At 72.2% G+C, this 56,151-nt stretch carries 54 protein-coding genes (1 of these 54 running past the window's edge); 41 read left to right on the top strand and 13 right to left on the bottom strand.

The window, feature by feature from the left end:
• Window positions 1-774, bottom strand: the 5' portion of a protein-coding gene (locus BMY61_RS35105; RefSeq protein WP_042449955.1) for a helix-turn-helix transcriptional regulator. Its footprint begins 210 nt before the window's first position; only the first 774 of its 984 coding nucleotides appear in the window; the start codon lies at window positions 772-774; its stop codon lies beyond the left edge, outside the window.
• Between the two features lie 321 nt (window positions 775-1,095).
• On the opposite strand from BMY61_RS35105, the gene BMY61_RS46705 reads away from it, so the two are divergent.
• From BMY61_RS46705 to BMY61_RS35065, 8 genes are all read left to right on the top strand, one after another.
• On the top strand, window positions 1,096-1,281 hold the full coding sequence (locus BMY61_RS46705) for a hypothetical protein (protein WP_042449952.1): 186 nt from the start codon (window positions 1,096-1,098) through the stop codon (window positions 1,279-1,281).
• A gap of 77 nt (window positions 1,282-1,358) precedes the next feature.
• The gene (locus tag BMY61_RS35095) at window positions 1,359-2,252 is read left to right on the top strand and encodes a dihydrodipicolinate synthase family protein (RefSeq protein WP_161791277.1); all 894 of its coding nucleotides are present in this window, start codon (window positions 1,359-1,361) and stop codon (window positions 2,250-2,252) included.
• Complete coding sequence (locus BMY61_RS35090; protein ID WP_052438842.1) at window positions 2,252-2,809, top strand: thiamine pyrophosphate-binding protein; 558 nt, start codon at window positions 2,252-2,254, stop codon at window positions 2,807-2,809. Before BMY61_RS35095 ends, BMY61_RS35090 begins: the two co-directional genes overlap by 1 nt.
• Complete coding sequence (locus tag BMY61_RS35085) at window positions 2,806-3,366, top strand: thiamine pyrophosphate-dependent enzyme (RefSeq protein ID WP_052438841.1); 561 nt, start codon at window positions 2,806-2,808, stop codon at window positions 3,364-3,366. Before BMY61_RS35090 ends, BMY61_RS35085 begins: the two co-directional genes overlap by 4 nt.
• Window positions 3,367-3,378: 12 nt before the next feature.
• On the top strand, window positions 3,379-4,668 hold the full coding sequence (locus BMY61_RS35080; protein ID WP_143094679.1) for an ATP-grasp domain-containing protein: 1,290 nt from the start codon (window positions 3,379-3,381) through the stop codon (window positions 4,666-4,668).
• A 15-nt stretch (window positions 4,669-4,683) separates the two neighbouring features.
• Window positions 4,684-6,153 (top strand): hypothetical protein, encoded by a 1,470-nt coding sequence (locus BMY61_RS35075; protein WP_052438840.1) that lies wholly within the window; start codon window positions 4,684-4,686, stop codon window positions 6,151-6,153.
• The gene (locus tag BMY61_RS35070; protein ID WP_052438839.1) at window positions 6,147-7,421 is read left to right on the top strand and encodes an MFS transporter; all 1,275 of its coding nucleotides are present in this window, start codon (window positions 6,147-6,149) and stop codon (window positions 7,419-7,421) included. The genes BMY61_RS35075 and BMY61_RS35070 overlap by 7 nt, the downstream gene beginning before the upstream one ends.
• Window positions 7,422-7,506: 85 nt before the next feature.
• Window positions 7,507-8,946 (top strand): hypothetical protein, encoded by a 1,440-nt coding sequence (locus BMY61_RS35065; protein ID WP_042449948.1) that lies wholly within the window; start codon window positions 7,507-7,509, stop codon window positions 8,944-8,946.
• Between the two features lie 23 nt (window positions 8,947-8,969).
• Here the strand turns inward: BMY61_RS35065 and BMY61_RS35060 are convergent, their stop codons facing one another.
• A complete protein-coding gene (locus BMY61_RS35060; protein WP_042450067.1) occupies window positions 8,970-9,893 on the bottom strand; it encodes a 5'-3' exonuclease in 924 nt (307 codons plus the stop codon).
• Between the two features lie 198 nt (window positions 9,894-10,091).
• Here BMY61_RS35060 and BMY61_RS35055 point away from each other — a divergent pair, with 198 nt between their 5' ends.
• Complete coding sequence (locus BMY61_RS35055; RefSeq protein ID WP_042449946.1) at window positions 10,092-11,003, top strand: oxidoreductase; 912 nt, start codon at window positions 10,092-10,094, stop codon at window positions 11,001-11,003.
• Between the two features lie 21 nt (window positions 11,004-11,024).
• Here the strand turns inward: BMY61_RS35055 and BMY61_RS35050 are convergent, their stop codons facing one another.
• From BMY61_RS35050 to BMY61_RS35040, 3 genes are all read right to left on the bottom strand, one after another.
• Window positions 11,025-13,124 carry a S9 family peptidase gene (locus BMY61_RS35050; RefSeq protein WP_082015121.1) on the bottom strand — a complete coding sequence of 700 codons (2,100 nt, stop codon included), beginning with the start codon at window positions 13,122-13,124 and terminating at the stop codon, window positions 11,025-11,027.
• 68 nt (window positions 13,125-13,192) lie between these two features.
• Window positions 13,193-13,939: a gamma-glutamyl-gamma-aminobutyrate hydrolase family protein gene (locus tag BMY61_RS35045; RefSeq protein ID WP_042449944.1), complete on the bottom strand. Its 747-nt coding sequence runs from the start codon at window positions 13,937-13,939 to the stop codon at window positions 13,193-13,195.
• 189 nt (window positions 13,940-14,128) lie between these two features.
• On the bottom strand, window positions 14,129-14,893 hold the full coding sequence (locus BMY61_RS35040) for a FadR/GntR family transcriptional regulator (protein ID WP_042449942.1): 765 nt from the start codon (window positions 14,891-14,893) through the stop codon (window positions 14,129-14,131).
• 83 nt (window positions 14,894-14,976) lie between these two features.
• On the opposite strand from BMY61_RS35040, the gene BMY61_RS35035 reads away from it, so the two are divergent.
• The 9 genes from BMY61_RS35035 to BMY61_RS34995 all read left to right on the top strand — a co-directional run bounded on the left by BMY61_RS35035 (window position 14,977) and on the right by BMY61_RS34995 (window position 22,871).
• Window positions 14,977-16,353 (top strand): glutamine synthetase family protein, encoded by a 1,377-nt coding sequence (locus BMY61_RS35035; protein WP_042449940.1) that lies wholly within the window; start codon window positions 14,977-14,979, stop codon window positions 16,351-16,353.
• 8 nt (window positions 16,354-16,361) lie between these two features.
• Window positions 16,362-17,741, top strand: a complete 1,380-nt coding sequence (locus BMY61_RS35030; protein ID WP_042450063.1) for an aldehyde dehydrogenase family protein — start codon at window positions 16,362-16,364, stop codon at window positions 17,739-17,741.
• An 8-nt stretch (window positions 17,742-17,749) separates the two neighbouring features.
• Entirely contained in the window at window positions 17,750-18,541 is a 792-nt protein-coding gene (locus tag BMY61_RS35025) for a 3-oxoacyl-ACP reductase (protein ID WP_042449939.1), read from the top strand.
• Window positions 18,542-18,618: 77 nt separating this feature from the next.
• Window positions 18,619-18,969: a hypothetical protein gene (locus BMY61_RS35020; protein WP_042449936.1), complete on the top strand. Its 351-nt coding sequence runs from the start codon at window positions 18,619-18,621 to the stop codon at window positions 18,967-18,969.
• Between the two features lie 54 nt (window positions 18,970-19,023).
• Window positions 19,024-19,992, top strand: coding sequence for a DUF2510 domain-containing protein (locus tag BMY61_RS35015; RefSeq protein ID WP_042449934.1), 969 nt, complete (start codon window positions 19,024-19,026; stop codon window positions 19,990-19,992).
• Between the two features lie 141 nt (window positions 19,993-20,133).
• Complete coding sequence (locus BMY61_RS35010) at window positions 20,134-20,991, top strand: YhjD/YihY/BrkB family envelope integrity protein (RefSeq protein WP_082015120.1); 858 nt, start codon at window positions 20,134-20,136, stop codon at window positions 20,989-20,991.
• Between the two features lie 37 nt (window positions 20,992-21,028).
• Entirely contained in the window at window positions 21,029-21,520 is a 492-nt protein-coding gene (locus BMY61_RS35005; protein WP_042449933.1) for a DUF1269 domain-containing protein, read from the top strand.
• Window positions 21,521-21,662: 142 nt separating this feature from the next.
• Window positions 21,663-22,088: a DUF7144 family membrane protein gene (locus BMY61_RS35000; protein ID WP_042449931.1), complete on the top strand. Its 426-nt coding sequence runs from the start codon at window positions 21,663-21,665 to the stop codon at window positions 22,086-22,088.
• A gap of 42 nt (window positions 22,089-22,130) precedes the next feature.
• The gene (locus BMY61_RS34995) at window positions 22,131-22,871 is read left to right on the top strand and encodes an SseB family protein (RefSeq protein ID WP_042449929.1); all 741 of its coding nucleotides are present in this window, start codon (window positions 22,131-22,133) and stop codon (window positions 22,869-22,871) included.
• Window positions 22,872-23,064: 193 nt separating this feature from the next.
• Here BMY61_RS34995 and BMY61_RS34990 read toward each other — a convergent pair whose 3' ends face one another.
• Complete coding sequence (locus tag BMY61_RS34990; protein WP_042449927.1) at window positions 23,065-23,424, bottom strand: DUF1844 domain-containing protein; 360 nt, start codon at window positions 23,422-23,424, stop codon at window positions 23,065-23,067.
• Window positions 23,425-23,771: 347 nt separating this feature from the next.
• On the opposite strand from BMY61_RS34990, the gene infC reads away from it, so the two are divergent.
• The 7 genes from infC to pheT all read left to right on the top strand — a co-directional run bounded on the left by infC (window position 23,772) and on the right by pheT (window position 31,481).
• Window positions 23,772-24,593, top strand: coding sequence for a translation initiation factor IF-3 (gene infC, locus BMY61_RS34985; RefSeq protein WP_075004187.1), 822 nt, complete (start codon window positions 23,772-23,774; stop codon window positions 24,591-24,593).
• 134 nt (window positions 24,594-24,727) lie between these two features.
• Window positions 24,728-24,922 (top strand): 50S ribosomal protein L35, encoded by a 195-nt coding sequence (gene rpmI, locus BMY61_RS34980; protein WP_042364316.1) that lies wholly within the window; start codon window positions 24,728-24,730, stop codon window positions 24,920-24,922.
• Window positions 24,923-25,014: 92 nt separating this feature from the next.
• Window positions 25,015-25,407 (top strand): 50S ribosomal protein L20, encoded by a 393-nt coding sequence (rplT, locus tag BMY61_RS34975; protein ID WP_042418653.1) that lies wholly within the window; start codon window positions 25,015-25,017, stop codon window positions 25,405-25,407.
• A gap of 137 nt (window positions 25,408-25,544) precedes the next feature.
• Window positions 25,545-26,411, top strand: a complete 867-nt coding sequence (locus BMY61_RS34970) for a TrmH family RNA methyltransferase (protein WP_042450059.1) — start codon at window positions 25,545-25,547, stop codon at window positions 26,409-26,411.
• A gap of 67 nt (window positions 26,412-26,478) precedes the next feature.
• Window positions 26,479-27,588 (top strand): sensor histidine kinase, encoded by a 1,110-nt coding sequence (locus BMY61_RS34965; protein WP_042449924.1) that lies wholly within the window; start codon window positions 26,479-26,481, stop codon window positions 27,586-27,588.
• A gap of 255 nt (window positions 27,589-27,843) precedes the next feature.
• A complete protein-coding gene (gene pheS / locus BMY61_RS34960) occupies window positions 27,844-28,953 on the top strand; it encodes a phenylalanine--tRNA ligase subunit alpha (RefSeq protein WP_042449923.1) in 1,110 nt (369 codons plus the stop codon).
• On the top strand, window positions 28,953-31,481 hold the full coding sequence (pheT, locus tag BMY61_RS34955; protein ID WP_042449921.1) for a phenylalanine--tRNA ligase subunit beta: 2,529 nt from the start codon (window positions 28,953-28,955) through the stop codon (window positions 31,479-31,481). The genes pheS and pheT overlap by 1 nt, the downstream gene beginning before the upstream one ends.
• 78 nt (window positions 31,482-31,559) lie before the next feature.
• On the opposite strand, the gene BMY61_RS34950 is transcribed toward pheT, so the two are convergent.
• Window positions 31,560-31,907, bottom strand: coding sequence for a hypothetical protein (locus BMY61_RS34950; protein WP_042449919.1), 348 nt, complete (start codon window positions 31,905-31,907; stop codon window positions 31,560-31,562).
• Between the two features lie 151 nt (window positions 31,908-32,058).
• Between BMY61_RS34950 and BMY61_RS34945 the strand changes: the two genes are divergently transcribed.
• From BMY61_RS34945 to BMY61_RS34930, 4 genes are all read left to right on the top strand, one after another.
• Entirely contained in the window at window positions 32,059-33,312 is a 1,254-nt protein-coding gene (locus BMY61_RS34945; RefSeq protein ID WP_042449917.1) for a sensor histidine kinase, read from the top strand.
• On the top strand, window positions 33,297-33,953 hold the full coding sequence (locus BMY61_RS34940; protein WP_042449912.1) for a response regulator transcription factor: 657 nt from the start codon (window positions 33,297-33,299) through the stop codon (window positions 33,951-33,953). Before BMY61_RS34945 ends, BMY61_RS34940 begins: the two co-directional genes overlap by 16 nt.
• Window positions 33,954-33,981: 28 nt before the next feature.
• Window positions 33,982-34,458, top strand: coding sequence for a MarR family winged helix-turn-helix transcriptional regulator (locus BMY61_RS34935; RefSeq protein ID WP_042449911.1), 477 nt, complete (start codon window positions 33,982-33,984; stop codon window positions 34,456-34,458).
• Between the two features lie 76 nt (window positions 34,459-34,534).
• Window positions 34,535-35,401, top strand: coding sequence for a HipA family kinase (locus BMY61_RS34930; protein ID WP_042450057.1), 867 nt, complete (start codon window positions 34,535-34,537; stop codon window positions 35,399-35,401).
• 20 nt (window positions 35,402-35,421) lie between these two features.
• On the opposite strand, the gene BMY61_RS34925 is transcribed toward BMY61_RS34930, so the two are convergent.
• On the bottom strand, window positions 35,422-35,709 hold the full coding sequence (locus BMY61_RS34925; protein WP_042449905.1) for a hypothetical protein: 288 nt from the start codon (window positions 35,707-35,709) through the stop codon (window positions 35,422-35,424).
• A 64-nt stretch (window positions 35,710-35,773) separates the two neighbouring features.
• On the opposite strand from BMY61_RS34925, the gene BMY61_RS34920 reads away from it, so the two are divergent.
• Window positions 35,774-36,760, top strand: a complete 987-nt coding sequence (locus BMY61_RS34920; RefSeq protein WP_042449903.1) for a 2-dehydropantoate 2-reductase — start codon at window positions 35,774-35,776, stop codon at window positions 36,758-36,760.
• Window positions 36,761-36,840: 80 nt separating this feature from the next.
• Complete coding sequence (locus BMY61_RS34915; RefSeq protein WP_042449901.1) at window positions 36,841-37,635, top strand: class I SAM-dependent methyltransferase; 795 nt, start codon at window positions 36,841-36,843, stop codon at window positions 37,633-37,635.
• A gap of 418 nt (window positions 37,636-38,053) precedes the next feature.
• Here the strand turns inward: BMY61_RS34915 and BMY61_RS34910 are convergent, their stop codons facing one another.
• Window positions 38,054-38,797, bottom strand: a complete 744-nt coding sequence (locus BMY61_RS34910; RefSeq protein WP_042449900.1) for a DUF7873 family protein — start codon at window positions 38,795-38,797, stop codon at window positions 38,054-38,056.
• A 231-nt stretch (window positions 38,798-39,028) separates the two neighbouring features.
• Between BMY61_RS34910 and ypfJ the strand changes: the two genes are divergently transcribed.
• Window positions 39,029-39,928: a KPN_02809 family neutral zinc metallopeptidase gene (gene ypfJ / locus BMY61_RS34905; RefSeq protein ID WP_042449898.1), complete on the top strand. Its 900-nt coding sequence runs from the start codon at window positions 39,029-39,031 to the stop codon at window positions 39,926-39,928.
• Here ypfJ and BMY61_RS34900 read toward each other — a convergent pair.
• On the bottom strand, window positions 39,886-40,494 hold the full coding sequence (locus BMY61_RS34900) for a dTDP-4-dehydrorhamnose 3,5-epimerase family protein (RefSeq protein ID WP_042449896.1): 609 nt from the start codon (window positions 40,492-40,494) through the stop codon (window positions 39,886-39,888). The genes ypfJ and BMY61_RS34900 overlap by 43 nt on opposite strands.
• Window positions 40,494-41,366, bottom strand: a complete 873-nt coding sequence (rfbA, locus tag BMY61_RS34895) for a glucose-1-phosphate thymidylyltransferase RfbA (protein ID WP_042449894.1) — start codon at window positions 41,364-41,366, stop codon at window positions 40,494-40,496. Before rfbA ends, BMY61_RS34900 begins: the two co-directional genes overlap by 1 nt.
• A gap of 126 nt (window positions 41,367-41,492) precedes the next feature.
• Here rfbA and rfbB point away from each other — a divergent pair, with 126 nt between their 5' ends.
• Window positions 41,493-42,479, top strand: coding sequence for a dTDP-glucose 4,6-dehydratase (gene rfbB / locus BMY61_RS34890; RefSeq protein WP_042449893.1), 987 nt, complete (start codon window positions 41,493-41,495; stop codon window positions 42,477-42,479).
• Complete coding sequence (gene rfbD, locus BMY61_RS34885) at window positions 42,476-43,384, top strand: dTDP-4-dehydrorhamnose reductase (RefSeq protein WP_042449891.1); 909 nt, start codon at window positions 42,476-42,478, stop codon at window positions 43,382-43,384. The genes rfbB and rfbD overlap by 4 nt, the downstream gene beginning before the upstream one ends.
• A gap of 149 nt (window positions 43,385-43,533) precedes the next feature.
• Here rfbD and BMY61_RS34880 read toward each other — a convergent pair whose 3' ends face one another.
• Together BMY61_RS34880 and BMY61_RS34875 are read right to left on the bottom strand one after the other, a co-directional pair.
• Complete coding sequence (locus tag BMY61_RS34880) at window positions 43,534-44,148, bottom strand: acyltransferase (protein ID WP_042449889.1); 615 nt, start codon at window positions 44,146-44,148, stop codon at window positions 43,534-43,536.
• 37 nt (window positions 44,149-44,185) lie between these two features.
• Window positions 44,186-45,055 carry a glycosyltransferase family 2 protein gene (locus tag BMY61_RS34875; RefSeq protein WP_042449887.1) on the bottom strand — a complete coding sequence of 290 codons (870 nt, stop codon included), beginning with the start codon at window positions 45,053-45,055 and terminating at the stop codon, window positions 44,186-44,188.
• A gap of 326 nt (window positions 45,056-45,381) precedes the next feature.
• Between BMY61_RS34875 and BMY61_RS34870 the strand changes: the two genes are divergently transcribed.
• The 7 genes from BMY61_RS34870 to BMY61_RS34840 all read left to right on the top strand — a co-directional run bounded on the left by BMY61_RS34870 (window position 45,382) and on the right by BMY61_RS34840 (window position 56,039).
• Window positions 45,382-46,812, top strand: coding sequence for an exopolysaccharide biosynthesis polyprenyl glycosylphosphotransferase (locus BMY61_RS34870; RefSeq protein WP_082015133.1), 1,431 nt, complete (start codon window positions 45,382-45,384; stop codon window positions 46,810-46,812).
• A 56-nt stretch (window positions 46,813-46,868) separates the two neighbouring features.
• Window positions 46,869-47,948, top strand: coding sequence for a Gfo/Idh/MocA family protein (locus BMY61_RS34865; RefSeq protein WP_236656076.1), 1,080 nt, complete (start codon window positions 46,869-46,871; stop codon window positions 47,946-47,948).
• Window positions 47,949-47,998: 50 nt separating this feature from the next.
• Complete coding sequence (locus BMY61_RS34860) at window positions 47,999-48,985, top strand: NAD-dependent epimerase/dehydratase family protein (RefSeq protein WP_236656075.1); 987 nt, start codon at window positions 47,999-48,001, stop codon at window positions 48,983-48,985.
• Window positions 48,982-50,130, top strand: a complete 1,149-nt coding sequence (locus BMY61_RS34855) for a DegT/DnrJ/EryC1/StrS family aminotransferase (protein WP_201777579.1) — start codon at window positions 48,982-48,984, stop codon at window positions 50,128-50,130. Before BMY61_RS34860 ends, BMY61_RS34855 begins: the two co-directional genes overlap by 4 nt.
• On the top strand, window positions 50,127-50,837 hold the full coding sequence (locus BMY61_RS34850; RefSeq protein ID WP_042449885.1) for an acetyltransferase: 711 nt from the start codon (window positions 50,127-50,129) through the stop codon (window positions 50,835-50,837). Before BMY61_RS34855 ends, BMY61_RS34850 begins: the two co-directional genes overlap by 4 nt.
• Window positions 50,838-50,919: 82 nt before the next feature.
• Window positions 50,920-52,035: a DegT/DnrJ/EryC1/StrS family aminotransferase gene (locus tag BMY61_RS34845; RefSeq protein ID WP_042449883.1), complete on the top strand. Its 1,116-nt coding sequence runs from the start codon at window positions 50,920-50,922 to the stop codon at window positions 52,033-52,035.
• A gap of 185 nt (window positions 52,036-52,220) precedes the next feature.
• Window positions 52,221-56,039, top strand: coding sequence for a DUF4082 domain-containing protein (locus BMY61_RS34840; RefSeq protein WP_063773275.1), 3,819 nt, complete (start codon window positions 52,221-52,223; stop codon window positions 56,037-56,039).
• The last annotated feature ends 112 nt before the right edge of the window (window positions 56,040-56,151 follow it).

Genomic DNA, 56,151 nt, shown 5'->3' with positions numbered 1-56,151 from the left:
CTCACCGAACGGCACGGCCGACGCCCACACCGCCTCGAACAGGGCGAGGAACGCGGCGATCGCGCCCGGCTGCCGCAGGAGCACCGCGCCGGCCCCGCTGTCGGACGGGTCGATCGGCACCATCGCCAGTTCACGGTCGGCGATCCACAGGCGCATCGGCAGGGTCGGGACCGTACGGACCTCGGCACCGCGGTCGGTGAGCCAGCGGGCGTGCTCCTGGGTGCCGGGGGCGTTGCGGATGGAGTCCAGGTAGACCGTGCGCATCCTGACGCCCCGGGCGAGGGGCTCCGCGTTGGTCTCCTTGCTCGCGGCGAGGACCTCCGGCGTCTGCGCGCCACCGGGGACGAAGGCGAGGGACTCGCTGTTCGTCTGCCCGAGCAGATCGGCGATCCGCGCCCGCACCGCCTCGGCGCCGTGGAACTGTTCGACCTCCAGCCCGTCCTCACCGCCGTGCTGCTCCGTGTACCGCGACAGCAGGATCTCGGCGGCGGCCTGGCTGCGTGCCAACTCCCGGTTCCGCTCGGCGATCTCGGCGTGCTGGTAGGCCAGCAGCGTGTCGAGCGCCAGCCGGGGGTTGACCACGTGCAACCACCCGTCCTCCCGCCACGACGGTGCGAGCAGACCGTAGCGGGTGAGCTCCTCCAGCGCGCCGGTCAGCTCCGCCTCCGGGCAGCCGAAGTCGGCGGCTGCCTTGTCGGTCGGACAGCCCGGCCGTCTCAGGAGGAGCCGGTACACCCGGTCGGCCTGCTCGGTGAGTCCGAACGGCGTCAGCATGCGCACAGCTCCGTGCTAGGAACACTGCGCGAGATGGCAGTGCACGGCGGTGGCCAGCGCCGTTGCTGGCCGCTTTCCCCATCTGTGGGGTGGCTTGTCCCTGCGTCCGGGCCTGGCCCGTGATCTTGTTCCGACGCGGAGTATCAGTCACTTCCCGTCGCCTCGCAAGACCCGTCCAGAGGTCGGACGTGGCGGGCCCGCCTGACATGGTCGTGCCGGGTCGATTCGTGCCAGCAGATTTCGCTGTCAAACCATCGGGCCGGGCGGCAGCATCGGTCGGGCCCAAGACCGTCCAAGACCCACGAGTTCAGAGGAATCAGCATGCTCCGCACCACCGTCCTGTCCGTTGTCGCCGCCGTCACCCTGTGCGTGGTCTCGCTGGGGGGAGTGGCCGCGGCCACCGGGCAGCACGAGCAGGGCCACCGTTCCGCGGCCTCTTCCGCGACGGTTCCGGTCGCCGGTACCACCGCCGACAGCGCGGTCCCCGGAGAAGGCACATGGGGCTGAGCGCCGACCACCAGGCAAGGCCGGCCATTCGCGTCGGCGCGAACACGGAACAAGAAAGCGAAATTTCGATGGACAGCTTGTCACGCTTCCAAGGGTCTCTGGTCGCCGTCGTCACTCCGTTCAACGAGGACGGCAGCATCGACTACGGCGCCCTCGCCGAACTGGTCCGCATCCAGGAGGAGGGCGGGACGGCGGGGTTGTTCTTCCTCAGCGTGGCCGGTGAGGGCGCGACGCTGACCGACGCCGAGTTCGACGAGTTCACCGCCAAGGTGCTGAGCGACAAGAGCGCGCTGGCCAACCTGGTCACCTGCACCGGCCGGTACACCGAGGACTCCCTGCGTCGCGTCCTGGTGGCGGCCGACCACGGGGCGGACGGCGCGGTGCTGACGGTGCCCGCGTACATGGGCCCCGACCAGGCGCAGACGGCCAGGTACTTCCTCGACATCGCCGACCGCAGCCCGATTCCGATCGGCATCTTCAACAACCCGGCGCGGGCCATGACCGACCTGGACACCGCCACCGTGGACGAGCTGCTCAGCCACCCGAACATCATGCTGCACAAGGACGGGTCGTCGCGGACGGGCCGGCTCGGCGAGTTCATGCCGCGGCACCCGGACGTGTGCTTCATGGCGGACGACGCCCCGGACCAGGACATCCTCATCGGCCCGATGGTCCTGGGAGCCGCGGGGATCGCCAGCGCGGGCGGCAACGTCCTGCCCCGCGAGTTCGCGGCGCTCTCCACACCCTGGGACGAGAACACCGACGTCGAGGCCTTCCGGCAGTTGTACACGAAGGTCTGGCCGGTGATGCGGTACCTGTACTCGTTCCGCAGCCCCATCGGCATCAAGTCCGTGATGAACGCGCTCGGCATGCCGGCCGGTCACCTCCGCGCCCCGCTCACGCCGCTCTCCGACGAGCAGGTCGCGGTGGGTCTGGAGCTGGTCCGCGCGGCAGGCGGGACGCAGGCCTGATGATCACCGATCTCGCGGGCGTACGGGAGCCGGAGCGCGCCGTTCCGCCGCAGCGCGACCTGCCCGTCGACTTCGCCGACCAGCTGCTCCAGCACGGCTACGGGCCGTTCTTCGGCACACCCTGCGGGGTCCTCGCCCCGCTGCTCACGGCCCTCGAGGACAGGACCGGTCTGCTCACGATTCCCCGGGAGGACAACGCCGTGGGCGTGGCCGCGGGCGCGTCGCTCGCGGGCCGCACGCCGGTGGTCCTGATGCAGAACTCCGGGCTCGGGCAGTCGGTGAACGCGCTCGCCTCGCTCGTCGTGCCGTACCGGATCCCGATGCTGCTGATCGTCAGTCTGCGCGGCCATGCCCCCGACACCACCCAGGAGAACCTGGGCATGGGCCGGCTGACCGAACCGATCCTGGCAGAACTGGGCATACCCACCGAGCGGTTGACCCGGGAGCGCGACCTCGGCGCCCTGATGGAGTGGGCGGACGACCGGATCAGGCACAGCCGCGGGACTGCGGCCGTCCTGATCGGCCCCGCCGCCTTCGGATGGCAGGTCGCCGCATGAACAAGACCGCCGCCGTCCAACGCGTCATCGACGTTTTCACCGACGAACCGATCGTCTTCACCACCGGCTACTCCTGCCGGATCGCCAACCACATCGCCGACCGCGCCAACCACTTCTACATGACCGGATCGATGGGCCTGGCCGCCTCGTTCGGCATCGGCGTCGCGCTCGGCACCGGCCGCACCGCCGTGGTGGTCGACGGCGACGGCAGCCTCACGATGAACCCGGTCGGCCTGCTGGTGGCCGGCTCGCTGCCCGAACTGCCGCTGATCCACGTGGTGCTGGACGACGGCGAGTACGCCTCGACGGGCGGGCAGCGGGTGCCGTCGGCCCGTGTCGACCTGGGCAGCTGGGCCCGTGACGCCGGCTACCGCCGTTCGCTGTTCGCCGTGGAGGCCGACGAGTTCGAGGCGATCCTGCGCGCCGAGGCCGCGGACTGCCGTGGCCCGGTCTTCATCCACTGCCTTCTGCGCGGCGAGGACGACCCCGTTCCGGGCCGGATCTCCGTGGACCTGGCCGACCACGCTCTCGCATTCGCGTCGCACATCGCCTCGTAGGAGAAGAACACCGTGTCCCACGTAGTGTTTGTGGACAGTACCGGTCCGGCGCTGGCGGCCCTGGAGACCGCGCGCGACATGGGTCACTCGGTCACCTTCGTCTTCCCGTCGAAGAACTCGCTCCTGACGGTCGCGGGCGTTCCGCGCGAGCGCCTGGACGCGGCGTTCGCGTACGCGGACGAGGTGGTCGAGATCGGCGACCTGGAGTCGGAACTGGTCGGCGCCCTGCGGAAGATCCAGGCGCGGCAGCCCATCGACGCCCTGCTGACGACCTCGGAGCCGGCGGTCCTGCCCACGGTCGCGGCCGCCGAGGCACTGGGCATCAGAGCGACGTCCGTCACCTCCATGCTGACGGCGGTGAACAAGGACGTCTGCCGGGACGCCCTGCGGGACGCCGGGATCCCCTCCGCGCGCCACGCCCGGGTGGCCACCCTCCAGGAGGCCGTCGACGCCCTGCACGCCTTCGGCCTGCCGCTGGTCGTCAAGCCGAGCCGCAGCGCCGGCAAGGAGGGCGTGGCGATCATCCGGTCCGAGGCCGAACTCGCCGAGTACTTCGAGGCCCTGCCGACGGCGAAGCAGGAGCGGCATCAGGCGCTGGACACCTGGATCAGCAGTCAGCTGGTGGTCGAGGAGTTCGTGCAGGGCGTCCTGTACTCCGCCGAGATCATCGCCAACGGCGGCGACCTCGAGATCTTCATGTTCGCGCGGCGGGAGCAGGCGACCCACAATCCCCTGGTCGAAGTGGCGGCCGTGCTGCCGGCCGGCCTCACGGACGCCGAGCAGCAGGCGGTCGACGCCTACATGCGGGCTGTCTTCGCCGAGCTCGGACTGACCGTCGGCGTCTATCACGTCGAGTTCATCATGGGCCCCGACGGTCCCGTCCTGGTCGAGGTCAACGGACGGATGATGGGCGGCATGGCGCCCTTCGTCTACCGCCACATCACCGGTGACGACGTCTTCCGGCTGCTGGTGAGCGAGCATCTGGGCGAGCGTCCCAGGATCGTCCGGCCGCCGTTCGGTGCGGCGGGCATCTCGATCGCGCTGGGCAGCATCACCGGCGGAACACTTCCCGCGGGCGTGGAGAGGCGCATCGAGGAGCTGAAGTCCGCCTATCAGCCGCTGGCCCATTCGCTGAACCTCCGTGGCGGGCAGCACATCCCGCGCCAGCTGGGCAACTACACCGTCTTCGGCTTCTGCTGCCTGGCTGCGGCGACACCCGAGGAGGCCAGGTCGCGCGGCCTGGAGCTGCTGGCCGACCTGGAAGACGCCTTTGAGTTCGAGCTGGCGAAGTACGCCCTGTAGAGGTTGGGAACAGCGATGACTTCAATCACGCCGCAGACAGGCGGGCCCGTCGACGCGTGGGAGCGGTTCCCGTCCTGGCTGCGTGCCGAGACGACCGCGTACGCGGCCGAGCGGATCGGCGAGGTGAACCAAGGCGTCACCGGCGCCGCCGGCACGTGGCAGCCGCTGCGTCCGCTGTACCTCGAGCCCTCCGGCTACGACCGGCTCGCGTCGGTCTCCTGGCGGTTGATGGAGCTGGTCCTCGAGTCGTGCCGCCGCCGCGCGGGCACCGTCGGTGAGCTCGTGGACGTCCTGCGGGTGCCCCGGGCGGACATCCCCCTGGTCCGCGCGGCCGATCCGCTCGACGAGGCGCTGCTGGTCTCCGCGCGCCCCGATGTCGTCTACTCCGCCGGTGTGCCGAAGTTCGTGGAGTTCAACATCGACGGCGCGACGGGCGGCACCCACCACGCGGACCTGTTGGCCCGCCGGTTCTGCGCGCTCCTGCAGGGCCGTTCGGGTGGCGGCAGCCCTGTCTTCAGCACCCCGCCCTCCGCCGTCGACGCGCGGTTCGCGGTCATCCGGTCGTCGCTCGGTCTGTCCGACGGGGACCATGTCGTCATCCCGGTGTTCAGCGAGGGGACCGTGCCGGGTCTCGAGGACGAGAAGGTCTTCAAGGACTGGCTCGCGCCGATGTGCGACAGCGGTGCCCGCCACGGCCTGGACACCGTCGCCTGCTCCCTGGACGACCTGGTCGCCGCCGAGGACGGGTCGATCAGCCTGCACGGTCGGCGCGTCGACGCCGTGTTCCGGCTCTTCCAGCCGGTCGACCAGCCGGCCGGGCCCGGGCTCGCCGCCCTGGTGCGGGCCGTGCAGCGCGAGACGGTCAAGATGCACACCACGGAGTCGCCGTGGGTGCTCGGCGACAAGACGACCCTGGCCTGGCTGTGGGCGGATCGCGACCTGCTCACGGCGGACGACCGGCACCTGGTCGAGCAGCACGTCCCGTGGACGGTGCTGCTGTCCACGCCCGGCACGGTGGACGAACAGCAGTTGGCCCACGCCCGGTCCCACCGCCCGGACTTGGTGCTCAAGCCGTCCAACGGCTACGGCGGCTCGGGTGTGGTCGTCGGCCGCGCGGCCTCCGACGCCGAGTGGGACGCCGCCCTGACCGGTGCCGCGCAGTCGCGGCACCCCCACGTCCTCCAGCGGTTCGCCGAACCCGACCGCCTGGAGATGCCGTTCCTGCGCACCGACACGGGCCTGGTCGAACACGCACGCGTGCCGTTCGTCGTGGGGCCGTACCTGTTCGGCGGCAAGGCGTCCGGCGTGCTGGTGCGGCACGGGGTTCCCGGCGGCGGGCTGGTCCTGAACGCCCACCACGGCGCCCTGATGAACGCCGCCGTGCTGGTGGACCTCGCCGGTCTCGCGGGTCCCGTGGACGACGCGGACCTCGGGGACGACGCGGACCTCGGGGACGACGTGGACCTCCTGGACCGGGCATGCTGACCGCCCTGCGGTCCGACCGGACCGCGAGCAGGAGCGAACCGCTGGGTCCGGTCTTCCGGCTCTACCAGTCGGCCGTCGTCACCTCGGACCTGGGCGACGGCATGTACCGGATCGCCGTCCCGCTGATCACGCTGGGCATCACCCACTCGGCCCTGTCGGTGAGTCTGGTCGGGTTCGCCGTCCGGCTGCCCTGGCTGGTGGCCACCCTGCCGGCGGGCGTGGTCAACGACCGCGCCACGCCGGTCCGGGTGATGCGGGCGGCCTCGCTGCTGCGGCTGGTCCTGCTGGCCGCCATGTGCGCGCTTGCCTTCCTCGGCGAGCTGCCGTTGTGGCTGTTGGCGCTGATCGCGTTCGGGATCGGGTGTGCAGGCACATTCGTCGACGTCGGGGCGCAGTCGGCGCTGCCCCGGCTGGTCCGGCCGGAGCAGCTGCCCAAGGCCAACGCGACGGTGCAGTCGGCGCAGACGCTGCTCGCACAGCTGCTGGGGCCCGCCCTGGGCGGTGTCGTCGTCGCGCTGGGCTCCGGGCAGGGGCTCGCCACGGTCGCGGTGCTGTACGCGGTGACCGTCGTGGCGCTCGGCCGGATCCCGTCCGCGCCAGCCGCCGCCCCGCCCGCGTCCCCGCCCGCCGGGGCCGCGTCCCTGCGGCGCGACGCGTCCCTGAAGTCGCTCACCGGCGAACTCGCCGAAGGCCTGCGGTACTTGGGCGGACGTCCGGACCTGCGACGACTGGCCCTGGCCGGGGCCGCGAACAACCTCTCGTACTCGATCTCGCTCACGCTGCTGCCGCTGTGGGCGGTGGCGCCGGGCCCCCTCCGCCTCCCGCAGATCTCCTACGGTCTGCTGCTGGCCTGCCTGGCGGTCGGCAGCGTGATCGCGGGTCCCTTCGCCGGTCGGACGATCGACCGGCTCGGGCAGGGACACGTGATGCGCTACGGGGGTTTCGGCCTCGGGGCGAGCTATCTGATGCTCGCCGTGCCGTCCGTTCCGGTCGTGGCCGCCGGGCTGCTCGGCTACGGACTGGTCTGCATCGTCTGGAACGTGGCCGTGGTCTCGTACCGGCAGACGACGGTTCCGTCGGAGCTGTTCGGACGGGTCAACGCCGGCTACCGGTGGATCACCTGGGGCGTCTTCCCCATCGGCTCGCTGCTCGCCGGCGCGCTCGCCGAGGGGGTCGGCCTGGCCGGGGCCTTCCTCGTCGCCGGCGCCCTGCCGCTGCTGGCGGCCGTGTTCCTCCCCGTGCGGGGCCTGGTGGAGTCCACCGCCTGAACGACGGCGGACGTCCGGCCCCCACGAGGGCGGCTGCTAGCGTCGGGCTCCTGAGCGGGAACAGAGCGACGGGGGCTGGGCGACCATGGACTGGGACACCGACGGGTGGGTCAACAGGCGCAGGTGGTACGAGGACGAGGACATGTACGTCCGCCGGCAGCGGCGGGTCGCCGAGGAGCGGGCCGCGGACTCCGATGCGCGGATCCAGGACCAGCTGCGTCGGGTCACCGCGCAGAAGGAGTCGCTCGAACGGCAGGTGGCCAGGCTGGGCGCGGCCTTCGACGCCTTCGTCGAACTGACCGCGGTGCGGGGTGCGCTCGGGGCGCACGGGCCGGCAGCGGCCGCCCGGGAGCAGGCGCGGCAGCTGCTGGCCGCCCTGGTCCAGGGGCGGCCGGGTGAGGCGCGGGCCGAGGCGGTCCAGGGATACTGGCTGCCCCAGGCGGCGAACGGTCTCGCCTTCCTGGTGGGTGGGGACGCGGAGGCGGCCCGGTCCGCGCTGGCGGCGGCAGCGGGCGTGGACTCCCAGCGCACCGGGCTGTTTCTGGCGCTGGCACTGCCGCTGGCCGGGATGCCCGGGCTCGCGGTGCCGTGGCTGGAGCGGGCGCTCGGCCCGGCGGTCGGCCGACACGGTCAACTGACCCTCGCCGTAAGGGAGGTGTGGATGCTGGCCGGGGCGGGTGGGTACGGGGACCCGGGCCGGGAGGTCGTGGTCCGCTGGCTCGCCCAGGCGCAGGACCCGGAGGCCGTGGAGGAACTGCACACCACGCTGCGGCCGCGCCCGCGCGGCTCGGAGGCCGAGTACGACCCGGCGCGTACCTTCCAGGCGAGGGCCGCCGTACGGGAACTCGCCGAGCTCGGCCGACTCCTCCGACCCGTCGCGCCTGCCGACTCGTCCCACCCGGTGCCCTCGGCAGCCCTGCTCGACGCACTGATCGGCGAAGGCGCCCCGGAGGAGGCGGCGTTGCTGCTGCGGGCCGGGCAACTCTCCGCCGAGGTGAGCCGTTTGCGCTCCGGCACGCAGACCGAGCCCGAACCGCGCTGGGACGCTCCGGCCGACGACCTGCAGACCCTGCTGCTGGCGGACCTGCGGGGCGGCTCTCCGCTGGGGACCGTCGCCCAGCAGGCGCTGTCCGGTGCCATCGGCCCGCTCGCCGACCGACTGCTGGCCGAGGCCTGCCCGGAGCGCCCGGACCGGGTCGAGGCGAAGATCGACGGACAGTCGGTCACCCTGCTCGTCGATCAGCCGCTGGCACCCCAACTCTCACAACTGGACGCCCTGGTGGACCAGCGCTCCCAGCCCGGGCAGGGTAACTGGCTGACCGCACGCAAGCTCGCCGCCGAGGCCGCTGAGGTCGCCGAGGAGCGCAAGGCGGCCAACCGGGAGAAGGCCCGGCAGGCGATCACGGCCTTCACCGTCGAGTGCGACAAGCTCACGGGCCTGCGTCAGGAGGCCGAGCAGGAGCACGCCGCGCTCGTCGCCCGGCTGGCCGAGCTGAAGCCGCCGGCCACCCGGCACAGGGGGTGACGGCCTCGACCCCGACCGGCTCCTCAGGTGTTGGTCCCGTGGTGGGCGAGGGCGTCGACGACACGCTGGAGTGAGGTGCCGAGGTTCCAGCGGGCGGCCAGCTCCTCCAGGGCCATCGGGTCCAACGGCTCGGTGGGCAGGGTGAGGTCGAGGTCGGGCAGGGGGATGTCGGAGGCGACGCCGACGACCCTGGGGGCGACGGCGAGGTACTCGGCGGCGTCGAGGATGCGCTTGCGCTGGGTCGGGGTGAGCTTGGCGGCCGGGTCGGCGGCGGCGGCCTCGATGCCGGCCAGGTCGCCGAACTGGGCGATCAGCCTGGCGGCGGTCTTCTCGCCGATGCCGGGGACGCCCGGCAGGCCGTCGCTCGGGTCGCCGCGCAGCACGGCCATGTCGGCGTACTGGGCGCCGGTGACCGCGTACTTCTCCGTCAGCAGTGCGTCGTCGGTGAGTTGGAGGGTGCCGACGCCCTTGAGCGGGTAGAGCACGCGCACCCGGCGCGCGTCGTCCACCAGCTGGAAGAGATCCCGGTCGCCGGTGACCACGTCGACGGGGCCGGTGGCCCGGGCGGTGAGGGCGCCGATGACGTCGTCGGCCTCGTAGTCCGGGACGCCGATGCGGGGGATGCCGAGGGCGTCGAGGACGGCGGTGATGACCGGGATCTGCGGGCTCAGCGTGTCCGGGGTCTCCTCCGCGCCCGCCTCGGCCAGGGCCGGGTCCTCGGCGACGCGGTGGGTCTTGTAGCTGGGGATGAGATCGACCCGCCACTGCGGACGCCAGTCGGCGTCCATGCAGGCCACGAGCTGGTCGGGCGCGTGGTCGGTGACCAGGCGCGCGATGAAGTCCAACAGGCCGCGCACCGCGTTGACCGGCTCGCCCTGGGGAGAGCGGAGCGAGTCGGGCACGCCGAAGTAGGCGCGGTAGTACAGACTCGCGGAGTCCAGCAGCATCAGGGTGGGCGCAGCGGTGGTGCCGGCGGCGGTTCGGCTCATGCGCCCATCTTGCCGCACGGCGCCGACATCGCCCGGTTGGACGCGGGGACGGGTGCGGGCTGAGCAGGCACGCTTGACACCGTGGGCATGGGGGAGCACCATCGGGCGCACCCCAGTGTTTACAGTGTTCACTTATCCGAATCCGGAGGGCCCGCGATGGCCTGGAGCGCAGCCGACGTCCCCGACCAGAACGGCCGGGTGGCCGTCGTCACCGGCGCCAACAGCGGCCTCGGCCTGGAGACGGCCAAGGTGCTCGCAGCCCGCGGCGCGACCGTGGTGCTGGCCTGTCGCGACCCGAAGCGGGCCGCCGCGGCGGCCGACATCGTCGGCGGGCAGGGCGGCAAGGCGGAGCTGCTCGCCCTCGACCTCGCCTCGCTCGACTCGGTCCGCGCGGCGGCCGCCGAACTGCGCGAGCGTTTCCAGCGGATCGACCTGCTGGTCAACAACGCCGGCGTGATGTTCCCCGCCTACGGCAGGACGGCCGACGGCTTCGAGCTCCAGATCGGCACCAACCACCTGGGCCACTTCGCCTTCACCGGGCTGGTCCTGGACCGGCTGCTCCCGGTGCCCGGCTCGCGCGTGGTGGTCGTGGCCAGCCTCGCCCACCAGTTCGCCCGCGGCGGGGTGAACTTCGACGACCTGCAGTCCGAGCGCGGCTACAACCGGATCGGCGCCTACGGCCGGTCCAAGCTGGCCAACCTGCTCTTCGCCTACGAGCTGCAGCGGCGGCTCGCCGCCGCCGAGGCCCGCACGGTCGCCGTCGCGGCCCACCCCGGCTACTCCAGCACCGAGCTGACCCGCCATCTGCCCGCGTGGATGCAGCCCGCCAACCGCGTCCTCGTCGAGCCGCTGTTCGCCCAGCCCGCCGAGCAGGGCGCCCTGCCGAGCCTGCGCGCCGCGACCGACCCCGACGCGCTGGGCGGGCAGTACTACGGTCCGAGCGGATTCCAGCAGATGCGCGGCGCGCCGAAGTTGGTCCGCTCCATCCCCGCCTCCCACGACACCGCCGCACAGCAGCGGCTGTGGACGGTGTCGCAGGAGCTCACCGGCGTCGCCTACCCGGTCTGAGCACCCGGTCCCGGCGGGCCGTCAGACCAGCTCGGGGCGCTGCCACTCCTCGCCCAGCACGTGGTGGGCGAGGAAGGCCAGCACCGTGGAGTACCAGACCTTGGCGTTGTTGGGCTTCAGGATCCAGTGGCCCTCGTCGGGGAAGTACAGGAACTTCGCCGGGATCTCGAAGCGTGCCAGCTCGTTCCAGAGGGCGAGGCCCTCGCCGATCGGCACGCGGTAGTCCTTGTCGCCGTGCACGACCAGCATCGGCGTCCGGATCTGTGCCGCGGCGCGGTGCGGCGAGGAGTCCAGGTGGCGCTCGGGCCGGGTGAGCGGGTCGCCGAAGTGGCGGCGCCAGAAGAAGGCCGCGTCGGTGGTCCCGCCGAACGACTCCAGGTTCCACAGGCTGGCGTGGGTGACGATGGCCTTGAACCGGTCCGTCCGGGTGGCGATCCAGTTGGCCATGTAGCCACCGAACGAGCCGCCCATCATCGCGGTGCGGGTCGCGTCGACCGCCTCGTGCTCCAGAGCGGCGTCCGTCAGCGCCATGACGTCGCGGTAGGGCGTGCCGCCCCAGTCGCCCCAGCCGCGGGCGTGCATGTGCTGCCCGTAGCCGGTGGACAGGGCCGGGTCCGGCAGCAGCACCGCGTAGCCGGCCGCGGCGAAGACCCACGGGTTCCACCGCCAGGTCCACGCGTTCCAGCTGGCCTGCGGGCCGCCGTGGACCCACAGCAGGAACGGTGCGGGCGTCTCGGGCGAGGCGTGCTCGGGCAGCACCAGCCAGGCGCGCAGCGCCTGCCCGTCCTCGGCGGTGGTGTGCACCTCGACCAGGCGGCCCGGCACCGCTCCCACGTCGGCGGGCGTCGGCAGCGTGGCGGGCGTCTGGTCCACCGTCACCGCGTCCAGCCGCACCGGCGTGGGCGGCGCGTCCACGGCGCTGCGCAGCGCGTACAGCGTGGCGCCGTCGGGGGAGACGCACAGGTCGGTGTAGGCGCCGGAGGCGGTCAGCCGGGTGACGGTGCCCTCGGCGGTGTCCAGCCGGAAGACCGGGGAGTGGCCGAGCTCGTCCGCGACGAAGAACACCGTGCCGTCCCCGGCGACGGGCGAGGGGACGACGACGGCCGGCCAGTTGTCGAAGCCGGGAGTGATGTCGTGGCCGTGGTCCTGCGGGTCCGTCGCGTCCGCGACCAGCCACAGCGTCGCGTCGGCGCTCTGCTCCCAGTCGCCGGTCGAGCCGCTCAGGCACAGCAGGGAGCGGGAGTCGGCGGTGAACACGGGCGAGGTGAACTGCGCGTTGTCGGCGTCGATCCGGCGCACCTCCTTGCCCGTGGCGGCGTCGGCGACCACGATCGCGTCGCGGAAGTCGCCGCCCGCGAGGGGGACCTGGACGGCGTAGGCGACCAGGGTGCCGTCGGGCGAGACGGCGACGGACTGCTCGAACCGGTTGCCCGGGCCGCAGTCCACGACGGGCAGGTGGGTGCTGCCCGTGCCGGTGGCGGCGTCGAGGTCCGCACCGGCGACGGAGAAGACGTGCGGCACGCCGGGCCCGAGGTCGTGGTCCCAGAACCGGACCAGCGGGCTCTCGTGCAGCACGGCCGAGACCTTGGCCTCCTTGCGGGCCTTGCGCAGCTCCGCGTCGCGCGCGGCGTCCTCGGCGCCGGGCAGCAGCCCGCCGACGAACGCCAGCCGGTCCGAGCCGCGGGCGGCGACGTACCCGCCGACCCCGCCCGGACGGGTCATCAGCCGCTGCGCCTCGCCGCCGTCGGCCGACAGCGCCCACAGCGCCGTCTCCTCCTCGTCGGCCTCGCCCTTGCCGGGGTCGGCGGCAGGACGGGCGGACAGGAACAGCAGCGTCCCGTCCGCCCGGAAGCCGGGCGCGGACTCGCCCTCGGTCGACCGGGTCAGCCGCCGCGCCGGCCGCTCGCCCCGCGGGTCCAGCTCCCACAGGGCGTTCAGGTAGCGGGTCCCGTCCGCCGAGAGCTCGGCCACGGTGGTGACCAGGCGTCCGCCGTCCGGTGAGAGAGCGAGCCCGCTGACGCGGCGAGCCGCGAGGAAGGCGTCGATCGAGTGGAACGGAGTTGTCGGCGGGTGGGGATCGCTGCTGCTTGCGCTGTTGCTTGAGCTGTCGGTCGTCGGCATGCGGACAGTCTCGTCCGGTGGGCTCCCGCTGGCCAGGGTGGGCCCAGGTGTCTTTCGGCTTTTCTCGCTCAGCGCAGTGCTGTGGGCTGCAGCGAGGCGGCGGTGACGAGCGCCTGGGCGAGACGTGGATCGTTCCCCTGCTCCGGGTGCCACTGGACGGCCACGAGGAACGGCGAGCCCGTGCCGGCATCGGACTCGACGGCCTCGATCGTGCCGTCGGCGGCGTGGGCGGAGACGCGCAGCCCCCGGCCGATGACGGCGACGCTCTGGTGGTGGTAGGTCGGCACGTCGAGCTTCTCCGTGCCGAGGATCTCCGCCGTGCGGGTCTCGGGCACGGCGGCGACGACATGGCGGCCGTACCGGCCCGGCTCGGGGGAGTGCTCCTCGCTCCCACCGAGGAGGTCCGGCAGATGCTGCGTCAGCGTGCCGCCGAGGGCGACGTTCAGCAACTGCATGCCTCGGCAGATGCCGAGCAGCGGCACGCCCTGGTCGATCGCGGCGTGAATCAGCGCGAGCTCCCACGCGTCGCGGGTCAGCGAGTCCGGCGTGGGCGTCTGCGTGTGCGGCCCCTCCACCTCCCCGTAGCGCGCGGGCGCGACGTCGGGCCCCCCGGCGATGACGACTCCGTCGAGCCGCGAGACGAGCTCCCCGGCGGCGTCCGGGTGCTCGTCCGGCGGCAGCAGGGCGACCAGGCCGCCACCGGACCGGACGAACGCGGAGTACCGGGCGGGCGCGAGCTCGGCGGGGGCGTCGTGCCAGACGCCCCACGAGGCGGGTGAGACGTAGGTCGAGACACCGATCAGCGGGCGTGACACGGACGAAACCTCCAGAGAATGGGACGTTGCACTACCAGGGGCGCGGGGCTGTGACATGTGCGGCTCCGCCGCGTGGGCGCGACAACCCATCGGCGTGCGATTGGCCCTGCGCGTGCCGGTCACCAGGTCGGTGGGTGGCTTGTCGCGCAGTTCCTCGCGCCCCTGAGGTGGTTGCAGCGAGCCGTTCGTTCACGACAGGAACCCGCGGAGCAGCGCCGCCGTACCCGCGAGGTGTTCGCGCATGGCGACGCGGGCGCGGGTCTGGTCGCCCGCGAGGATCGCGTCGATCAGTTCCTCGTGCTGGCGCTGCGAGTGCTGCAGGTTCGGCGTCAGCAGCGGTATGCAGTCCAGCAGTTCGTTGACCGTCGCGCGCACCGCCGCGTACTGCGCGGCGACCGACGCCGAGCCGCTCAGCTCGGCGATGGCCAGGTGGAGGCGGGTGTCGAGGCGGCGGTACTCCTCCAGGGAGGCCGCGCCCGTCTCCGCCAGCAGGAGCTGGAGCCGTTCCGCCTCCACGCCCTGCGGCCTGCGCGCAGCGCAGAGTTCGGCCGCTCCCAGCTCCAGGACCTGGCGGAAGAGGAGGGTGTCCTCCAGGCGGTCACCCAACTGCTCCGCGCGGCGCCGCAGCGCCGCCCCGCCGCTCGCGGCGGCGGGCGTCGGCGCGGGGGCCAGGACGAACGCGCCGCCGTAGCGGCCCCTGCGGACCTCCAGCACGCCCGCGTCCTGCAGCACCTTGAGCGCCTCGCGGAGCGTCACGCGACTGATCTGGAGCCGGTCGGCGAGCTCGCGCTCCGGCGGCAGGCGGTCGCCGACCGGGACGAGGCCCAGCCGGATCAGCTGCAGCACCTTCTCGACGGTCTCCTCGAAGGTGTTGCCGGAGCGCACGGGACGGAGCACCGCGGCATACGGGTCCGCTGTGTCGGTCGCCTCGTTCGACGCGCCATTTTCGATCATGGCACCCCCTTCCCTTCCAATGGTACAAGGCCATACCTTTAAAGCGCCCGACCTGGTCCAGATGCACCCGGAGGCACTACCCCATGACTTCTCAAGCGCCGCCCGCCCGCCGGGGACTGCTGAGCCTCGACGCGCTGCGCGACCTGGTCGCGTCAGGAGAGATCCACACCGTAGCCGTGGCCTTCACCGACATGCAGGGCAGGCTGCAGGGAAAGCGGTTCGCAGCCGGCCACTTCCTCGACGAGGTCGTCGCCCACGGCACCGAGGGCTGCGCCTACCTGCTCGCCGTCGACGTCGAGCTCAACACCGTCGACGGCTACGCGATGGCCTCCTGGGAGAGCGGCTACGGCGACTTCGCCCTGGTGCCGGACCTCGGCACCCTGCGCCTCACCCCTTGGCAGCCCGGGACCGCGCTCGTCACCGCGGACCTGGCCTGGGAGGACGGCGCACCCGTCGCCGCCTCGCCGCGCCAGATCCTGCGCCAGCAGCTGGACCGGCTCGCCGAGCTCGGGCTGACCGCCTGGGCCGGGACCGAGCTCGAGTTCATCGTCTTCCGCGACACCTACGAGCAGGCCTGGGAGCGCGGTTACCGCGGCCTCACGCCGGCCAACCAGTACAACGCCGACTACTCGCTCCTCGCCACCGCCCGGATCGAGCCGCTGCTGGCCCGGATCCGCAACGAGATGGGCGGGGCCGGCATGGTCGTCGAGTCGGCGAAGGGGGAGTGCAACCTCGGGCAGCACGAGATCGCCTTCCGCTACGACGACGCGCTGACCACCTGCGACCAGCACAGCGTCTACAAGACCGGCGCGAAGGAGATCGCCTCCCAGGAGGGCATGGCGCTCACCTTCATGGCGAAGTACAACGAGCGCGAGGGCAACAGCTGCCACATCCACCTCTCGCTGCGCGACGCCGAGGGCAGGCCCGCCTTCGCCGACGAGCACGGGCACATGAGCACGCTCATGCGCCACTTCCTCGCCGGACAGATCGCGGCCATGCGCGAGCTGACCCTCCTGTACGCGCCCAACATCAACTCCTACAAGCGGTTCCGCCCCGGCTCCTTCGCCCCCACCGCGGTGGCGTGGGGCAAGGACAACCGCACCTGTTCGCTCCGGGTCGTCGGCCACGGGCCCTCGCTGCGCTTCGAGAACCGTGCGCCCGGCGGGGACGTCAACCCCTACCTCGCCGTCGCCGCCATGATCGCCGCCGGTCTGCACGGCGTGGAGCAGCGCCTCGAACTGCCCGAGGCCTGCACCGGCAACGCCTACGAGGCCGACTACGCCCACCTGCCGACCACGCTCCGCGAGGCGTCCGAGCTGTGGACCGCGAGCGAGCTGGCCAAGGCCGCCTTCGGCCCCGAGGTCGTCGCCCACTACGCGACCATGGCGCAGGTCGAGCAGGACGCCTACGACACCGCCGTCACCGACTGGGAGCGCTACCGCTCCTTCGAGCGTATGTGAGCCCGGACATGACCGAGAATCTCTCTGATGTTCTGCGGGTATTGAATCCCGCCACCGAAGAGCTCGTCGCGGAAATCCCCACCACGTCACCCGAACAGGTGGATGCCGCCGTCGAACGCGCCGTGAAGGCCCAGCAGAGCTGGGTCTCCTTCGCGCCAGGGGACCGCGCCCGCCTGCTGCGCCGCTTCGCCGACGGCGTCGACTCCGCCGTCGACGAGCTCGCCGACCTGGAGGTCACCGAGGCCGGCCACACCCTCGGCAACGCCCGCTGGGAGGCCGGCAACGCCCGCGACCTGCTCGAATACGCCGCAGGCGGCATCGAGCGGCTGACCGGGCGGCAGATCCCGGTGGCCGGCGGACTCGACGTCACCTTCCACGAGCCGATCGGCGTCGTCGGCGTCATCGCGCCATGGAACTTCCCCATGCCGATCGCCGCCTGGGGCGTCGCCCCGGCGCTCGCCGCCGGCAACGCCGTGCTGCTCAAGCCGGCCGAGACCACCCCGCTCACCGCGCTGCGGCTGGAGCGGATCGCGCTCGACGCCGGGCTGCCCGAGGGCCTGTTCCAGGTGCTGCCGGGCCACGGCCGGATCACCGGCCAGGCACTGGTCGACCACCCGGACGTGCGCAAGATCGTCTTCACCGGTTCGACCGCCGTCGGCAAGCAGATCATGTCCCGCTGCGCCGCGAACCTGAAGCGGGTCACCCTCGAACTCGGCGGCAAGAGCCCCAACATCGTCTTCGCCGACGCCGACCTGGCCCGCGCCGCCGCTGCCGCGCCCATGGCCTTCCTGGACAACAGCGGCCAGGACTGCTGCGCCCGCACCCGGATCCTGGTCCAGCGCGAGGTCTACGACGACTTCCTGGCGCTGCTCGTCCCCGCGATCGAGGCCGTCCGCGTGGGCGACCCGCGCGACGCCGCCACCGAGATGGGCCCGCTCATCTCCGCCGTCCAGCGCGAGCGGGTCCGCTCCTACCTGACCGACGACGTGCCCGTCCTGGCGCAGGGCACCGCGCCCGAGGGGCCCGGCTTCTGGCAGGCCCCGACGCTGCTCGCGCCCGAGGACGCCGGCAGCCGAGCCGCCACCGAGGAGATCTTCGGTCCCGTCGCGGTCGTGCTGCCCTTCACCGACGAGGCCGACGCGCTGCGCCTGGCCAACGCCACCCGCTACGGCCTCTCCGGCTCGCTGTGGACCCGCGACGTCGGCCGCGCGCTGCGGATGGCCCGCGGCGTCAACGCGGGCAACCTGTCCGTCAACTCGCACAGCTCCGTCCGCTACTGGACGCCCTTCGGCGGCTTCGGCGAGTCGGGGCTCGGCCGCGAGCTCGGCCCGGACGCGCTCGCGCACTTCACCGAGACCAAGAACGTCTTCATCAGCACCGAGGAATAGGAAGAGCCGTGACCAACCAGCAGGAAGAGTCCGTCTGCCGCCGCCTGGTCGGCCGCACCGCCGTCGTGACCGGTGCCGGCTCCGGCATCGGCCTGGCCACCGCGCGCCGCCTGGCGTCCGAGGGCGCCAACGTCGTCTGCGCCGACGTCGACGAGACGGCCGGCAAGGCCGCGGCCGAGGAGGTCGGCGGCACCTTCGTCCAGGTCGACGTCACCGACGCCGAGCAGGTCGAGGCGCTGTTCAAGACCGCGTTCGACACCTACGGCAGCGTCGACATCGCGTTCAACAACGCGGGCATCTCCCCGCCCGACGACGACTCCATCCTCACCACCGGCCTCGACGCCTGGCGCCGGGTCCAGGAGGTCAACCTGACCTCCGTCTACCTGTGCTGCAAGGCCGCGCTGCCCTACATGCAGCGGCAGGGCAAGGGCTCGATCATCAACACCGCGAGCTTCGTGGCCAAGATGGGGGCGGCCACCTCGCAGATCTCCTACACCGCCTCCAAGGGCGGCGTGCTGGCCATGTCCCGCGAGCTCGGCGTGCAGTTCGCCCGCGAGGGCATCCGCGTCAACGCCCTCTGCCCGGGGCCGGTCAACACCCCGCTGCTGCAGGAGTTGTTCGCCAAGGACCCGGAGCGCGCCGCGCGCCGCCTGGTGCACATCCCCGCCGGCCGCTTCGCCCACGCCGAGGAGATCGCCGCCGCGGTCGCCTTCCTCGCCAGTGACGACTCCTCCTTCATCACCGCCAGCGACTTCCTCGTCGACGGCGGCATCTCCGGCGCGTACGTGACGCCGCTGTAGGCCTGCCTTTAGCCGCGCCTGGGACGGTGGTCCCGCCTCCGTTCCAGGCACGGCGACAGAAGGTGGGAGGGCGCCTCATGGCACCGGACAGCGGACCCGCTCGCAGGCGTTCCCGCCGGGCGGCCCTCGGCCTGGCCGGAGCCCTGGCCCTCACCCTGGTCTCCTGCTCCCACCACGACCACCCGGACCGGGCCTGCCTGGACACCGTGACGAACAAGGTGGTCGCCGACCAGCTCTGCGACGGCGCCCCCGGCCGCGGACTCCTTCCCACCGATCGCTACCAGTGGTACGAGGCGGGCGGCGACTCGCTGCTCCTGCACGGCTTCCACCGGCTCCTGGAGAAGGGCTTGGACAAGGGGAAGGGCGAGCACGGCGGTCTCCTCGGCCACCTCGGCCACGAGAAGGGGATCCACATCCATGTCCCCTGACCGGACAGCGCGGACTGACTGGATGCTTATCGCGGTGCCTGTACGGTCTCGGATGTGAGTGAGACTGCGCCCCCGCCTGCGGGCTGGTACCCGGACCCCAAGCCCGCGAACTCGGACGCCCCGGGCGAACGCTGGTGGAACGGCTCCGAGTGGACCGTGAGCACCCGCACCGACGACACGACGGTGTTCATCTCCGGCGAGCCGCCGGTCGACCGTGCCCCGCGCCGCCCCCGCGGCCCGCTGCTCGTCGGCGCGATCGCGGCGGTCGTCGGCATGGGGATCGGCTCACTGGTCACCTACTTCGCCATGGACGGCAACAGCACGCAGTCGACGGCGACCAGCCGACCCTTCGCGGGCGGCGGCACCGGCGGCACCGGTGGCAGTGGCGGTCAGAACGGCGGGGACGGCCTGAACCCGTTCGGTGGCGGCAGCGGCGGCAGCAACGGGAACGGCGGCAGCAACGGCGGTACGGGCGGCGGCAGCGGCGCAGGCTCGAACCTCGCCGTGGACGCCGCCGACGGCCTCAGCATCCCGCTCCCCAGCGGCTGGACCGGCGGCACCACGACCGACGGCCACGCCTCCGCCTCCTTCGGCAGCTACACCTGCGCCGGTGCGAGCGGCAGCTCCGGCAACACCTGCTCGCTCGCGGGCGCCGACACCGTCACGCTCACCACGCCCGTCAGCACCGGCGCCCAGGCGGCCGCGGAGCAGGACATCACGGCGGCGGTCAAGGAGTCCTACGGCGACGTGACGGGCCACCAGGTCCTGCAGGAGAAGGCCGTCACCGTGGCGGGCCGCTCCGGCTACCTCGTGCGTTGGCAGGTCGACGCCAAGGTCGGCAACAACGGCACGGTCGAGACGGTGGTCTTCCCCGACAAGGCCGGCGACAAGCTGATCGCGCTCCGCCTCGGCTTCGACATCGCCGACAAGGCGCCGAGCCTTTCCGTCATGGACCAGATCGTCTCCGGCGTCGCCGACTTCAGCGGCGCCACCACCGGCGGCCAGGCCCCGGGCACGAGCTGAGGCCATCGCCACGCCAGGCGCCGGGGCGGATCCGCCCCATCGCCTGGCGTGGCGATCCCTGCCTGCGGCCCGCCTCGCATACCGTGCTGCCGGGACGTATTCCGTCCAGGACCGGCCGGTGGCGGGAGGCGGGGGCACGGTATGGCAGACGACAACTCCGGCCCGACTCCTCCGGCGGGAGACGGACCGTCCGACGCGGCCCGGCCGCCGGACCGGCGCCGAGGCGCCCTGCGGGAGGTCTGGCACCGGGGCGCGCAGCTCGAGCTGATGGGGCGGTCCATGGGCTTCGCGGCGCAGGGTCTGGTGACCCTGATGCCGCTGCTGATCGTGGTGGCCGCGATCGACCCGTTCCAGGACCGGGGCTTTCCGGAGTGGGTGGCCGACGGGATGGGCCTGCCCTCACACACCGCCGGTCCGGTCTTCCGGCTGTTCACCACCCCGCACCAGGCGGAGCGGGCCGCCGGCGTTCTCAGCCTCGCCCTGCTCGCCGGCTTCGGACTGGCCTTCGCCGCGCAGGTGCAGCTGGTCTACGAGAAGGTGTGGGAACTGCCGCCCCAATCCTGGCGCGCCGTCTGGCGTCAGGTCGTCTGGCTGGCCGCACTGGTCGGATACGTCGCCCTCGAGACAGAGAGCGGCTCGCTGCTGCGGGGAGGCGTCCTGGTGTCGGCCGAGCGGGTGGCGCTGTTGGGAGCCTCGGGGCTGCTGTTCTTCTGGTGGGGGCAGCGGTTCCTGCTCGGCGGGCGGGTCGGGTGGCGGGCGCTGCTGCCCGGAGCCGTCGCGACGATCGTCGGTCTGGGTGGGCTGCGGATCTTCTCCTCGCTCGTCTTCAATCCCATGATCGCGGACAATGCCGAGGCCTACGGTGCGGTCGGCGTCGTGCTCGTCGTGGAGTGCTGGCTCATCGGCGTCGGTTTCGTCTTCTACGGGGGCGCGTTGGTCGGGCGCCAGCTCGACGAGCGGCTCCGTGTGGCGAGGCAACGGGCCCGGACCGACGATTGAGGTCGTCTGCGTGTCGCCCGGAGAACGAAGGACACCGATGGCCACCTTGACGGTATGGAAGTTCGCCACCCCGACGGCGGCGGACGAGGCTCTCGACACCCTCAAGCAGTTGCAGCGCCAGGAACTGATCAAGATCCAGGACGGGGCCGTGATCTCCTGGCCCGCCGGAGCGCGGAAGCCCAGGACCCGCCACCTGAGCGACCTGACCGGCATGGGTGCGTTGGGAGGGGCCTTCTGGGGCTTCCTCTTCGGGCTGATCTTCTTCATCCCGCTCCTGGGCGCGGCGCTCGGCGCCGCCGGCGGGGCCCTGGGCGGCCACCTCGCCCACTTCGGCATCGACGACAGCTTCATCGGCGAGGTGCGGGAGAAGGTGACGCCGGGCACCTCGGCCCTGTTCGTACTCAGCTCGGACGCCGTGCTCGACCGGCTCAGGCCCGCGTTCGCGGGGTGGGAAGCCGAACTCCTCCAGACGAACCTGTCGACGGAGGAGGAGGCCCGCCTCCGCGAGACGTTCGCCGAGGGCGAGTAGGCGAGTAGGCGAGTCGGTGTCGGCGAGTCGGTGAGCAGCGCGGAGCGAAGGCACCCGGACAGCCCTGCCGGACTGGCGGACCCCCGGGGGCGGCCGGAAGCTGACTCGTGCGCGCCCGGTCGCGCGACACAGGAGGTTCGTCATGGCAACGACATCGAGCAACGCGGGGTCCGCCCCTTCCCGACGAGGGGGTGGTTGGGCCGCCGGCGCGACCGTCTTCGCGGGAGTCCTGCTGCTGATCAACGGCACCCTGGGCATCCTCCAGGGCGCGAGTGCCGTGTCGAAGGACAAGATCTACATCGCCACCGCCCGCTATGTGTACCAGTTCGACCTGACGGGCTGGGGATGGGTGCAGATCGCCCTCGGTGCCGTCGCCGTCGTGGTCGGCGTGGGGCTGCTGGCCGACCAGACGTGGGCCCGCTGGGCCGGCATCGTCATCGCCGCCCTGAGCCTGGTCGGGCAGTTCCTCTGGCTTCCCTACTACCCGTTCTGGGCCATCGTCGTGATGGCGATCGACGTCTTCATCATCTGGGGCCTGACCCGGCCCAGCATGGTGCGGGACCACTGACGCCGCGCCCCGTGGTCAGGGCACGTCGCGTAGGCTCGCGGGGTGGAGCGGAAGAACATCCCTGACCCGGGGTTCGCGGGTGACGACGGTTCGGCGGACCCTCGGCTGGCGGCGGCGCTGGCCGCCTACGCGGCGGAGCCCGTGCAGGAGAACGAGGAGAGGGTGCTCGCGCTGCTCGCGACCGCCCGGCTGATGGTCCCGATCGTCGCGGTGCTCGGAGAGGTCGAGACGGACGCGAACGGTCTCCGGCATGAGAAGACCAGCGACATGGCCGTCCCCACCATCCAGGCCCCCGACGGTCGCAAGGGGCTTCCCGCATTCACCTCGCTGGAGTCCCTCGCCGCGTGGCGGGCCGACGCCCGCCCCGCGCCCGTGCCCGCGTCCCAGGCCGTCCAGGCCGCCTGGTCCGAGCACGCGGAGGCCCTGCTGATCGATCTGGCCGGTCCGGTCTTCTTCGAGCTGAGCGGCGCGGCGATGCGCGCCGTGGCGGAGAGTCGCGCCCATGTCGCGGCGCTGCGAGACCCGGCGGTCGCGGACGAACTGCGGGCGATCCTCGGCAAGCACGCCGTCGTCCTGCGCGCGCACCTGCTCGCGAGCGAGCAGGCGGACGGGCAGCTGGTGCTGATCGTCGCCCCGGACACCAAGCCGGACGCGCTCCAGGCCGTCGCCGCGAGCCTCACCGAGAGCGAGCTCCTGCGCATCCGCCTGGACCGCGGCCTGGACCTCGCGGTCGTCGCCCCGGGCGGCAACGAACCGACGAACGCTTTCTACGCACGGACGTAAGGGGCGCGAGGCTCTGCCAATCAACTGCCTGCGCGACAGTCCCCCTGCCTTCGGCCGGGGAGGTGCCCCCCTCTGACCTGACGGCAGATGGCCCTCGACGCGCAGGGCCATCCGCACCGGGTGGTTGCTCGCGCCCACGCGGCCGAGCCGCACAGGCAGAGCCTCGCGCCCCTGAGGTCGCTGCTGCCGAAGGTCAGCTGTAGACCGGGCCGGTGAACTTCTCGCCCGGGCCGGCGCCCGGGGCGTCCGGGACCAGGGAGGCCTCGCGGAAGGCCAGCTGGAGGGACTTGAGGCCGTCCCGCAGCGGGGCCGCGTGGAAGTTGGAGATCTCCGGCGCGCCGGCGGTGACCAGGCCCGCCAGGGCCGTGATCAGCTTGCGGGCCTCGTCGAGGTCCTTGTGGGCCTCGCCGCCCTCCGCGAGGCCCAGGTTCACCGCTGCCGCGCTCATCAGGTGGACGGCGACGGTCGTGATGACCTCGACGGCCGGGACGTCCGCGATGTCGCGGGTGAGGTCGTCGAAGTCGGGGGACTGGGGAGAGGGGGAGTCGCTCATGGGCCTCAGTCTGCCGGAACCACCCCCATGAGCGGGAATTCTGCGGTACGGCGCGACGCTGCTATGCTTGCAGACTGAGACCGGCCAGGTACCGCTCCGCCGCCAAGGCTGAGGCAGTCCCGGCCCGCAAGTGGAGGCTCCGACTTCCCACCCGTCACGACCTCGCGGTCGTCGGGTCAAATGGTCCAGACGAGGCGATCCCGCCTGTGTCCGTCCTGTTGCAGGACAGGATACGGAGGGAACGTTCCCGTCGGTTGTGCCATGGAGCTCCGCCTGCGCGTCATGCGGGGCTTTTTTCGTGCCCGCGGTGCTATTGAGTATCGGTACCGCGGCACGCATGAAGCTCTGTGTGGCGGTACCCAGCCAGCGATCGCGGCTGCCGCCCGGCAGGCCGTGGGTGCAACCGAGGAGGATCCATCAGCACCGAGCCCCGCATCAACGACCGGATTCGCGTCCCCGAGGTGCGACTCGTCGGTCCCAGCGGCGAGCAGGTCGGCATCGTGCCGCTTGCCAAGGCGCTTGAGCTCGCGCAGGAGTACGACCTCGACCTGGTCGAGGTTGCTGCGACCGCACGCCCGCCGGTGTGCAAGCTCATGGACTACGGCAAGTTCAAGTACGAGTCGGCCATGAAGGCCCGTGAGGCGCGCAAGAACCAGGCGCACACGGTCATCAAGGAGATGAAGCTCCGGCCGAAGATCGACCCGCACGACTACGAGACCAAGAAGGGTCACGTCGTTCGGTTCCTCAAGCAGGGCGACAAGGTCAAGATCACGATCATGTTCCGTGGCCGTGAGCAGTCCCGCCCCGAGCTGGGCTTCCGACTGCTGCAGCGCCTGGCGGAGGACGTTCAGGAGCTCGGCTTCGTCGAGTCCTCGCCGAAGCAGGACGGCCGAAACATGATCATGGTTCTCGGTCCGCACAAGAAGAAGACCGAGGCCATGGCCGAGGCTCGTGAGGCCCAGGCTGCCCGCAAGGCCGCGGCTCAGGCCGGCGTCGTCCCGCGTCGCCAGGGTGGCGCGGACGAGGTCGACGAGGTCGAGGTCGACGAGGTCGAGGCCGATGAGGTCGAGGTCGACGAGGCCATCGAGGCCCCGGTGGCGGAGCAGCCCGAGGCTGTCGCCGACGCCGAGACGCCGGCCCCGGCCGGCACGGAGGCCGCGGCCGGCTGATCGCCGGACGCGCCTGCACAACCCGGCTCTCCGAGTGCCCACCCGGAGAGTCCCTGTCAGAAACGAAGCGCTCCCGCTCGGGTCGCCGCAAGGCGGAACGGGCGGGAGCGGACCGACGAGGAGAGTACGGCGACATGCCGAAGAACAAGACGCACTCCGGTGCCAGCAAGCGCTTCAAGCTCACCGGCTCCGGCAAGGTCCTGCGCCAGCGCGCCGGTCGCCGTCACCTGCTCGAGCACAAGTCGTCGACGCTGACCCGCCGTCTGGCCGGCACCGTCGAGGCTGCCCCCGCCGACGCGAAGAAGATCAAGAAGCTTCTCGGCAAGTGATCGCTGCCCCTCGGGGCTCGCTGATCCTTTTCGACCACATTCGTAACCGGGCCGTGTGACTCCCACCGCGGTCCCTTTGAAGGAGTAATAACGTGGCACGCGTCAAGCGGGCAGTGAACGCCCACAAGAAGCGCCGGGTCATCCTCGAGATGGCGAGCGGCTACCGTGGCCAGCGCTCGCGCCTGTACCGCAAGGCGAAGGAGCAGGTCACCCACTCGTTCGTCTACAACTACAACGACCGCAAGAAGCGCAAGGGCGACTTCCGTCAGCTCTGGATCCAGCGCATCAACGCGGCCGCCCGCGCGAACGGCATGACCTACAACCGCCTGATCCAGGGCCTGAAGGCTGCCAACATCGAGATCGACCGCAAGATGCTGGCCGAGCTGGCCGTCAACGACTCCGCCGCGTTCGAGGCGCTGGTCGAGGCCGCCCGCAAGGCGCTGCCGGCCGACGTCAACGCGCCGAAGGCCGACGCCGCCGCCTGAGCTGCCTTCGCGGTGGCGCAGTAGCACCTCCACCCGCAGGGTGGATGCAACCGGGCCCGCAGGGGGTGACCCCCTGCGGGCCCGATTCGTTCTACCGGTCTCCGGTCTTGTCCGGTCTTGGAGTGATGATCACCGCGATGTCCCTGCCGCACCCGTCGTCCCAGCCCGAGCTCACCTCGCTGCGCTCGCCCCGGGTCAACGCCGCCCGGCGGCTCTCCCGCCGCGCCCAGCGCGGCAAGGAGCGGCGTTTCCTCGCCGAGGGCCCGCAGGCCGTGCGCGAGGCCGTGGACTTCGGCACCCTCCCGGACGGCAGCCACTCCGTGGTGGAGATCTACACCACCCCGGAGGCGGCCGAGCGCCACGCCGACCTGCTCGCCCGCGCCCGCGCCGAGCGCGTCCCGGTGCTGACCGCGACCGACGAGGTCATCGCCGCCGTCTGCGACACGGTCACCCCGCAGGGCATCGTCGCCATCTGCCGCTTCGTCGACACCTCCTTCGAGGCGGTCCTCGCCGCGAAGCCGCGGCTGGTCGCGCTGCTGGCCAACGTCCGCGACCCCGGCAACGCCGGCACCGTGCTGCGCACGGCCGACGCGGCCGGCGCCGACGCGGTCGTGCTGACCGACGCCTCCGTGGACCTCTACAACCCCAAGGCCGTGCGCGCCTCCGTCGGCAGCCTCTACCACCTGCCGGTGGCCGTCGGCGTGCCGGTCGAGCAGGCCGTCGCCGGGCTGCGCGAGGCCGGCATCCGGGTCCTCGCCGCCGACGGCGCGGGCGAGCGCGACCTGGATGCCGAGCTGGACGAGGGCACCCTGGGCGCCCCCACGGCCTGGCTCTTCGGCAACGAGGCCTGGGGCCTGCCGGAGGCCACGCGTGCGCTGGCGGACGAGGTGGTGCGAGTGCCGATCCACGGGCACGCCGAGAGCCTGAACCTCGCCACGGCCGCCGCCGTCTGCCTCTACGCCTCCGCGCGCGCCCAGCGTGCGCCCGGAGGGTGTCGTTCCTGACTGCCGCGGGTAGGGCCGTTTTCGCTAGGGTGGCCATCCGGGGGCTGGGGGAGCGGAGGTGGGGCGCATGTCGGGCCGGCTACCGGGGCAGCGCGTCGCGCCCCCACGGATCGCGTTCGACCCCGAGGAACTCCCCGACGGCCTGCTGATCGCCGACGAGCACGGTCGCGTCGTCGTCTTCAACCGTGCGGCGGTCCGGGTGACCGGCCTGGCCGCGGAGACGGTACTCGGTCGTCCGCTGGACGAGGCGCTGCCCCTGGAGGACCTGGAGGGCCGCCGCTGGTGGCAGCTCACCGACCCCTACGGCGGCCTCGACATCCGCACCCGTCAGCCCGAACGCAACCTGCTGCTGCCCGGTCCCGGCGGGCGCGAGGTCCTGGTCTCGGCCCGCTACGTCCGCGACGTCGGCTGCGGTCCGGTCCGGCGCGTGGTCGTCGCGCTGCGCGGCACGGAGGCGCGGCGACGCACCGAACGCAGCCACGCCGAGCTGATCGCGACCGTCGCGCACGAGCTGCGCTCGCCGCTGACCAGCGTCAAGGGCTTCACGGCGACGCTGCTGCAGAAGTGGGAGCGGTTCACCGAGGACCAGAAGAAGCTGATGCTGGAGACGGTCGACGCCGACGCGAACCGGGTCACCCGGCTGATCGCGGAGCTGCTCGACATCTCCCGGATCGACTCCGGCCGGCTGGAGGTCCGCAGGCAGCCGGTGCGGCTGGACGGCGCGGTGCAGCGCCATGTGGACGGGCTGGTCGCCGCCGGAGTGGCGGCGGAACGTTTCTCGATCCGGATCGAGGAGCCGCTGCCGCTGCTGTGGGCGGACGCGGACAAGATGGACCAGGTGCTGGGCAACCTCCTGGAAAATGCGGTGCGCCACGGCGAAGGCACTGTCACCATCGAGGTCGAGCCCGCGAAGTCCGTGGAGACGTCCGGGCGGGTCCGCGAAGGGACGGCGGTGACGGTGAGCGACCAGGGGCCAGGTATCCCCGAGGAGTCGATCCCGCGCGTCTTCACCCGTTTCTGGCGCGGCAGCAAGCGCGGCGGCACGGGGCTGGGTCTCTACATCGTCAAGGGCATCGTCGAGGCGCACGGCGGAAGCATCCGCGTCGACCGCGGGCCCGAGGGTGGCGCGAGTTTCCGATTTATTCTGCCGCCCGGGATCCCTGAAGTACTGGCGTAAGCCACATCAGGGGCGCGAGGCTGAACCGATATGCGGCTCCGCCGCGGGGCGCGAGAAACCACCCTGTGCGGATGGCCCTGCTCGTTCGGTGAATTCCCGCCTCGGGTGGCTTGTCGCGCCCACGCGGCGGAGCCGCAAATCGGTCCAGCCCCGCGCCCCTGAAGGTGCATGGCGCCTGGACTGCGAAAGGGATCCGTCCCCGAACCCATTAGACTCGGCGATTGGCCGCGCGTTGCCGCAAACGGGAAGAGAGAGATGTCCGCACCCAACAAGTCGTACGACCCGGTGGAGGTCGAGGCGTTGAAGCCGGAGGAGATCGAGCGTCTTCGCGACGAGGCGATCGCCGCCTTCGCCGCCGCCACCGGTCTCGACGCCCTGCACGAGGCCAAGGTCGCGCACACCGGTGACCGCTCCCCGCTCGCCCTCGCGAACCGTGAGATCGGCGCGCTGCCGCCGGCCGCGAAGGCCGCCGCGGGCAAGCTCGTCGGTGCCGCCCGTGGCGCGGTCAACAAGGCGCTCGCCGAGCGCCGTGTCGCGCTCGAGGCCGAGCGGGACGCGCGCGTGCTGGTCGAGGAGGCCGTGGACGTCACGCTGCCCTACGACCGCGCCCCGCGCGGCGGCCGGCACCCGCTGACGACCTTCGCCGAGCGGCTGATGGACGTCTTCACGGCCATGGGCTACTCCGTCGCCGAGGGCCCCGAGGTCGAGGCCGAGTGGCTGAACTTCGACGCCCTCAACATGGGCCCGGACCACCCGGCGCGTTCCACCCAGGACACCTTCTTCCTCAAGGACGCCGACTCCGTCGTGCTCCGCACGCACACCTCCGGTGTGCAGATCCGTTCGCTCCTGGCCGCCGCCGAGCCGCCGGTCTACGTGATCTGCCCGGGCCGCGTGTTCCGCAGCGACGAGCTGGACGCCACGCACACCCCCGTCTTCAACCAGGTCGAGCTGCTCGCCGTGGACGAGGGCCTGACCATGGCGGACCTGAAGGGCACCCTCGACCACATGGTCGCGTCGCTCTTCGGCGAGGGCATCTCCACCCGCCTGCGCCCCAACTACTTCCCCTTCACCGAGCCGTCCGCCGAGATGGACATGGTCTGCTTCGTCTGCCGCGGCGAGTCCGTCGGCAACCCGGACCGTCCCTGCCGGACCTGCTCCTCCGAGGGCTGGATCGAGCTCGGCGGCTGCGGCATGGTCAACCCGCGCGTGCTGGTCGCCTGCGGGATCGACCCCAACAAGTACAGCGGCTTCGCGTTCGGCTTCGGCATCGAGCGCATGCTCATGTTCCGGCACAACGTCGAGGACATGCGAGACATCGTCGAGGGTGACGTGCGTTTCACCCTTCCGTTCGGGATGGAGATCTGATGCGCGTCCCGCTTTCCTGGCTGCGGGAGTACGTCGACCTCCCCGCCGGCGAGACCGGCCGAGACATCCAGACCAAGCTGATCCGCGCCGGCCTCGAGGTCGAGGGCGTGGAGCAGCTCGGCGCCGACCTCAAGGGCCCGCTCGTGGTCGGTCAGGTGCTGGCGATCGAGGAGCTCACCGAGTTCAAGAAGCCGATCCGCTACTGCCAGGTGGACGTCGGCGACGCCAACGGCACCGGCGAGCCGCAGAACATCGTCTGCGGTGCCCGCAACTTCGCGGTCGGCGACAAGGTCGTCGTGGTGCTGCCCGGCGCGGTCCTGCCCGGCCCGTTCCCGATCGCGGCGCGTGCGACCTACGGCAAGACCTCCGAGGGCATGATCTGCTCGGCCCGCGAGCTGGGCATGGGCGACGACCACGACGGCATCATCGTGCTGCCGCCGGAGTACGAGCCCGGCACCGACGCGATCGAGCTGCTGGAGCTGGTCGACGAGGTGCTGGACATCGCGGTGACCGCCGACCGCGGCTACTGCCTGTCGATGCGCGGCGTGGCCCGTGAGACGGCCATCGCCTACGGCCTGCCGCTGCGCGACCCGGCCCTGATCGACGTGCCGCCGGCCAACGCCTACGGCCCGCTGGTCAAGGTCGAGGACCAGTTCGGCTGCGACCGTTTCGTCGCGCGCAGCGTCGTCGGCGTGGATCCGGCGGCCAAGTCGCCGATCTGGATGCAGCGCCGGATCCAGAAGGCGGGCATGCGCCCGATCTCGCTGGCCGTCGACATCACCAACTACGTGATGATCGAGATGGGTCAGCCGCTGCACGCCTACGACCGGCACCGCGTCGACGGCGCGATCACGGTCCGCCGCGCGACGCCGGGCGAGAAGCTGCGCACGCTGGACGGCGTGGAGCGCACCCTCGACGCCGAGGACCTGCTGATCTGCGACGGACCCTCGGGATCCCGCCCGATCGGCATCGCCGGCGTCATGGGCGGCGCCGGCACCGAGATCGCCGACGCGGTCGTCGACCCGGAGACCGGCGAGGTCAACGGCACCACCGAGATCGTCATCGAGGCCGCGCACTTCGCGCCCGTCTCGATCGCCCGCAGTGCGCGGCGCCACAAGCTGCCCTCCGAGGCGGCCAAGCGCTTCGAGCGCGGCGTCGACCCGGAGGCCACCAAGGCCGCCGCGCAGCGCGCGGTGGACCTGCTGGTCCTGGTCGCCGGTGGCACCGCCGAGGCGGGCGTGACGGACATCGCCGCGCCGCACCCGGTGCACTCGATCTCCATCTCCGCCGACCTCCCGGACCGCGTCGCGGGCCAGGAGTACGGGCGCGAGACCGTCGTGCGCCGCCTCCAGGAGGTCGGCTGCACGGTCGTCGGCAGCGACGTCCTCGTGGTCACCCCGCCGACCTGGCGTCCCGACCTCACCGACCCGAACGACCTCTGCGAGGAGGTCATCCGGCTGGAGGGCTACGAGAACCTGCCCTCCACGCTGCCGAACGTCCCGGCGGGCCGTGGCCTGACCGAGGCGCAGCGGCTGCGCCGCCGGATCGGCATCGCGCTGGCCTCGGCCGGTCAGGTCGAGGTGCAGAACTACCCGTTCATCGGCGAGGCCGTGCTCGACAGCCTCGGCATCGAGGCGGGCGACCCGCGCCGCGCGACCGTGAAGATCGCGAACCCGATCTCGCACGAGGAGCCCTCGCTCCGCACCACCATGCTGCCGGGCCTGCTGGGCGCGCTGCACCGCAACGTGGGCCGCGGGAACACGGATGTGGCGCTGTTCGAGCTCGGCCGGGTCTTCCGCGTCGACGGCACGGCGGAGACGCTGTACCAGGCGCCTCGCCTGCCGGTGGACCGCCGTCCCACCGAGGACGAGATCGCGCAGCTGGACGCGGCCCTGCCGCGTCAGCCGTACCGTGTCGGCGCGGTGTTCGCGGGCAGCCGCGACCCGCAGGGCTGGTGGGGCAAGGCGACGGCGTGGACCTGGGCCGACGCCGTCGAGGCCGCGCGCACCGTCGCGGACGCCGCCGGTGTCGAGCTGACCGTCCGCCAGGACCAGCACACCCCGTGGCACCCGGGCCGCTGCGCCGCGCTGTACGTCGGCGAGCAGCTGGTCGGCCACGCCGGTGAGCTGCACCCGCGCGTCGTCAAGGCGATGAACCTGCCGGAGCGCACCTGCGCGATGGAGCTCGACCTCGACCTGCTCACCGAGGGCGGCGCGGCCAAGGCCACCGGCCCGAAGATCTCCACCTTCCCGGTGGCGACGCAGGACGTGGCGCTCGTCGTCGACGACGCGGTCAAGGCCGCCGACGTCGAGGCCGCGCTGCGCGCCGGTGCCGGCTCGCTGCTGGAGTCGCTGCGCCTGTTCGACGTCTACCGGGGCGAGAGCCTGGGCGAGGGCAGGAAGTCGCTGGCCTACGCGCTGCGCTTCCGCGCCGCCGACCGCACGCTGACGGCCGACGAGGCCTCCGCGGCTCGCGAGTCGGCCGTGGCCGAGGCCACCGCCCGCGTGGGGGCGACCCTGCGCGGCTGACGCCGGTCGGCAACGACAGAGGGAGGCACCTCGGGCACGACGCCCGGGGTGCCTCCCTTTCTCTGCTGCTCTGCGTCATCAGCGCCTGACGGCGACGGCGATCCGCACCACCGGCAGCATGCAGACGGCCTGTACGGCGGCGAACCAGAGCGGGCAGACGCCCGGGACCAGGTCGATGCCGATGATCGCGACCGGCAGCACGACACCGACCACGCGCAGCCGCGCCGGCGACAGCCGCAGCAGCACCGACGAGAGCAACGGCAGCAGACCGGCCCGGACCCACATGAACGTGCTGGTCGCGCCGCCGCTCGCGGACACGGCGACGACCGTGAGCAGCGCGGCGGTGCTGAGGACGGCGTAGACCTGGACGCTGCGCCGCACCGTGAGCGAGGTGTTCGCGGTGTTCTCCATGCTCGTGATCTCCATGCCTTCGACGCTACGGAGCGGCCGAGGGCGCCGGTATGCGTCCGGGCCCACGACAGGGTGGGGCCAGCCCCACTCCTGCGCTGAACCGGGCCGTTCCCGGCCCTGCGGCAGGCAGGGTGGGAGCATCGAACGGGAGCACGGAGGGTGCGCAATGAGGCTGGTCGGTGCGTGGGTGTCGGGGTTCGGGCGGTCGTGTGCCGTCGCGGCGGTGTGCCTGGCGGTGCCGAGTACGTGGGTGGCGGCCGTCGCGCTGGGGATCTGGTGGGGAGCCGCGAACCCCTGGTCGTGGCCGGCACCGGTGCTCCTGGTCGTCGTCGGCACGGTCGGCCTCGCCCGTCCGGTCTGTCAGGCCGTGCGGCGTCTGGTCGCGCGGTGGACCGGGACGAGGATTCCCGGCGGCTATCGGGAGGCGGGGCCGGTGACCCGACTCTCCACCGGCTACTGGTGGAACGGCTTCTCCTACGAGCGCACCCGGCGCGACGCGCTCATGGACCAGCGGTGGCGGGTCCGTTGGCGCGACCCGGCCAACGTGCGGGACCTGCGGTTCGTGGCCGTCGCGCCGTTCACGGCGGGCCTGGTCGCGGCCGTGCCGCCGGTGGGGCTGGCCCTGGCCGTCCTCGGGCTCAACGAGTCACAGCTGTTCGCCCGACTCGCCGGGGCTCTCGGTCTCGTGGTCGCCCTCGCCGCCGCCCCCTTCGCCTGGCGCCTGCTGGAGCCGGTCGCGGCGCGCTTCCTGCGGCCTTCGCCCGCGATGGCGCTGGCCGAGCGGGTGGACGAACTGACGGCACAGCGCGCCGATGTGACGGTGGCGCAGGCCGCCGAGATCCGCCGGATCGAGCGGGACCTGCACGACGGCGCGCAGGCGCGGTTGGTCGCACTCGGACTGTCCCTGGCGACCGCGCAGAAGCTGATGGACCGTGACCCCGAGGCGGCCCGGGCGCTGATGCGTGAGGCCCAGGCCGGTGCGACCGCCTCGCTGGCCGAACTGCGCGAACTGATCCGGGGGATCAGCCCGCCGGTGCTGAGCGAGCGCGGGCTCGTCGACGCCCTGCGCGCGCTCGCGCTGGACAGCCCGCTGGAGGCGGAGGTGGATGTCCGGGGCGAGGCCGCAGCGGAGTTGGAGGCGCCGATCGAGTCGGCGCTGTACTTCGCGGTCGCCGAGCTGCTGACCAATGCGGCCAAGCACGCCCACGCGACCCACGCGCGGATCACGATCGGCCGGGACATGGCCGCCCTGGTCGTCGAGGTCGAGGACGACGGCAGGGGCGGCGCCGAGGTGCGCGCCGGTGGCGGCCTCGACGGCCTGCGCCGTCGGCTCGCGGTGTTCGACGGCACGTTGGAGGTGACGAGTCCGCGCGGTGGCCCCACCCGAGCGATCATCATGGTTCCATGCGAATCCTTGTAGCCGAAGACCTCTACCTGCTGCGCGACGGGATGGTCCGCCTGATCGAGGCCTGCGGTCACGAGGTGGTGGCCACGGCGAGCACCGGTCCCGAGACGCTTCAGGCGCTGCTCGCGTTCCGCCCCGATGTCTCGGTGGTCGACGTGCGGATGCCGCCGAACCAGACGGACGAGGGCCTGCGCGCGGCACTCGCGGCCCGCCGCGAGGTGCCCGGGCTGCCGATCCTGATCCTCTCCCAGCACGTCGAGCAGCTGTACGCGCGCGAGCTGCTGGCGGACGGCTCGGGCGGCGTCGGCTACCTGCTCAAGGAGAGCGTCTTCGACGCGGACCAGTTCGTCGACGCCCTGGAGCGCGTCGCCGCGGGCGGGACCGCGATGGACCCGGCGGTGATCGCCAAGCTGCTCTCGACCGGATCCCCGAGCCGCTCCCTGGACCGCCTGACCGACCGCGAGCGCGAGGTGCTGGCGCTGATGGCGGAGGGGCTGTCCAACCAGGCCGTCGGCCGCCGGCTCTTCCTCAGCGAGAGCGCGGTCGGCAAGTACACCACCTCCATGTTCGGCAAGCTCGGCATCACCGATGACGAGGACACCAACCGCCGGGTGCGCGCGGTGCTGGCCTACCTCAACTCAACAACATCTCCTTGAGTGCTCAAGTATCTGCTAGGCTGCCGACATGACCGGCAGCAGTTCCCACGACGCACTCGACACGGCCCTGCGCCTCGCCCGCGCCCAGGCGGTGCTGGCCAAGCGGCTGGACTCGGTGCTCGCCCACCGGCACGGCATCAGCTACGCCGACTTCCAGGTGCTGCTGCACCTCGGGGCCGCGCCCGGCGCCCGGATGCGCCGCGTCGACCTGGCACGGGCCGTCGGCCTGACCGCCTCCGGGGTCACCCGCGGTCTCGGCCCGCTGGAACGGATCGGCCTGGTCGAGCGGGAGAAGGACGCCCGCGACGCGCGCATCGCCTACGCCGCGCTCACCGCGACCGGCCGCGAGCGGCTGGGGGAGATGACGCTCAGCGCGGAGGAGGTCGCCGCCGACTGGTTCGCGGCCAGCTGCACCGACGCCGAGGTGGCGACGCTGGGCCGGCTGCTGACCGCGCTCGGCGGCCGCGGCCGTCCGACGGGCGATCCGGTGGCCGAGGATGCTTGACTGGGTGGATCTGCTGGTGGGGACCTCCGCCTTCGACGGCGGGCCCTGGAGCTGCGGACGGGGTGAGAGGACGGACATGACCGGGCACGGCGAACTCGCCGAGGTGACCGCGCTCGACTACGTCGAGCCGCTGCGGACCGGCGGCTCGCTGCCCGCGGTCGTCGAGACCGACGACTACGGCACCTACGTCGTGAAGTTCCACGCCGCCGCGCAGGGCCGCAAGGCGCTGGTCGCCGAGGTGCTCGTCGGCGAGCTCGCGCGTCGGCTCGGCCTGCGCGTCCCCGAGCTGGTGCTGATCCGGTTCGACCCCGCCGTCGCCGCGCACGAGCCCGACCAGGAGGTCCAGGACCTGCACCGGGCCAGTGCCGGCCTGAACCTCGGTATGGACTACCTCCCCGGCGCCACCGACTTCCGCCCCGGCCAGGACGGCGTCGACATCAGCCCCGAGGAGGCCGGCCGCGTCGTCTGGTTCGACGCGCTCGTCGGCAACGTCGACCGGACCGTCCGCAACCCCAACCTGATGGTCTGGCATCGCCGCCTCTGGCTGATCGACCACGGCGCCGCGCTCATCTTCCACCACCGCTGGGAGGGCGCGGACGAGGCCGTGGCCAAGGCCTACGACCTCTCCGCTCACGCCCTGGGCGGCTACGCCCCCGACGTGGCCGCCGCCGACGGCGTCCTCGCGCCGCTGGTGACCGACGGACTGCTGCGCGAGGTCGTCGCCGAGGTCCCCGAGGAGTGGCTCGTGCCCGAGGAGGGCCACCCGACCCCGGACGACCTGCGCGCCGCCTACGTCAGACACCTGTCGGCGCGAGTCGCCCGCTCCGCGGAGTGGATCCCGCGCTGCTTCGCCACGGCGGAGGAACTCGCCGCCGCCGACGCGGCCAAGCGGGCCCGAACCCTGGCGGGCCGCCCGGCCTGGCTCCAGCACGTGCGCGGCTGAGGCGCGCCCGCACGGGCGGGTCAGCCGCGGGCCGAGTTGTGGAAGCACGCCACGTCGTACTGCGAGTTGTTGCTGTAGTGCTGTCCACCGGTACCGCCGAGCGGGGTGTTGATGCCCGGCTCGTTGAACGGCGAGCCCGGGGAGCCCGACGCGTGGCCCGGCGTGGTGCCGCCGTTCCCCTCGATGGTCTGGCAGGACTGGCTCGGTGGACCGGTTCCACTCGGATTGCCCGCGCCCGCCCAGGCCGGCGCGGTGCCGGCCAGACTCAACAGCACCGCCAGCGACCCTGCCGCGATGATGCGCCGCATCCTGCTCACCTCCTCACATCTCTCTCGAGGGAGTACGCGCGCGGAAGGGGGTAGGTTCAGCCTCATGCGGATCACGGTCATAGGCGCAGGTGCCATCGGCGGGTTCATCGGCGCGCGGCTCGCAGCCGCCGGCGCGACGGTCGGCGCGGTCGTGCGGGGCGCGACGTACACCGCGCTCGACGCCCACGGCTGGCGGGTGCGGGAGGCGGACGGCACCCTGCTCACCGCACCGCTCGCCGCGCTCGCCGACTCCGCCGATCCCGCCGCCGTCAAGGCGCTCGGCGAGCAGGACCTCGTGCTGCTGGGGGTGAAGGCGCAGGCACTGCCCGCGGTGCTGCCCGCCGTCACTCCGCTGCTCGGACCCGCGACGATCGTGCTGCCCGCGCTCAACGGCGTGCCGTGGTGGTTCTTCGACGGCTTCGGCGGTCCCTGCGAGGGCCGTTCCCTCGACGCCGTGGACCCCGGCGGCCGGATCGCGGAGGCGATCCCCGTCCGACACGTCGTCGGCAGCGTCGTCCACATGAGCTGCGCGACCCCGGAGCCCGGGCTGGTCCGCCACGTCGCCGGGACCGGCCTCATCCTCGGTGAACCCGACCGCACCGGGACGCCCCGACTGGCCGCCCTGGTCGAGCTGATGCGCGGCGCCGGCCTGGAGGCCACCGCGTCGACGGCGATCCACGCGGACATCTGGTACAAGCTCTGGGGCAACATGACCACCAACCCGGTCTCCGCCCTCACCCACGCCACCGCCGACCGTATCCTCGACGACGAACTCGTCCTCGCCTTCTGCCACGCGGCGATGCGCGAGGCCGCCGAGATCGGCGCGCGCATCGGTTGCCCCATCGCCGAGACCCCCGCCGACCGCACCGTGGTCACCCGCAAGCTCGGCGCCTTCCGCACCTCGATGCTCCAGGACATGGAGGCCGGCCGAGAGTTGGAGCTGAACGCGCTTGTCGGCGCGGTCCGCGAGATCGGCCGCCTCGTCGAGGTGCCGACCCCGACGGTGGACGCGATCCTCGGCCTCACCCGCCTGGCCGCAGCCTGTCGCTGAGTCCGTCAAGTCGACCCCCGGCGGCGCGGGTGGATTGCTACGGTGGGAGCGCCGGTACCGAGGTTTCGGGATGGGACGCAATGAGCGATTACCTGTTGGCGGGTCAGGGAAGCGAGCTGGAACGTCTGCTGCTCCAGTCCGAGGTCTGGGAACCCACCGGTCGGCGCCTGCTGGAACAGCTCGGCGCCGACGGCCACGGCCGCCGCGCGCTCGACGTCGGCTGCGGTGCGCTCGGCTGGCTCCGCCTGCTCAGCGCCTGGGCCGGCGACACCGGCTCCGTGCTCGGCACCGATGTCGACGCCGACCTGCTGGGGTGCGCGGCGACCGTCGCCGAGCGCGACAAGCTGCTCAACGTGCGGCTGCTGGTCGACGACCTGTTCGCCTCCGCTCTGCAGCGGCGCGGCTTCGACCTGGTCCACGCCCGGTTGATGATCGCTCCCTTGGGCCGGGCGGAGGAGCAACTCAGCAGCCACCTCTCGCTGCTGGCGCCCGGTGGCGTCCTGGTCCTGGAGGAGCCGGACTGCAGCAGCTGGAGCTTCGACGGCCCGGTCCCCGCCACGCAGCGCCTCCTCGCGCTGCTCGCCGACGCGTTCCGCGCGGCCGGCGGCGACATGAACGCCGGCCGCAGCCTCCCGGAGCTCCTCCACGCCCGCGGGCTCACCCCCCGCGTCCGCACCGAGTCCGTCGATCTCCCTCCGGGCCATCCCTTCCTTCGCGCGCCGCTCGCGATGGCCGCCTCGCTGCGGCCCCGCCTGACGGCACTCGCCGGTGCCGACGAGCTCGACGCCCTGCTCGTCGACGCCGAGGCCGAGCTCTCCGCGCCGGACCGGCGCGGCACGACGTTCACGCTCGTCCAGGCCTGGGCCCGGGTCTGAGCTTGAGCTGAGCCGACGCAGACGTCAGTGAGACCCGGGAGCATATCCGGCTCCCGGGTCTCGTTGTGCCACCGTTGGGTGGCGTCGGCACGTTTAAGAGCCGCGGGTCATTCTCAATTCGCCGTGTTCTCCCTTTGAACTACCTCCGCACGCTGGAGCGGAGAACAGGAGTCGAACCTGCATCCGGCGAGTACTGCCCGCACTCGGTCGATCCGACGCCGGGTGGCGAATGCTGAGTCTGGAGCGAGAGTCTGAGATTGATCGCGGCTGCCTCTACCATGTTGGGCTACCTCGGCCCGAAGTGCCGAGGGGAGGACTCGAACCTCCACCGGTACCGCGTTCGTCACGACAAGCTTCAGCTTCAGCTTGCGCTCCTGGCGCACCCCGCCCACACAGGGGCGGGGAGTCTGTGTATGTCCTACGTGTTCCGGGAGAAGAGGAAGCCGAAGACGGCGTCCCCGATCCGCTGGTCGCTCACCTCGGTGCCGTTCGCCTCCTCACGTGCGAACTTGACCGCCTGCTGCAGCTTCTCCACCCGCTCCAGCAGCTCGTTGACGCGCCGCGCCGGCAGCGCACCGGAGAACTTGACCGTCGTCCAGTGGCCGATCGTCACATCCTCGGTGTAGACCTCGACCTGCGCCGGGTGCTTCTCCGTGGCCTCGGCCTTGACGTGGTTGCGGTAGACCTTCTTGGTGCGGTTGGTCTTGACCGGCTCGGTCCGCCAGCTGTCCGTCGACTCGTCGCGGCTCCAGGCCTCGGCCGCGTCCAGCACCGGCAGCTTCTTGACGAAGGTGTGCACGTCCACCAACTGCTTCTCCAGAAAGAGCAGGTAGCTCACCGGCACGTCCGCGACCACGGTCCGGCCGTCGACCTTCACGTCGGCCCGGGCCTGGCAGTTCGCCCAGTCCTTCGTCGCGGTGACGTCGAAGAGCCGTGTCAGCGAGGCCGCGGTGGCCCGCAGCACCTCCTCTGCGTGCACCTGCACCCGCGTCGACTCGGGCGGGAACATCTCGCCCTCCTCGTCACGCGGCTGGTAGGTCCGGGCGATGCCGGTCAGCAGCGCCGCCTTCTGCACGTCCTGGTGCGCCTGGGTGAGGTCGGCGAAGGCCTTGGCCTTCACGCCCTTCTCGACGGCGATGATCTGGTTCAGCTTCGTGGGCATGCGTGGTCCCCCGTGGAATCGGTCCTCTGTGGTGCGCCGCCAGGGAATCGAACCCCGCGAGCCATCCGGCCAGAGCCGGGGAGGGCCCGTTGTGTCCCAGCACTCGACGCTCGGCGCGGGCGTCTCCGTCCCGCTGGCACGAGGTTAGGGAGCGGGTCTTCGGAGCCGCCAGTGATTATTCGTGGGTGTCGCACCGGCCCGCGTCCGCGCGCGCATGGCAGCGTGGGGCGCATGCAGTTCGATGACGACGCCGGTCTGGACACCTCCGAGGTGCAGGACCGGCGCGGTTGGGGCGGTCTGCCCGGAGGTGGGAAGACGGTCGGCGGCGGGGTGGTCGGCCTGCTCGTCGCGCTCGTCGCGGTGCTGTTCGGTGTCGACCCCGCCCTGCTCGGCCTCTCCGGCGGCGCGGGTGGGACTCCCGCCGCGGGAACCGGGCAGGTGCAGAGCGCCGGGCAGCTCGCGGCCACCTGCCGCACCGGCCGGGACGCCAACGCGCGCGACGACTGCCGGGCCGTGGCCGTCGTCAACAGCGTGCAGTCCTACTGGCAGCAGTACTTCGCCTCGCACGGCCGCCGGTACACCACCGCCCCGACGGTGTTCTTCAGCGGGTCCGTGAACACCCGCTGCGGCGCCGCGAGTTCGGCCGTCGGGCCGTTCTACTGCCCGGGCGACGCGCAGGTCTACCTCGACCTCGGCTTCTACCAGGAGCTGCGCACCAAGTTCGGCGCGAAGGGTGGTCCGTTCGCCGAGGCGTACGTGCTGGCCCACGAGTACGGACACCACGTGCAGAACCTCACCGGACAGATGGCCAAGGGCGGTGGCCAGGGCGCGAACAGCGGATCCGTCCGCCTGGAACTCCAGGCGGACTGCTACGCGGGGGTGTGGGCCCACCATGCGACCACCACGCCGTCCGCGTCCACCGGCCGTCCGCTCATCACCTCGCTGACCGCGGGGGACATCTCGGACGGTCTGGACGCGGCGGCGTCCGTGGGCGACGACCGGATCCAGCAGCGCTACCAGGGGCGGGTCACCCCGGAGAGCTGGACGCACGGATCGGCGGCGCAGCGACAGCAGTGGTTCACCACGGGCTACCGCAGCGGCGATCCGTCCTCCTGCAACACCTTCTCCTGAACGCCGACGTAGCGGGGCAGGCGGCCCGCCGCCAGCATCTCGGCGAGGCTCGGCGCCGCGGCGTCCCGGTCCGACAGGAGCGGCGTGCGGACCGGCCAGGTGATGGCCAGGTCCGGGTCGAGCGGGTGCACCGTGTGCTCCCGCTGCGGCGCGTAGGTCTCCGAGCAGAGGTAGACCACCGAGGTGTCGTCGGTGAGGGAGCAGAAGGCATGGCCGAGCCCCTCCGCCATGTGCACCGCACGGCGGTCGACGGTGTCCAGCAGGACGGCCTCCCACCGACCGAAGGTCGGCGAGCCGACCCGCAGGTCCACCACCACGTCCCAGGCGGCGCCGGTGACGCAGGTGACGTACTTGGCCTGCCCCGGCGGCACGTCGGCGAAGTGCACCCCGCGCACCACCTCGGCGGCCGAGACGGACAGGTTGGCCTGGGCGGGGGTGAACGGGGTGAGGCCGGCCTCGGCCAGGCGGTCGGGCCGGTACCACTCCAGGAACGAGCCGCGCGGGTCGGCGTGCTGCTGCGGCGTGATCTCCCAGGCGCCCTCGATGCCGAGCGGGCGGATCTTCATCACGAGCCTCCGGTGGTCAGCAGGTCCAGCAGATAGGCGCCGTAGCCGCTGCGTTCCAGCGGTCGGGCGAGCTCCTCGAGGCGCGCGTCGTCGATGTAGCCCATGCGCCAGGCGATCTCCTCGACACAGCCGACCTTGAGGCCCTGGCGCTGCTCGATGACGCGCACGTACTCGGACGCCTGGACCAGTGAGTCGAAGGTGCCGGTGTCGAGCCAGACGGTGCCGCGGTCCAGGCGGCTCACCCGCAGCCGCCGCTCGGCGAGGTAGGCCCGGTTGATGTCGGTTATCTCCAACTCGCCTCGGGCGCTGGGCCGCAGGCGCCTGGCCAGGTCGACCACGTCGTTGTCGTAGAAGTAGAGCCCGGGCACCGCGTAGCGGGACCTGGGGCGGGCGGGCTTCTCCTCGATCGACAGGGCGGTGCCCGTCTCGTCGAACTCGACGACGCCGAACGCGGAGGGGTCGGCGACCGGGTAGGCGAAGATGTGGCCGCCGTCCAGGCCCTTGTTCTCCGCCAGTCGGGTGCCGAGCCCGCTGCCGTGGAAGATGTTGTCCCCGAGGATGAGCGCCACGGTCTCGTCCCCGATGAAGTCCGCCCCCAGGACGAACGCCTGGGCGATGCCCTCGGGGCGCTGCTGCACCAGGTACTCGAGCCGGACGCCCCACTGCGAGCCGTCCCCGAGCAGTCGGCGGAACTGCTCCTGGTCGTCGGGTGCGGTCAGCACCAGGATCTCCTGGACGCCGGCCATCAACAGGGTGGCGAGCGGGTAGTAGATCATCGGCTTGTCGTAGACGGGCATGAGCTGCTTGGACACGGACCGGGTCAGCGGCCACAACCTGCTACCGGTGCCGCCCGCGAGAAGGATGCCGCGCATGTCGCACACAGTAGCCGGAGTTGATGTCCAGTCAGGGGTCGATCCGAAGAAGCGGTCGAACGTTCACCGACGCGCACCGGCGTTCCGACCCGCTCGGGCGGACCCTCTGCCTATGCTGGCCGCACTATGCGCATTCTGGTCACCGGCGGTGCCGGTTTCATCGGTTCGGAGTTCGTCCGGCAGACACTCACCGAGGTCGGAGCCCCGCTCCACGGTGCGCGGGTCACCGTCCTGGACAAGCTCACCTACTCGGGCGTGCGCGCCAACCTGGCCCCGGTCGAAGGCCATCCCGGGTTCACCTTCGTCCACGGCGACATCTGCGACCCGGCCGTGGTCGACGAGGTGGCGGCCGGGCAGGACGCGGTGGTCCACTTCGCCGCCGAGTCCCATGTGGACCGGTCGATCACCGGCGCCGTGCCGTTCGTCACCACCAACGTGCTGGGCACCCAGGTGCTGCTGGACGCGGCGCGCCGGCACCGGGTCGGCCGCTTCCTCCACGTCTCCACCGACGAGGTCTACGGCTCGATCGCCGAGGGCTCCTGGACGGAGGAGTGGCCGCTCGCGCCCAACTCGCCCTACGCCGCGTCGAAGGCGTCCTCGGACCTGATGGCGCTGGCCCACCACCGCACCCACGGCGCGGACGTCGTCGTCACCCGCTGCTCCAACAACTACGGGCCGTACCAGTTCCCCGAGAAGGTCATCCCGCTCTTCACCACCAATCTCCTGGACGGCGGCACCGTGCCGCTCTACGGGACCGGTGCCAACGTGCGCGACTGGCTGCACGTCGCCGACCACTGCCGCGGCATCGCGCTGGCCCTGCTCAAGGGTCGCGCCGGCGAGGTCTACCACCTGGGGGGCGGACGCGAGCTGAGCAACCGTGAGCTGACCGGCCTGCTGCTGGAGGCCACGGGCACGGACTGGCAGCGGGTGGTGCCCGTCGAGGACCGCAAGGGACACGACCTGCGGTACTCGCTCGACATCGGCAAGGCACGGCACGAGCTCGGCTACGAGCCCCAGGTCGCCTTCGAGCAGGGCCTCGCGGACACCGTCGCCTGGTACCGCGACAACCGCGCCTGGTGGGAGCCGCTGAAGCAGCGGGCGGCCACCGCATGAGCCGGCCCGTGCCGTTGCGCTGGCTCGTCACCGGCGCGGGCGGCATGCTCGGGCAGGAGCTCACCGCGGCGCTCGGCGCGGCGGGGGAGCGGCAGGTCACCGCGGTCGACCGGGCCGCGTTGGACGTCACGGACGCGGCGGCGGTGCGGGCCGCGGTCGCCGGGAACGACGTGGTGGTCAACTGTGCCGCGTACACGAACGTCGACGGGGCGGAGGGCGAACCGGACCGGGCCGAAGCCGTCAACGGCCACGCGGTGGGCCTGTTGGCGGAGGCGTGCGGGCGCGGCGGCGCGCGACTGCTGCAGCTCTCCACCGACTACGTGCTGCCGGGCACCTCGCCCGAGCCGCAGCCCGAGCACGCGCCGACCGGCCCCGCGAACGCGTACGGTCGCAGCAAGCTGCTCGGCGAGCGCCTGCTCGCCGAGCGACTGCCGGACGCGGGCTACGTCGTCCGCACCGCCTGGCTCTACGGCGAGCACGGCGGCAACTTCGTGGCCACGATGCTGCGTCTGGCCGCGGAGCGGCCGGGCGTGGAGGTGGTCGACGACCAGTACGGCCAGCCGACGTGGACCGCGCCGCTGGCCGGCCAGCTGGTCGCCCTGGGCCGCGCCGCGGCGGCGGGCGAGGCCCCGCCCGGCGTCTACCACGGCACGGCGGCCGGCCGCACCACCTGGTACGGCCTCGCCCGCGCGGTCTTCACCCACGCCGGCCTGGACCCGGAACGGGTCCGCCCCACGACCACCGCGGCGTTCCCGCGCCCGGCAGCTCGCCCGGCATCGAGCGTGCTGTCGCATGCGCGGTGGGCGGAGGCGGGGATGGCCGTGCAGCCGGACTGGGAGGAGTCGCTCACGGAGGCGCTGCGCCGCCCGGCGTTTCAGGAGCTGATCGCCAAAGCACAGGGGTGAGTCGCACTACCCAGGGGCGCGGGGAACTGCGCGAGCAACCACCCTGTGCGGATGGCCCTGTTATTGGGGGACCATCTGCTCGTCAGATGGGGGCACCTCCCGGCCGAAGGCTGGGGGATTGTCGCGCAGTTCCCCGCGCCGCTGATGGTTCATCGCCGTTCGAAGAGCAATCCGTCCCGCTCCTCGTACAGGTCACCCGTCTGCGGACACACCCACGTGCCCGGCTCCGTCTCGGACTCCGTGAGGCGCGCACCCGCCCGTCCCACCCAGCCGATGCGGTGGGCGGGCACGCCCGCGACCAGGGCGAAGGCCGGGACGTCGCGGGTCACCACCGCGCCCGCGGCGACCAGCGACCAGCGGCCGACGTGGACCGGGGCCACGCAGACGGACCGGGCGCCGAGCGACGCGCCCTCCTCGACCACGACGGCCACGGCCTCCCAGTCCTCGCCGCGCTTCAGCTTGCCCTCGGGGGTGACCGAGCGCGGGAAGTGGTCGTTGGTCAGGACCGCGGCAGGGCCGACGAAGACGCCGTCGCCCAGCACGGCGGGCTCGTAGACCAGGGCGTGGTTCTGCAGTTTGACCCGGTCGCCGAGGCGGACGCCGGGGCCGACATAGGCGCCGCGGCCGACGATGCACTCGCGGCCGAGGACGGCCTTCTCGCGGATCTGGGCGAGGTCCCAGACCGTGGTGCCGTCGCCGACCTCGGCCGACGGGTCGACCTGGGCGGTCGGGCGGACGTTGGGGGCGTGGACGGACTCGCTCATCTGTGGTTCTCCCAGGGGAGGCGGGGACAGGGGGAGGTCAGCCACGGCTGCTCTCGTCGCGCAGCCAGGTGGTGTGGTTGCCGGCCCGGACCGCGCGGCGCGCGGCGCGGCGGGCCAGGACGGCCGTGGCGGCGAAGACCACGACGGAGGGCAGCAGGCGCGGTTCGGCGCGGACGAGGGCACGCAGGTCACCGAGGCTCGTGCGGGCGCTCGCGGCCCCGCTGCCGTGCGCCGGGACCCCGTCCGTGCGCTGGTGATGCTCCAGTTGCTCGGTGGATGTGGTCGCTCTGATACGACGACGCATCAGATCAGGCCAGCTGCGCGGAGGTTGGACGACCACGGTGGCTTCGGGTACCACCTTTCTCTCCTCGGGGCGGAACGCGAGGGAGAATGCCAGGTCGTCCGCCATCAGCTCGGGAAGGCCTGTGAGACGGCTGTGGCCTTCCTTTGAAACGCCTACGACACCACGCCCGAACAGTCCGTGACGGACCGTCGGCAGACGTAGCCACACCCGGTAGAAGGCGCGCACGCGCCAGTCGCTCGCGGAGAGCGGTATCTCGCGTTCGGGTGCGACCGCCAGTACGTCGGGGGAGAGGGCCGACACCACGCGTCGTGCGTCCGCGCCGGTCAGCACCACGTCGGCGTCGACGTAGAGCCGGGGGAAGCCCCGGGCGTGGTCGTCACCCGCTCTCAACGCCTGGTGCTTCGACGGTTGTTCGAGTTCCACGACGCGGACGGCGGGGCCGCGGGAGCGGGCTGTGGCGGCGGTGCCGTCGGTGCAGCCGTTGCACACCACGACGATGTCCAGTCCCTCGGGGCCCTCGGTCAGCAGCGCGTCCAACAGGCGCCCGATCACCCGCTCCTCGTTGTGAGCGGGGATCACCAGGCTGATCTCTTCACGAGTCACCTACGAAGTATGGCCAGAACTTGCACCACCGGAATGACGAACTATTGGATTCTTTCCCTCCGTTGCGTCGCCATGGTCTAGATTGCTGCGCGAGCGGGGGGTTCGGCGGGGTTGATCTGCCCTTGACCGTTTCCGGTCTCCGGGGGGAAGACGGAGGCCTGCTTCTCGCTTCGCACCATCCCGGACCGACGAGTTCGGGCATCGGGACCACTCTCGCACGACCTCTAGCACAGCGACAGATCGACCTGTTCGGCCAGTTCGACTTGTGACAGACGTGGGCTGAGGCGGTAGCCGTAGACCCGGGGGGATGCATGATCGTCGGACCGATGACGCATGGACTCCAACAGACGAATCGCGCGCAGGGGAGCGCTCGTCGGCGACGCCGATGGCTGCGCACCTACCGGCGCACCCTGCTGATCGCGGACGGTCTGGCCGCGCTGACGGCAGGCCTGCTCATCCATACCGTGCACGAGCACTGGGCGTTGGTGATCGGGCTGCCACCGGCCTGGCTCTTCGCCATGGGCGCCTACCGGGCCTACGACGCCGACATGCTCGGCTCCGGGCGTGAGGAGTTCCGCCGGGTGCTGCGCGGTGCGGTCGCGCTGCCGGCCATCGCCGTCAGCTGCTACTGGCTGCTGCTGCGCGACGACGACGTCCTGCACTCCATGATGCAGGCGGCGGTCCCGGTCGCGGTGACCGCCGTCCTGGTGCGGCTGGCCCTGCGCAGACGGTTGCTGAAGCGCTTCGCCACCGAGCGGCGCCATCGGGCGGCCGTCCTGGTCGGCTCGGCCGAGGGCCTCGGCCAGGTGCTGCCGCGCCTGGGCCGGGCACCCGCCGCGGCGCTGAGCGTGGCGGGCGTCTGCCTGGCCGATCCCGAGCAGGCGGCCGCGCTCGGCCCGTGGGCCGAGCAGGTCTGGGGCGGGCTGAACGAGCTGCAGAACGCGCTGCACGACACCGACAGCGCGACGGTGGTGGTGGTCCCGAGCCCGCAGATCGGCGGCGCCGAGATGCGACGCCTCTCCTGGAGCGCCGCGGCGGCCGGGGCCGACTTCCTGGTCGCGCCGCTGCTGACGGACGTGGCCGAGTCCCGGCTCACGGTGCGGGTGGCCGACGGCATGGCGCTGATCGGGGTCCGCGCGCCGCAGCTGGGCCGCGGCGCCCGGCTGCCCAAGGAGGTTCTGGAACGGGGACTCGCCGCGGTGCTGCTGATCCTGCTGGCCCCGCTGATGCTGGCGGTCTCGCTGGTGGTGCGGATGGACAGCAGGGGGCCGGCCCTCTTCCGGCAGCGCCGGGTGGGCCAGTACGGCAACCACTTCACCATGCTCAAGTTCCGCACCATGCACGAGGACGCGGAACACGGCAGGGACAAGCTGGAGGAGTTCAACCAGAACAGCGACGGGTTGCTCTTCAAGATCAAGGCCGACCCGCGCGTCACCCGGGTGGGCACCTCCCTGCGGCGCTACTCGATCGACGAACTCCCGCAGCTGATCAACGTGATGGCCGGTCACATGTCGCTCGTCGGGCCGCGTCCCTCGCTGCCCGTCGAGGCGGACGGCTACACCAACGAGATCCGGCGTCGACTCCTGGTCAAGCCCGGCCTCACCGGGCTCTGGCAGGTCAGTGGACGGTCCGACCTCTCCTGGGAGGAGGCGGTCCGGCTCGACCTGGCCTACGTCGACAACTGGTCCTTCGCGCTCGACGCCGAGATCCTGCGGCGCACCGGCCCGGCCGTGGTGCGCGGGACAGGGGCCTACTGATGCCCGTACGCAAGACAGCCAGTACCGCATCCGCACTGACGAGGGGGACCGCACAGGTGGGGCAGAACGACGTGCAGGACAACGGCCGGGCGCGTGGGCCGCTCGGTGTCGCCGTGGTCGGCGCCGGCTACTGGGGGCCGAACCTGGTCCGCAACTTCCAGGCCTGCGACCGGTTCCGGCTGCGCTGGCTGTGCGACCTCGACGAGGCGCGGGCCCGTCGCGTCCTCGGGGGCTACTCCACCGTCCAGACCACCGCCGACCTCGGCGAGGTGTTGGCCGACCCGGAGGTGGACGCGGTCGCGGTGGCCACCCCGGCCGGTACCCATCTCGACGTCGCCCTGGCGGCCCTGCGGGCCGGCAAGCACGTGCTGGTGGAGAAGCCGCTCGCGGCGACCTATGCCGACGGCCTGCGGCTGGTCGAGGAGGCCGAACAGCGCGGCCTGACCCTGATGTGCGACCACACCTACTGCTACACCCCGGCCGTCGGCCGGATCCGCGAGCTCGTGCTCGGCGGCGAGCTGGGCGAGCTGCACTACGTGGACTCGGTGCGGATCAACCTGGGACTGGTGCAGAAGGACATCGACGTGCTGTGGGACCTGGCCCCGCACGATCTGTCGATCCTCGACGTCATCCTGCCCGAGCACGTGCGGCCCGTCGCGGTCGCCGCCCACGGTGCCGACCCGATCGGGGCCGGCCAGGCCTGCGTCGCCTACCTCACGCTCCAGCTGAGCACCGGCGCGATCGCCCACGTCCACGTGAACTGGCTCTCGCCGACCAAGGTCCGCACCACCATGGTGGGCGGCGCGAAGCGCACCCTGGTCTGGGACGACCTGAACCCCGGCCAGCGCGTCGCCGTCTTCGACCGCGGCGTCGACCTGGCCGCCCCGCAGGAGATCGGCGCCGAGGAGCGCCGCGACATGCTCATCTCCTACCGCAGCGGGGACATGGTCGCGCCCGCGCTCGCCGAGCGCGAGGCGCTGCGGTCCATGGTCGAGGAGTTCGCCGAGGCGATCACCACCGGGCGCCCGCCGCTGACCGACGGCCGGTCCGGGCTGCGCGTGCTGGACATCCTCGAGGCCGCCTCGCGCAGCCTCGCCTACCACGGCGCGGTCGTCGGCCTGCGCACCGGCCACTGAACGGCTCTCTCAGAAACCAGAACCGGCAACACCTCATGAAGGAAAGCGACTTGGGCAGCGTACGCGGCAAGCGGATCCTGGTGACGGGCGGAGCGGGCACCATCGGCTCGAACCTGGTCGACCTGCTGGTGGAGCACGGGGCGGAAAAGGTCACCGTCCTCGACAACTTCGTCCGGGGGCGGATGGCCAACCTGGCCACCGCCATGCCGAGCGGCGTGGTGGAGGTGGTCGACGGCGACATCCGCGACGCCGACACGGTGCGCAAGGTCACCGAGGGGGCCGAGTTGGTCTTCCACCTCGCGGCGATCCGGATCACCCAGTGCGCGGAGGAGCCCAGGCTCGCCAACGAGGTGATGGTCGACGGCACCTTCAACGTGATCGAGGCCGCCGTGCAGGCGGGCGTCGGCAAGCTGGTCGCCTCCTCCTCGGCCTCGGTCTACGGCCTGGCGGAGACCTTCCCGACCACCGAGCGCCACCACCCCTACAACAACGACACCTACTACGGTGCGGCCAAGGCCTTCAACGAGGGCATGCTGCGCAGTTTCCACGCCATGTACGGGCTGGACTACGTGGCGCTGCGCTACTTCAACGTCTACGGCCCGCGGATGGACATCCACGGCCTCTACACCGAGGTGCTGATCCGCTGGATGGAGCGGATCGAGGCCGGCGAGCCGCCGCTGATCCTCGGCGACGGCACCCAGACCATGGACTTCGTCGACGTCCGCGACATCGCCCGTGCCAACCTGCTGGCCGCGGAGTCGGAGCTGACCGACGAGGTGTTCAACGTCGCCAGCGGCAGCGAGACCAGCCTGCTCCAGCTCGCGCAGGGCCTGCTGGAGGCGATGGGCTCGGACCTCGCCCCCGTCCACGGCCCGGCCCGTGCCGTCAACGGGGTGACCCGGCGGCTCGCCGAGGTCGAGAACGCGGCGCAGCGGCTCGGCTTCCGCGCCGAGATCGACCTGCGGACCGGTCTGTCGGACCTGGTCGCCTGGTGGCGTGGCGAGCGCGAGCGCGACGCGCAGGAGGCCGGGCGATGAGCGCGACGGAGGACCGGATCCCGGTCATGGTGCCGTGGCTCGGCGAGGAGGAGGCGCAGGCAGCCGCCGAGGCGGTCCGCTCCGGCTGGGTCGCGCAGGGTCCCCGCGTCGCCGCGTTCGAGCAGGCCTTCGCGGAGCGGGTCGGCGCCGCGCACGGCGTCGCCGTCAGCTCGTGCACCACGGCGCTGCACCTGTGCCTGGTCGCACTCGGGATCGGCCCCGGGGACGAGGTGGTGGTGCCGTCGCTGTCCTTCATCGCCACCGCCAACGCGGTCCGCTACGTGGGCGCGGAGCCCGTCTTCGCGGATGTGGAGGCGGCCACCGGCAACCTGACCGCCGAGACGATCGCGGCCGTGCGCAGCGAACGCACCCGCGCCGTCGTCCTGGTCCACCAGGGCGGCGTCCCCGCCGACGTCGAGAGCGTGCGGAAGGCGTGCGCGCAGTGGGACGTCGCGGTCGTGGAGGACGCGGCCTGCGCGATCGGCGCGACCGTCGCCGGCGGCCCCGTCGGCGCGGGCGCCCTGCTCGCCGCCTGGTCCTTCCACCCGCGCAAGGTGATCACCACCGGCGAGGGCGGCATGGTCACCACGGACGACCCCGAGGTCGCGGCCCGCCTGCGGCGGCTGCGCGAGCACGGCATGAACGCCTCCGCGGCCGAACGCCACGCCAGCCGCACGCCGGTGCTGGAGCAGTACCTGGAGGTCGGCTTCAACTACCGGATGACGGACATCCAGGCCGCGGTGGGCCTGGTCCAGCTCGGCAGGCTCGACGAGGTCGTCACGCGCCGGCGGGCGCTTGCCGCGCGTTACGACGCGCTGCTCGCGGCCGAGGCCCCGGGGCTGCGCCCGGTCCGCGACCCGGCCCACGGCACGACCACGTTCCAGTCCTACTGGGTGCTGCCCGAGGACGGCTGGCCGCAGGGCCGCGACGCGGTGCTGGCCGGCCTCGCCGAGGCCGGGATCTCCGCGCGGCGCGGCATCATGGCCGCCCACCTCGAACCCGCCTACGCCGACCACCCGCGGGCCGACCTGCCCGTCACCGAGCGGATCACCCGCGACTCGCTGATCCTGCCGCTCTTCCACACCATGACGGAGCAGCAGCAGGACCGTGTGGTCGCGGCGCTGGCCCGCGAGGTGCGCCGGTGAAGGGGCTGCTGATCGTCGGGGCGGGCGGCTTCGCGCGGGAGACCGCGCAGGTCGCACGCGCCGCGAACGGCCCCGACGCGGTCCTCGGCCACCTCGACGACGACCCCGCCCGCCAGGGCACGGAGGTCGACGGGCTCCCGGTGCTGGGCGGCAGCGAGCTGGTGCACGCGTATCCGGAGGCACCGGTCGTGGTCTGCGTCGGCAACCCGCGCGACTGGGCGGGCCGTGCCCGCCTGGTCCGCCGTCTCGGGCTGCCGGAGCAGCGGTACGGCACGGTCGTGCATCCCTCCGCGTCGGTGGCGGAGAGCGCGGAGATCGGCCCGGGCTCGGTGCTGTTGGCGCAGTGCGCGCTGACCGCGTCGGTGCGGGTGGGGGCGCACGTGGCGGTCATGCCTCAGGTCGTGCTGACGCACGACGACGTGGTGGGGGACTTCGCCACGCTCACGTCGGGTGTCCGGCTCGGTGGCGGGGTGCGGGTCGGCGAGGGCGCGTACGTGGGCGCCGGCGCGCTGGTCCGCGAGGGGGTGAGCGTCGGCGCCTGGTCCCAACTGGGGATGGGCGCGCTCCTCCTGGAGGACCTGCCGCCGGGCGAGGTCTGGATCGGAAGTCCGGCGCGGAAGCTTCGGTCGGTTCCTGACGGAGCTCTGAACGAGTTGCAACTCGCCAGGGGCGCGGGGAACTGCGCGACAGGCCACCCACCTACGTAGCGCACCGAACGAGCAGGGCCATCCGCACGTCAGTGGTTTCTCGCGCAGTTCCTCGCGCCCCTGAAGACAGGAGTTCCGCCCCATGGACCAGATCCCCCTCGTCGACCTCGCCGCCGCGCACGCGGAGATCGCCGACGAGATCCGCACCGGGTTCGATCGTGTGCTGGCGCGCACCGCGTTCGTCGGTGGGGAGGAAGTCGCCGCGTTCGAGCGGGAGTACGCCGCGTTCGGGGGCGTCGCCCACTGCGTGGGCGTGGCCAACGGGACGGACGCCGTGGAGCTCGCCTTGCGGGCGGTGGGCGTCCAGGCCGGGGACGAGGTCGTGCTTCCCGCGAACACCTTCATCGCCACCGCCGGGGCCACCGCGCGCCTCGGCGCCAGGCCCGTGCTGGTCGACTGCCTGCCCGACAGCTACCTGATCGACCCGGACGCGGCCCTGGCGGCCGTGACCGCGGCCACCCGAGCCGTCGTGCCGGTGCACCTGTACGGACTGCTCGCGCCCGTCGCTGGGCTCGCCGCCGCGCTGCCGTCCCACGTCAGGGTCGTGGAGGACGCGGCGCAGAGCCAGGGCGCCACCCGGGACGGGCGCACGCCGGGCTCCGGCGGGATCGCGGCGACGAGCTTCTACCCGGGCAAGAACCTCGGTGCCTACGGCGACGCGGGGGCCGTGCTGACCGACGACGCCGAGCTCGCCGCCACCGTCCGGTCGCTGGCCAACCACGGCAGCACGGTCAAGTACCGCCACGACATCGCCGGCTTCAACAGCCGTCTGGACGGCCTCCAGGCCGTCGTGCTGCGCGCGAAGCTCGCCCGGCTCGGCGCGTGGAACCAGGCGCGCCGGGACGCGGCCGTCCGCTACCAGGAGTTGCTGGCGGACCTCGCGGCCGCCGGGCGGGTCGTGCTGCCGGGTGTCGGCGAGGGCGAGGCGCACGTCTGGCACCTCTACGTGGTGCGGGTTCCCGGCGCCGACCGGGACGCGGTCGTGGGCAAGCTGAACGCCGCCGGGATCGGCGCGGGGATCCACTACCCGACACCGGTCCACCTCACCGACGCCTTCGCCCACCTGGGCCACGGGCGCGGTTCCTTCCCGCAGGCCGAGCGGGCCGCCGAGGAGATCCTCTCGCTCCCGCTCCACCCGCACCTCACCGCCGACCAGCAGCAGCGCGTCGTGGACGCGCTGGCCGGCGTACTGGGCTGACGGGCGCACCTCCGCACGGCACCTCCGCAGGAAACGCAAGAAACGCAAGAAGCGCACCACCGCACGGCTCATCGAGGAGAACTGGTCACGCGACGCCGGGAGGCGTCGTCATCACGCGGTCGGCGTCAGGGCCCTGACGCCGCCTCCGCGTTTCGCCGCACGAACTGCTGTACCCCGGGGAATCCATGAAGAGTTCCGTTCCGACCCGCGACCACTCCGCGTCACGTCGCTCCCGCGTCCGCCTCGGCCTGCTCGGCGTACTCGCCGTGCTCGCCGGACTGCTCCTGCCCTTCACCACCGGTACCGCCGCCCATGCGGCCACCGATCCGTGCGGGACCGGTTCCAACCCGGTCGTCTGCGAGAACTCCAAGCCGGGCACGCCGATGTCCGACTGGTTCTCACCCAACGCCTGGGGGGACATCGAGGGTTTCTCCACCCAGGAGAGCGTCACGCCGGGCGCCACCATACAGTTCAAGATCCAGTCGCCGGTCTCGTACCACGTCGAGATCTACCGGCTGGGCTACTACGGCGGTGACGGCGCGCGGGAGATGTCCACGACCGCCCAGGCCGCGCAGACCTACCCGGCGAACTACACGACCAAGGCCGCCTCCTGTGCCACCAACAGCACCACCGGTCTGGTGGACTGCGGCAGTTGGCCGGTCACGGTGAGCTGGACGGTGCCCAGCGACGCCGTCTCCGGTCTCTACATCGCCAACTTCGACCAGACCGACGGCAACGGGCTGATGCCCTACCCGTTCGTGGTCCGCGACGACTCCAGCCACTCGAACCTGGTCGTGCAGACCTCCGACGAGACCTGGCAGGCCTACAACATGTGGGGCGGCCAGAACCTCTACCAGGGCAACGGGCCCGCGCCCGACGGCCGCGCCTACCAGGTCAGCTACAACCGGCCCTTGGACATCGGCGGCGACAACGGCGTCTACGGCTCGGAGTTCGAGATGATCTCCTGGCTGGAGGAGAACGGATACGACGTCAGCTACCTTTCCGGGCTGGACGTGTCCACCAACGGCTCACTGCTGCTGAACCACAAGGTCTTCATGTCCTCCGGCCACGACGAGTACTGGAACCAGTCCCAGTGGGACAACGTGCTGGCCGCCCGCAAGGCGGGCGTCAACGAGGCCTTCTTCAGCGGCAACGAGGTCTTCTGGAAGACCAGGCTCGCGCCCAGCGTCGACGGGACGAACACGCCCAACCGGACGCTGGTCTGCTACAAGATGACCAAGCTGGAGTTCGCCACCCCGGACGGCGTGGCAGACCCCAGCGGCACCTGGACCGGCACCTGGATGGACCCGGCCAGCGCCAAGTACAACCAGTCCTACGAGCCGGAGAACGAGCTGACCGGCTCGCTGTTCCAGGTCAACGGTTATCGCAGCGACGCCATCACGGTGCCGGGCAGCTACGCGAGGATGCGCCTGTGGCGCAACACCTCGGTCGCGAGCCTCACACCCTCCCAGACGGCCGTCTTCCCGACCGGGACGCTCGGCTACGAGTGGGACAGCGACGTGGCCGACGCCAGCCGACCCAGCGGTGAGATCGACATGTCCTCCACCACGGTCGACGTCGAGAACGGGACGCTGCGCGAGGACTGGGGCAACAACTACGGCAACGGCACCGCCACCCACAGCCTGGTCGAGTTCCGCGACCCGACCTCGCACGCGCTCGTCTTCGGCTCCGGCACCGTCCAGTGGTCCTGGGGTCTGACCAACGTCCCGAGCACCGGCACGCCGACGGTCACCGCGGACGCGCGGATGCAGCAGGCCACCGTCAACATCCTGGCCGACATGGGCCTGCAGCCGCTGACCCTGCAGAGCAACCTGGTCGCGGCGACCGCCTCGACCGACACGGTCGGCCCGACCGTCACGGTCACCAGCCCCGCCTCCGGCAGCACCGTTCCGGCGCTCAAGCCGGTCACGGTGAGCGGTACGGCCGCGGACAACGGCGCGGGCGTCGTCGCCCGCGTCGAGGTCTCCACCGACGGCGGCACCACCTGGAACCCGGCCACCGGTCTCACGTCCTGGAGCTACACCTGGACGCCGACCGCGCAGGGCTCGACCCAGATCCAGGTCCGTGCCGAGGACGACAGCGCCAACATCGGCGCGGTGGCCTCGGTGCCGCTCACCGTCGGCCCGCAGCAGTGCCCGTGCACCGTCTTCCCCGCCAACTCCGTGCCCGGCACGGTCAACGCGGGTGACGGCAGCGCGGTCGAGCTGGGCGTCAAGTTCCAGACGAGCAGCCCAGGTTCGATCACTGCGGTGCGCTTCTACAAGTCCACCGCCAACACCGGCACCCACGTCGGCAACCTGTGGACCGCCTCCGGCCAGCTGCTGGCCACCGGCACCTTCAGCGGCGAGACCGCGTCCGGCTGGCAGCAGCTGAACTTCGCCTCCCCGGTCCCGGTCAAGACCAACACCACCTACGTCGCCTCCTACTTCGCACCCAGCGGCGGCTACTCCTACGACGGCGGCTACTTCAGCAACCAGGGTGCCGGTCTGGCGCCGCTGACCGAGCTGCAGAGCGGCGGCGCCTCCGGTGCCAACGGCGTCTACCACTACGGCTCGACCAGCGCCTTCCCGTCGACGGCGTCGAGCGGCAGCAACTACTGGGTGGACGTGGTGCTCGACACCTCGACGGCCAGCACCACGCCGCCGTCGGTGACGGCCCAGTCGCCCACCTCCGGCGCCACCGGCGTCTCCATCACCAGCCCGGTGTCGGCCACGTTCAACGAGAGCATCGACCAGAGCACGCTGACCTTCACCCTCAAGGACCCGAGCGGTGCGACCGTCCCGGGCACCGCGGCGGTGACCTCCGGCAACGTGGCGACGTTCACCCCGTCGACGCAGCTCGCGCTGAACACCGTCTACACCGCCTCGGTGCAGGTGTCCGACCTGTGGGGCAACGCCATGACCGCCCCGGTCACCTGGACCTTCACCACCAGCGCGACGCCGCCGGCCACCAACTGCCCCTGCGCACTGTGGCCGAGCACCACCGTCCCGGGCACCACGGACACCACCGGTGACCCGAACTCCCTGGAGCTGGGCGCCCGCTTCCAGTCCGCGGTGGCCGGCAACGTCACCGGCGTCACCTTCTACAAGGGCACCGGCAACACCGGCACCCACACCGGCAGCCTCTGGTCGTCCTCCGGCCAGCTGCTGGCGAGCGGCACCTTCACCAACGAGACCGCCTCGGGCTGGCAGACGTTGACCTTCGCGACCCCGGTCGCGATCAGCGCCAACACCACCTACCTGGTCTCCTACCACGCCCCCAACGGCAACTACGCCGTCAACGAGGGCTACTTCGGCGGAGCCCACCTGGCCTACCCGCTGACGGCCCCGGCGGACGCGAGCGGCGCGCCCAACGGCGTCTACCAGTACGGCAGCACCTCCGCGTTCCCGACCGGCTCGTCCGGCTCGGCGAACTACTGGGTCAGTCCGCTGTTCTCGCCGAGCGGCACCACGGGCGCGGCGGCCCGGACGGCACTGGCCGGAAAGGTGGCCCCGCTCACGACCCCGGCGCCCGGGGGACTGGTGCTGTCCGCCTCGCCGCTGTCCGGCTCCGGCCGGGGCGCGACCACCACCGGGCCCAACCGGATCGTGGACGCGACGCACCCGCTCACCGCGACCCTGCCCGCCGCCACCGATGCGGCGCACCTCGACGCGGACATCAGCACCACCCCGTCCGTCGGCGACTGGCCGGACGACGACAGCTACACCGCGCTCATCGGGTACGACCCGGCCACCCACCAGGTCAGCCTTCGGCCCACCGGACCGCTGGCCTACGGGGTCGTCTACCGGATCACCCTCACCGCGGCGGACCAGCACGGCCACGTGCTGACCACCCGGACGTGGCTGCTGCACACCGGCTACCCGCGCCCGCACCTGCCGCACCACCCGGCCACCAACACGGTGACGTTCCCGCCGTTCACGCGGTTCGCCTACCAGGTTCCGGGGCGGGTCCAGCCGCCGATCGGGCTGCCCACCCTGATCTGATCCAGCGCCGACAGATCGACCGCACCACCGTTCCCGTCCGTTCCGACCCACCGGGCGGCGGGGAGCACGGCCCTCGTGCCGAGCTCCCCGCCGCCCGGGGATTGGCCCCTCC

The organism is Streptacidiphilus jiangxiensis (assembly GCF_900109465.1).
In the GTDB taxonomy this organism is placed as follows: domain Bacteria; phylum Actinomycetota; class Actinomycetes; order Streptomycetales; family Streptomycetaceae; genus Streptacidiphilus; species Streptacidiphilus jiangxiensis.
Note: the sequence above shows the minus strand (reverse complement) of the source record. Positions and strands in the feature narration are given on the sequence as shown.

Coding starts and splice junctions, on each gene's coding strand:
- BMY61_RS46705 (WP_042449952.1), top strand. CDS start 1,096: ATGCTCCGCACCACCGTCCTGTCCGTTGTCGCCGCCGTCACCCTGTGC.
- BMY61_RS35090 (WP_052438842.1), top strand. CDS start 2,252: ATGATCACCGATCTCGCGGGCGTACGGGAGCCGGAGCGCGCCGTTCCG.
- BMY61_RS35085 (WP_052438841.1), top strand. CDS start 2,806: ATGAACAAGACCGCCGCCGTCCAACGCGTCATCGACGTTTTCACCGAC.
- BMY61_RS35075 (WP_052438840.1), top strand. CDS start 4,684: ATGACTTCAATCACGCCGCAGACAGGCGGGCCCGTCGACGCGTGGGAG.
- BMY61_RS35070 (WP_052438839.1), top strand. CDS start 6,147: ATGCTGACCGCCCTGCGGTCCGACCGGACCGCGAGCAGGAGCGAACCG.
- BMY61_RS35065 (WP_042449948.1), top strand. CDS start 7,507: ATGGACTGGGACACCGACGGGTGGGTCAACAGGCGCAGGTGGTACGAG.
- BMY61_RS35060 (WP_042450067.1), bottom strand. CDS start 9,893: ATGCTGCTGGACTCCGCGAGTCTGTACTACCGCGCCTACTTCGGCGTG.
- BMY61_RS35055 (WP_042449946.1), top strand. CDS start 10,092: ATGGCCTGGAGCGCAGCCGACGTCCCCGACCAGAACGGCCGGGTGGCC.
- BMY61_RS35050 (WP_082015121.1), bottom strand. CDS start 13,124: ATGCCGACGACCGACAGCTCAAGCAACAGCGCAAGCAGCAGCGATCCC.
- BMY61_RS35040 (WP_042449942.1), bottom strand. CDS start 14,893: ATGATCGAAAATGGCGCGTCGAACGAGGCGACCGACACAGCGGACCCG.
- BMY61_RS35035 (WP_042449940.1), top strand. CDS start 14,977: ATGACTTCTCAAGCGCCGCCCGCCCGCCGGGGACTGCTGAGCCTCGAC.
- BMY61_RS35030 (WP_042450063.1), top strand. CDS start 16,362: ATGACCGAGAATCTCTCTGATGTTCTGCGGGTATTGAATCCCGCCACC.
- BMY61_RS35020 (WP_042449936.1), top strand. CDS start 18,619: ATGGCACCGGACAGCGGACCCGCTCGCAGGCGTTCCCGCCGGGCGGCC.
- BMY61_RS35010 (WP_082015120.1), top strand. CDS start 20,134: ATGGCAGACGACAACTCCGGCCCGACTCCTCCGGCGGGAGACGGACCG.
- BMY61_RS35005 (WP_042449933.1), top strand. CDS start 21,029: ATGGCCACCTTGACGGTATGGAAGTTCGCCACCCCGACGGCGGCGGAC.
- BMY61_RS35000 (WP_042449931.1), top strand. CDS start 21,663: ATGGCAACGACATCGAGCAACGCGGGGTCCGCCCCTTCCCGACGAGGG.
- BMY61_RS34990 (WP_042449927.1), bottom strand. CDS start 23,424: ATGAGCGACTCCCCCTCTCCCCAGTCCCCCGACTTCGACGACCTCACC.
- rpmI (WP_042364316.1), top strand. CDS start 24,728: ATGCCGAAGAACAAGACGCACTCCGGTGCCAGCAAGCGCTTCAAGCTC.
- BMY61_RS34970 (WP_042450059.1), top strand. CDS start 25,545: ATGTCCCTGCCGCACCCGTCGTCCCAGCCCGAGCTCACCTCGCTGCGC.
- BMY61_RS34965 (WP_042449924.1), top strand. CDS start 26,479: ATGTCGGGCCGGCTACCGGGGCAGCGCGTCGCGCCCCCACGGATCGCG.
- pheS (WP_042449923.1), top strand. CDS start 27,844: ATGTCCGCACCCAACAAGTCGTACGACCCGGTGGAGGTCGAGGCGTTG.
- pheT (WP_042449921.1), top strand. CDS start 28,953: ATGCGCGTCCCGCTTTCCTGGCTGCGGGAGTACGTCGACCTCCCCGCC.
- BMY61_RS34950 (WP_042449919.1), bottom strand. CDS start 31,907: ATGGAGATCACGAGCATGGAGAACACCGCGAACACCTCGCTCACGGTG.
- BMY61_RS34945 (WP_042449917.1), top strand. CDS start 32,059: ATGAGGCTGGTCGGTGCGTGGGTGTCGGGGTTCGGGCGGTCGTGTGCC.
- BMY61_RS34940 (WP_042449912.1), top strand. CDS start 33,297: ATGCGAATCCTTGTAGCCGAAGACCTCTACCTGCTGCGCGACGGGATG.
- BMY61_RS34935 (WP_042449911.1), top strand. CDS start 33,982: ATGACCGGCAGCAGTTCCCACGACGCACTCGACACGGCCCTGCGCCTC.
- BMY61_RS34930 (WP_042450057.1), top strand. CDS start 34,535: ATGACCGGGCACGGCGAACTCGCCGAGGTGACCGCGCTCGACTACGTC.
- BMY61_RS34925 (WP_042449905.1), bottom strand. CDS start 35,709: ATGCGGCGCATCATCGCGGCAGGGTCGCTGGCGGTGCTGTTGAGTCTG.
- BMY61_RS34920 (WP_042449903.1), top strand. CDS start 35,774: ATGCGGATCACGGTCATAGGCGCAGGTGCCATCGGCGGGTTCATCGGC.
- BMY61_RS34915 (WP_042449901.1), top strand. CDS start 36,841: ATGAGCGATTACCTGTTGGCGGGTCAGGGAAGCGAGCTGGAACGTCTG.
- BMY61_RS34910 (WP_042449900.1), bottom strand. CDS start 38,797: ATGCCCACGAAGCTGAACCAGATCATCGCCGTCGAGAAGGGCGTGAAG.
- ypfJ (WP_042449898.1), top strand. CDS start 39,029: ATGCAGTTCGATGACGACGCCGGTCTGGACACCTCCGAGGTGCAGGAC.
- BMY61_RS34900 (WP_042449896.1), bottom strand. CDS start 40,494: ATGAAGATCCGCCCGCTCGGCATCGAGGGCGCCTGGGAGATCACGCCG.
- rfbA (WP_042449894.1), bottom strand. CDS start 41,366: ATGCGCGGCATCCTTCTCGCGGGCGGCACCGGTAGCAGGTTGTGGCCG.
- rfbB (WP_042449893.1), top strand. CDS start 41,493: ATGCGCATTCTGGTCACCGGCGGTGCCGGTTTCATCGGTTCGGAGTTC.
- rfbD (WP_042449891.1), top strand. CDS start 42,476: ATGAGCCGGCCCGTGCCGTTGCGCTGGCTCGTCACCGGCGCGGGCGGC.
- BMY61_RS34880 (WP_042449889.1), bottom strand. CDS start 44,148: ATGAGCGAGTCCGTCCACGCCCCCAACGTCCGCCCGACCGCCCAGGTC.
- BMY61_RS34870 (WP_082015133.1), top strand. CDS start 45,382: ATGACGCATGGACTCCAACAGACGAATCGCGCGCAGGGGAGCGCTCGT.
- BMY61_RS34855 (WP_201777579.1), top strand. CDS start 48,982: ATGAGCGCGACGGAGGACCGGATCCCGGTCATGGTGCCGTGGCTCGGC.
- BMY61_RS34845 (WP_042449883.1), top strand. CDS start 50,920: ATGGACCAGATCCCCCTCGTCGACCTCGCCGCCGCGCACGCGGAGATC.
- BMY61_RS34840 (WP_063773275.1), top strand. CDS start 52,221: ATGAAGAGTTCCGTTCCGACCCGCGACCACTCCGCGTCACGTCGCTCC.